Annotated in this window: 50 protein-coding genes and 1 riboswitch (2 of these 51 cut by a window edge); of the genes, 19 read left to right on the forward strand and 31 right to left on the reverse strand. The window is 38.4% G+C overall.

The window, feature by feature from the left end:
• Window positions 1-710 carry the end of a lysine--tRNA ligase gene (gene lysS / locus GN157_RS01485; RefSeq protein ID WP_157481359.1) on the forward strand. The gene continues 985 nt to the left of window position 1, outside the view, so only the last 710 of its 1,695 coding nucleotides appear in the window; the start codon falls outside the window, past its left edge; the stop codon is at window positions 708-710.
• A gap of 54 nt (window positions 711-764) precedes the next feature.
• Here the strand turns inward: lysS and GN157_RS01490 are convergent, their stop codons facing one another.
• From GN157_RS01490 to GN157_RS01505, 4 genes are all read right to left on the reverse strand, one after another.
• Window positions 765-1,718: a transporter family protein gene (locus GN157_RS01490; protein ID WP_157481360.1), complete on the reverse strand. Its 954-nt coding sequence runs from the start codon at window positions 1,716-1,718 to the stop codon at window positions 765-767.
• Window positions 1,719-1,723: 5 nt separating this feature from the next.
• Complete coding sequence (locus GN157_RS01495; RefSeq protein ID WP_157481361.1) at window positions 1,724-2,767, reverse strand: cytochrome-c peroxidase; 1,044 nt, start codon at window positions 2,765-2,767, stop codon at window positions 1,724-1,726.
• A 48-nt stretch (window positions 2,768-2,815) separates the two neighbouring features.
• Entirely contained in the window at window positions 2,816-3,643 is an 828-nt protein-coding gene (locus GN157_RS01500; protein ID WP_157481362.1) for an MbnP family protein, read from the reverse strand.
• Window positions 3,644-3,788: 145 nt separating this feature from the next.
• Window positions 3,789-4,160 carry a hypothetical protein gene (locus GN157_RS01505; RefSeq protein ID WP_317163494.1) on the reverse strand — a complete coding sequence of 124 codons (372 nt, stop codon included), beginning with the start codon at window positions 4,158-4,160 and terminating at the stop codon, window positions 3,789-3,791.
• A 108-nt stretch (window positions 4,161-4,268) separates the two neighbouring features.
• Between GN157_RS01505 and GN157_RS01510 the strand changes: the two genes are divergently transcribed.
• Both GN157_RS01510 and GN157_RS01515 read left to right on the forward strand, forming a co-directional pair.
• On the forward strand, window positions 4,269-4,709 hold the full coding sequence (locus GN157_RS01510; RefSeq protein WP_157481363.1) for a hypothetical protein: 441 nt from the start codon (window positions 4,269-4,271) through the stop codon (window positions 4,707-4,709).
• Between the two features lie 83 nt (window positions 4,710-4,792).
• Entirely contained in the window at window positions 4,793-5,152 is a 360-nt protein-coding gene (locus GN157_RS01515; RefSeq protein WP_157481364.1) for a hypothetical protein, read from the forward strand.
• A 52-nt stretch (window positions 5,153-5,204) separates the two neighbouring features.
• On the opposite strand, the gene hemL is transcribed toward GN157_RS01515, so the two are convergent.
• From hemL to GN157_RS01530, 3 genes are read right to left on the reverse strand one after another with little or no spacing between them, the layout of a single operon-like run.
• The gene (gene hemL, locus GN157_RS01520; protein WP_157481365.1) at window positions 5,205-6,491 is read right to left on the reverse strand and encodes a glutamate-1-semialdehyde 2,1-aminomutase; all 1,287 of its coding nucleotides are present in this window, start codon (window positions 6,489-6,491) and stop codon (window positions 5,205-5,207) included.
• Window positions 6,492-6,493: 2 nt separating this feature from the next.
• Complete coding sequence (locus GN157_RS01525; protein WP_157481366.1) at window positions 6,494-7,393, reverse strand: glucosaminidase domain-containing protein; 900 nt, start codon at window positions 7,391-7,393, stop codon at window positions 6,494-6,496.
• Between the two features lie 5 nt (window positions 7,394-7,398).
• The gene (locus GN157_RS01530; RefSeq protein ID WP_157481367.1) at window positions 7,399-8,286 is read right to left on the reverse strand and encodes a 1-aminocyclopropane-1-carboxylate deaminase/D-cysteine desulfhydrase; all 888 of its coding nucleotides are present in this window, start codon (window positions 8,284-8,286) and stop codon (window positions 7,399-7,401) included.
• A 123-nt stretch (window positions 8,287-8,409) separates the two neighbouring features.
• On the opposite strand from GN157_RS01530, the gene GN157_RS01535 reads away from it, so the two are divergent.
• Complete coding sequence (locus tag GN157_RS01535; protein WP_197429377.1) at window positions 8,410-10,785, forward strand: GAF domain-containing protein; 2,376 nt, start codon at window positions 8,410-8,412, stop codon at window positions 10,783-10,785.
• 7 nt (window positions 10,786-10,792) lie between these two features.
• Here the strand turns inward: GN157_RS01535 and GN157_RS01540 are convergent, their stop codons facing one another.
• Window positions 10,793-11,977 carry a Pycsar system effector family protein gene (locus GN157_RS01540; RefSeq protein WP_157481368.1) on the reverse strand — a complete coding sequence of 395 codons (1,185 nt, stop codon included), beginning with the start codon at window positions 11,975-11,977 and terminating at the stop codon, window positions 10,793-10,795.
• 26 nt (window positions 11,978-12,003) lie between these two features.
• Between GN157_RS01540 and GN157_RS01545 the strand changes: the two genes are divergently transcribed.
• Window positions 12,004-15,732, forward strand: a complete 3,729-nt coding sequence (locus GN157_RS01545) for a metallophosphoesterase (protein WP_157481369.1) — start codon at window positions 12,004-12,006, stop codon at window positions 15,730-15,732.
• Here GN157_RS01545 and GN157_RS01550 read toward each other — a convergent pair.
• Window positions 15,718-16,581 carry a hypothetical protein gene (locus GN157_RS01550; protein ID WP_157481370.1) on the reverse strand — a complete coding sequence of 288 codons (864 nt, stop codon included), beginning with the start codon at window positions 16,579-16,581 and terminating at the stop codon, window positions 15,718-15,720. The genes GN157_RS01545 and GN157_RS01550 overlap by 15 nt on opposite strands.
• A gap of 361 nt (window positions 16,582-16,942) precedes the next feature.
• Here GN157_RS01550 and GN157_RS01555 point away from each other — a divergent pair, with 361 nt between their 5' ends.
• The 4 genes from GN157_RS01555 to GN157_RS01570 all read left to right on the forward strand — a co-directional run bounded on the left by GN157_RS01555 (window position 16,943) and on the right by GN157_RS01570 (window position 18,213).
• Window positions 16,943-17,203, forward strand: a complete 261-nt coding sequence (locus GN157_RS01555; protein ID WP_157481371.1) for a hypothetical protein — start codon at window positions 16,943-16,945, stop codon at window positions 17,201-17,203.
• 152 nt (window positions 17,204-17,355) lie between these two features.
• Window positions 17,356-17,619, forward strand: a complete 264-nt coding sequence (locus GN157_RS01560) for a hypothetical protein (protein ID WP_157481372.1) — start codon at window positions 17,356-17,358, stop codon at window positions 17,617-17,619.
• Window positions 17,620-17,698: 79 nt separating this feature from the next.
• Window positions 17,699-17,965 carry a SemiSWEET family sugar transporter gene (locus GN157_RS01565; RefSeq protein WP_157481373.1) on the forward strand — a complete coding sequence of 89 codons (267 nt, stop codon included), beginning with the start codon at window positions 17,699-17,701 and terminating at the stop codon, window positions 17,963-17,965.
• A 77-nt stretch (window positions 17,966-18,042) separates the two neighbouring features.
• Window positions 18,043-18,213 (forward strand): hypothetical protein, encoded by a 171-nt coding sequence (locus GN157_RS01570; protein WP_157481374.1) that lies wholly within the window; start codon window positions 18,043-18,045, stop codon window positions 18,211-18,213.
• Between the two features lie 10 nt (window positions 18,214-18,223).
• Here the strand turns inward: GN157_RS01570 and GN157_RS01575 are convergent, their stop codons facing one another.
• Window positions 18,224-18,934, reverse strand: a complete 711-nt coding sequence (locus tag GN157_RS01575; protein ID WP_157481375.1) for an SRPBCC family protein — start codon at window positions 18,932-18,934, stop codon at window positions 18,224-18,226.
• Between the two features lie 265 nt (window positions 18,935-19,199).
• Between GN157_RS01575 and GN157_RS01580 the strand changes: the two genes are divergently transcribed.
• Genes GN157_RS01580 through bglX form a run of 3 tightly spaced genes read left to right on the forward strand, consistent with a single transcriptional unit; the run spans window position 19,200 to window position 23,951 of the window.
• Window positions 19,200-20,300, forward strand: coding sequence for an SGNH/GDSL hydrolase family protein (locus GN157_RS01580; protein WP_157481376.1), 1,101 nt, complete (start codon window positions 19,200-19,202; stop codon window positions 20,298-20,300).
• Complete coding sequence (locus GN157_RS01585) at window positions 20,293-21,675, forward strand: sialate O-acetylesterase (RefSeq protein ID WP_157481377.1); 1,383 nt, start codon at window positions 20,293-20,295, stop codon at window positions 21,673-21,675. Before GN157_RS01580 ends, GN157_RS01585 begins: the two co-directional genes overlap by 8 nt.
• Before the next feature lie 2 nt (window positions 21,676-21,677).
• Window positions 21,678-23,951, forward strand: a complete 2,274-nt coding sequence (gene bglX / locus GN157_RS01590) for a beta-glucosidase BglX (RefSeq protein WP_157481378.1) — start codon at window positions 21,678-21,680, stop codon at window positions 23,949-23,951.
• 49 nt (window positions 23,952-24,000) lie between these two features.
• Here the strand turns inward: bglX and tenA are convergent, their stop codons facing one another.
• The 17 genes from tenA to GN157_RS01675 all read right to left on the reverse strand — a co-directional run bounded on the left by tenA (window position 24,001) and on the right by GN157_RS01675 (window position 41,335).
• On the reverse strand, window positions 24,001-24,654 hold the full coding sequence (gene tenA / locus GN157_RS01595; protein WP_157481379.1) for a thiaminase II: 654 nt from the start codon (window positions 24,652-24,654) through the stop codon (window positions 24,001-24,003).
• Window positions 24,641-25,477, reverse strand: coding sequence for a bifunctional hydroxymethylpyrimidine kinase/phosphomethylpyrimidine kinase (gene thiD, locus GN157_RS01600; protein WP_157481380.1), 837 nt, complete (start codon window positions 25,475-25,477; stop codon window positions 24,641-24,643). Before thiD ends, tenA begins: the two co-directional genes overlap by 14 nt.
• Window positions 25,474-26,106 (reverse strand): thiamine phosphate synthase, encoded by a 633-nt coding sequence (gene thiE, locus GN157_RS01605; protein WP_157481381.1) that lies wholly within the window; start codon window positions 26,104-26,106, stop codon window positions 25,474-25,476. Before thiE ends, thiD begins: the two co-directional genes overlap by 4 nt.
• Window positions 26,099-26,902, reverse strand: a complete 804-nt coding sequence (thiM, locus tag GN157_RS01610; protein ID WP_157481382.1) for a hydroxyethylthiazole kinase — start codon at window positions 26,900-26,902, stop codon at window positions 26,099-26,101. The genes thiE and thiM overlap by 8 nt, the downstream gene beginning before the upstream one ends.
• A 67-nt stretch (window positions 26,903-26,969) precedes the next feature.
• A riboswitch (TPP riboswitch) is annotated at window positions 26,970-27,062 on the reverse strand.
• Between the two features lie 95 nt (window positions 27,063-27,157).
• Window positions 27,158-27,958: a TIGR00266 family protein gene (locus tag GN157_RS01615; protein ID WP_157481383.1), complete on the reverse strand. Its 801-nt coding sequence runs from the start codon at window positions 27,956-27,958 to the stop codon at window positions 27,158-27,160.
• A gap of 60 nt (window positions 27,959-28,018) precedes the next feature.
• The gene (locus GN157_RS01620; RefSeq protein ID WP_157481384.1) at window positions 28,019-28,819 is read right to left on the reverse strand and encodes an HNH endonuclease; all 801 of its coding nucleotides are present in this window, start codon (window positions 28,817-28,819) and stop codon (window positions 28,019-28,021) included.
• 204 nt (window positions 28,820-29,023) lie between these two features.
• Entirely contained in the window at window positions 29,024-29,491 is a 468-nt protein-coding gene (locus tag GN157_RS01625) for a hypothetical protein (RefSeq protein WP_157481385.1), read from the reverse strand.
• Between the two features lie 92 nt (window positions 29,492-29,583).
• The gene (locus tag GN157_RS01630; protein WP_157481386.1) at window positions 29,584-29,961 is read right to left on the reverse strand and encodes a YchJ family protein; all 378 of its coding nucleotides are present in this window, start codon (window positions 29,959-29,961) and stop codon (window positions 29,584-29,586) included.
• Between the two features lie 72 nt (window positions 29,962-30,033).
• Window positions 30,034-30,831: a hypothetical protein gene (locus tag GN157_RS01635; RefSeq protein ID WP_157481387.1), complete on the reverse strand. Its 798-nt coding sequence runs from the start codon at window positions 30,829-30,831 to the stop codon at window positions 30,034-30,036.
• Between the two features lie 56 nt (window positions 30,832-30,887).
• A complete protein-coding gene (locus GN157_RS01640) occupies window positions 30,888-32,213 on the reverse strand; it encodes a glycoside hydrolase 5 family protein (protein ID WP_157481388.1) in 1,326 nt (441 codons plus the stop codon).
• A gap of 8 nt (window positions 32,214-32,221) precedes the next feature.
• On the reverse strand, window positions 32,222-33,244 hold the full coding sequence (locus GN157_RS01645) for a UDP-glucose--hexose-1-phosphate uridylyltransferase (protein ID WP_157481389.1): 1,023 nt from the start codon (window positions 33,242-33,244) through the stop codon (window positions 32,222-32,224).
• Complete coding sequence (gene galK / locus GN157_RS01650; RefSeq protein WP_157481390.1) at window positions 33,237-34,400, reverse strand: galactokinase; 1,164 nt, start codon at window positions 34,398-34,400, stop codon at window positions 33,237-33,239. Before galK ends, GN157_RS01645 begins: the two co-directional genes overlap by 8 nt.
• Before the next feature lie 9 nt (window positions 34,401-34,409).
• Window positions 34,410-35,648, reverse strand: coding sequence for a glycoside hydrolase family 26 protein (locus GN157_RS01655; RefSeq protein ID WP_157481391.1), 1,239 nt, complete (start codon window positions 35,646-35,648; stop codon window positions 34,410-34,412).
• A gap of 139 nt (window positions 35,649-35,787) precedes the next feature.
• Entirely contained in the window at window positions 35,788-36,960 is a 1,173-nt protein-coding gene (locus GN157_RS01660; RefSeq protein WP_157481392.1) for an AGE family epimerase/isomerase, read from the reverse strand.
• Window positions 36,960-38,156: a glycoside hydrolase family 130 protein gene (locus GN157_RS01665; RefSeq protein ID WP_317163495.1), complete on the reverse strand. Its 1,197-nt coding sequence runs from the start codon at window positions 38,154-38,156 to the stop codon at window positions 36,960-36,962. Before GN157_RS01665 ends, GN157_RS01660 begins: the two co-directional genes overlap by 1 nt.
• Window positions 38,157-38,196: 40 nt before the next feature.
• Entirely contained in the window at window positions 38,197-40,050 is a 1,854-nt protein-coding gene (locus GN157_RS01670; protein WP_231749025.1) for a sodium:solute symporter family protein, read from the reverse strand.
• 103 nt (window positions 40,051-40,153) lie between these two features.
• Window positions 40,154-41,335, reverse strand: coding sequence for a glycoside hydrolase family 26 protein (locus GN157_RS01675; RefSeq protein ID WP_157481394.1), 1,182 nt, complete (start codon window positions 41,333-41,335; stop codon window positions 40,154-40,156).
• 190 nt (window positions 41,336-41,525) lie between these two features.
• Here GN157_RS01675 and GN157_RS01680 point away from each other — a divergent pair, with 190 nt between their 5' ends.
• The 7 genes from GN157_RS01680 (at window position 41,526) to GN157_RS01710 (ending at window position 51,562) form a co-directional block, all read left to right on the forward strand.
• Window positions 41,526-42,401 carry an AraC family transcriptional regulator gene (locus tag GN157_RS01680; protein WP_157481395.1) on the forward strand — a complete coding sequence of 292 codons (876 nt, stop codon included), beginning with the start codon at window positions 41,526-41,528 and terminating at the stop codon, window positions 42,399-42,401.
• Window positions 42,402-42,688: 287 nt separating this feature from the next.
• On the forward strand, window positions 42,689-45,883 hold the full coding sequence (locus GN157_RS01685) for a SusC/RagA family TonB-linked outer membrane protein (protein ID WP_157481396.1): 3,195 nt from the start codon (window positions 42,689-42,691) through the stop codon (window positions 45,881-45,883).
• An 11-nt stretch (window positions 45,884-45,894) separates the two neighbouring features.
• Complete coding sequence (locus GN157_RS01690; protein ID WP_231749027.1) at window positions 45,895-47,496, forward strand: RagB/SusD family nutrient uptake outer membrane protein; 1,602 nt, start codon at window positions 45,895-45,897, stop codon at window positions 47,494-47,496.
• Between the two features lie 18 nt (window positions 47,497-47,514).
• Window positions 47,515-48,531: an IPT/TIG domain-containing protein gene (locus GN157_RS01695; protein WP_157481398.1), complete on the forward strand. Its 1,017-nt coding sequence runs from the start codon at window positions 47,515-47,517 to the stop codon at window positions 48,529-48,531.
• A 243-nt stretch (window positions 48,532-48,774) separates the two neighbouring features.
• Window positions 48,775-50,013: a glycoside hydrolase family 27 protein gene (locus GN157_RS01700; protein ID WP_157481399.1), complete on the forward strand. Its 1,239-nt coding sequence runs from the start codon at window positions 48,775-48,777 to the stop codon at window positions 50,011-50,013.
• Between the two features lie 3 nt (window positions 50,014-50,016).
• A complete protein-coding gene (locus GN157_RS01705) occupies window positions 50,017-50,973 on the forward strand; it encodes a glycoside hydrolase family 5 protein (RefSeq protein ID WP_157481400.1) in 957 nt (318 codons plus the stop codon).
• A 118-nt stretch (window positions 50,974-51,091) separates the two neighbouring features.
• Window positions 51,092-51,562, forward strand: a complete 471-nt coding sequence (locus GN157_RS01710; RefSeq protein ID WP_157481401.1) for a hypothetical protein — start codon at window positions 51,092-51,094, stop codon at window positions 51,560-51,562.
• 52 nt (window positions 51,563-51,614) lie between these two features.
• On the opposite strand, the gene GN157_RS01715 is transcribed toward GN157_RS01710, so the two are convergent.
• The 4 genes from GN157_RS01715 to GN157_RS01730 form a co-directional block, all read right to left on the reverse strand.
• Window positions 51,615-53,180 (reverse strand): GmrSD restriction endonuclease domain-containing protein, encoded by a 1,566-nt coding sequence (locus tag GN157_RS01715; protein ID WP_157481402.1) that lies wholly within the window; start codon window positions 53,178-53,180, stop codon window positions 51,615-51,617.
• A gap of 141 nt (window positions 53,181-53,321) precedes the next feature.
• On the reverse strand, window positions 53,322-53,489 hold the full coding sequence (locus GN157_RS01720; RefSeq protein WP_157481403.1) for a hypothetical protein: 168 nt from the start codon (window positions 53,487-53,489) through the stop codon (window positions 53,322-53,324).
• Between the two features lie 100 nt (window positions 53,490-53,589).
• Window positions 53,590-54,528 (reverse strand): PorP/SprF family type IX secretion system membrane protein, encoded by a 939-nt coding sequence (locus GN157_RS01725; RefSeq protein ID WP_157481404.1) that lies wholly within the window; start codon window positions 54,526-54,528, stop codon window positions 53,590-53,592.
• Between the two features lie 74 nt (window positions 54,529-54,602).
• Window positions 54,603-57,671 carry part of the coding region annotated (locus GN157_RS01730) for a T9SS type B sorting domain-containing protein (RefSeq protein ID WP_157481405.1) on the reverse strand (this coding region is incomplete at its 5' end). 3,200 nt of the annotated region lie beyond the right edge of the window, so 3,069 of the 6,269 annotated nt are shown.

The following is a 57,671-nucleotide window of genomic DNA, read 5'->3' on the forward strand; positions in this document are numbered from 1 at the left end:
AGTTTACCGGATTTGATATTACCGGAAAAACTGAAGCCGAAATATTTGAGGCTGCAAAAGGCATGGGTATCGATGTAAACGAAACCATGGGTAAAGGAAAACTTATTGATGAGATTTTTGGAGAGAAATGTGAAGGCAACTTTATTCAGCCAACATTCATTACCGATTACCCTAAAGAAATGAGTCCGCTTTGTAAAGAGCACCGTGACAACCCTGAACTAACCGAGCGTTTTGAGCTTATGGTTTGTGGTAAGGAAATCGCCAATGCTTATTCAGAACTTAACGACCCTATTGACCAGAGAGAGCGTTTTGAAGCGCAGCTTAAGCTTGCCGAAAGAGGTGACGATGAAGCAGGTCAGTTTATTGACTTTGATTTCCTTAGAGCTTTAGAGTACGGTATGCCTCCTACATCAGGTTTAGGTATTGGTATGGACAGATTAATTATGTTCTTAACCAACAACCAGTCTATACAGGAAGTATTGTTCTTCCCTCAAATGAGACCCGAGAAAAAAGGACCTGAACTAACCGAAGACGAAAAGCTGATTACCGAAATACTTAAAGCCAACAATTCTATTGAACTGGGAGCTTTAAAAACCGAAGCCGGACTAAGCGGTAAAAAATGGGATGCTGCCATGAAAGGTTTATCTAAACACGGACTTGTAAAAGTTGTTGTTGAAGGTGATGTAAAAACTGTAGAGTTTAAAGCATAATACACCTATTATATATATGTATAAAAAAAAGGAACCTTAATAGGTTCCTTTTTTTTATAAGCTATAATTAAGATTTATTGCCAACCTGTAATTTGCCTCAACCTTACCTCCTGTAAGGTTTTGATTCACTGGGACCATAGCATTAACTCCTAAAGAAAACTTACCCATACCGGCCTCTACCCCTGCCTTAGCAAAAAAGATATCACCTTTAGTATCGGGAACATCTTCGCCATACTGCCTGTTTGTAGCATACACTTCACCAGCCACACCTACCTGAGGTACCGTTATCATTTTCTGCCCTTTTATCATATAAAACAGGGTTCCGCCATAATTAAACTGGTTACCAAACTGATAGTTTTGATTGTTTTCGGTTTTAAAAGTATAATTAAGCATGGTATTAAAACCATAATTCCCTTTTTTGAGAATGTATTCGGCAGCTAACATATAATCCCAGCTACCTGTACCTAACTGGAAACTAGGGTTTACACTCCCGTTATTACTTCCGTTATATTCTCCGGTTGGAGCTTTCACTCCTACACCTGCCTGAAGCGTGTGTTTATAGGTTACCGTATCTGTTTTGGTTTGATATACCGTATACATACCCAGCACAGTAATATCACCTAAACCATCAATAGTTTGTTTTCCTGTTGATGGCGCACGGTTATTAAAATGGTAAGGCACCAATGCCGTTACCTGAAAATTTCTAAACACCGGAATCCTCGCCCATGCCTGTATGGTATTAAAATTCTCATCTATCCACGGTGAGTTATTAAATATACCCTCACGGCTTGAGTAGCTTTGATACATATAACGCAAACCGACAAAGTTTTGATCGAGCATAGAACTAAACCCCATACTCCCGCCACTGGCAGAACAGCCACAGGCATCACAAAAATCTTCAAACTCATAGGCATACTGCCTAAAGTTTGGATAAAGCGTATCTCTTACTGTCCCTGCATAAAAACACTGAGCAACCAAAAGCAATACACCTATTATATATTTTTTCATTTTAATTAAGTTTGATAGTAAAACAGAGGATTATTGATATACTCCTCATCAGTTAGTGTTTTCAAGAAAGCAATAAGAGCATCTTTCTCTTCCTGTGTAAGCGGGATACCCAAAACATCTTCATGTCTTAGCTCATCATCCAGCGTTTCAGAATCAGTAACTCCGTTTGCGTAAAAGTTAAGCACCGACTGTAGCGAACCAAAGCGCCCATCGTGCATATAAGGAGCAGTAAGCTCCACATTACGCAGGCTGGGAACTTTAAACTTATACCTGTCGGATACAAAACCGGTTACTATTTCCCTACCCAAATCATTAAGATTAGGATTAGGCGGAAGTCCGTTATTCCTGAAAGCACTATCGGTAAACAAATCGGTTTTATGGCATACGGCACATTTTTGCTGAAACAGTGCCATACCCTGCTCTTCCACGCTGGTAAAGTCACCTCCCGGTTCGTTGCGCACATGCTTATCATATCGCGAATTAGCCGAAACCATCATAGCCATGAACTGCCCAAGTGCCTTTAATATATTACCCGACGAAACCTGTTTATCTTCAAAAGCAAGTCCGAAGAGTTTTACATATTCGGCATCCTGCATAAGCTTTTCAGCTATACCCTGCAGGGTCTCACCCATTTCCTTCGGATTATGAATAGGCACTATAGAAAGCATCTCGATACTGTTTGAAGCTCCGTCATAAAAATATTCACTTTGGAAAGCCATATTTTGAACCGCCGGAGCATTACGCGTCCCTACCTGATCGTATATCCCATGACTGAAATCGTGTCCATGATGCGTAAAAGCATATCCCTGCTCATGGCAAAAAGAGCATGAAATAGTATTATCGGCAGATAATCGTCCGTCATAAAAAAGTTTCCTCCCAAGTTCAAAGCCTTTTTCTGTAGGCATGTTATAGGATACATCCTGTGCTAAGGGTGGAAAATTTGACGGAACCTGAAAATCTAACGGTTTATCAACTTCGGTATACTCCTCTTCTTTAGAACACGACACGAAAAAACACCCCATTAAAAAGGTTAGAATAATTGTTCTCATATTAAAAAAGTTAGCCTTGCCACACCCAATGCAGCAAGGCATTAACAATTAGTCTTCGTGGCTTGAGTTACCTCCGTTATGAACGTGATCTACAACAAACATATCCAGCGTGTTTTCAGCAATAGTTATAAGATTTTCACCTCCCATAATAGCCGTAGCTGTTTGTGCCTCATTGATATTATCTGCCAGTTTTATTTTATTTACCCCGTCAAGAATCACATTAGCATCGGTCTTAAGGTGTATGTTAGGCATTTCACCTTCTCTAACTCTTGCAGTAGTAGGTAGTGATAAGGTAACTTCCCTGTAATTATCGGTAGCTGTGTTACTCCCCTGATGCACCTGGAAAGCTTTTTCACCATCAACCTCAGGTGAAGTATAAGTCCCTTCAAAGTTTATGAAACGGTACCCTGTAGACCATGTCCATGTTAAGTTATATTCTGTAGCTAAATCCCAAAAACTCTGCTGAGCCGTTTCTCCCTGCAGGTAACGTTGCTCATCTACACCAATACCAAACTTAAGCTGAGCATAATCTCCGGCTGGTACATTTTCTAAATGAGCGGTTAATAAATCACCTTCGGCACTAATAATAAAATAGCTTTCTTCTTTTGGGTAAGTATATTCGGCACCGTCTGCCTTAATAAGCACTATGTTACTTATTATATAGTTAAGCCTGTTAATTGTTAAACTCTCTCCGTTAGAGTTTGTATAGGTATTCCCTAATATAAGAGCATCACCATTTACTCCGTTATCAAAATATAATTCTACATCACCCATGGCATCTTCTGCAACCGGAGAAGAATCGTCATCACTACTACATGATACAAAAAGGAAAGTAAGTGCCAATATGGCTATGGTGTTTTTTAACTGAAATTTCATTTTAATTTATTTGTTACGTTTATATATGTTTCCCGGTCACGCATAAAAGTATACGCAAACCAATTGTACTACTACAGTTATAATATAACCGCAAAGCACCTTAAGCACACACAAAACATATTGTGTTGCCTGATTACATAGTTATTTAACCAATAAATGTGGGTGGATGAAATACAGCTCCCGTATTATTATGAGAATACAGATTTGTATAAGGAATTGTAACTTTCTCTATAGGCTGAAGCACTACAGCATTGAAAGTAAAATCAAATGAATCCTGAAAAAATAACACTTCAGTTTCCTGATGTGAAGTTTTTTTGTTTGATACCGGCTTTTCGCCTTCGGCAGCTTTGGCAAGCTCCTTCATTAAGTGGCATTTACCGTTACAGTGAAGTTCGGGCTTTGCTTTGTTTTCACAAAGCTCATTAGCAATATAATCATAGTTAAAAATATATTCAAAAACCGGCATAAGCGGCTTAAAGAATATTACCATAGAACATATGATTACTAATTTTTTCACGACACAAAAGTACTGCCAACAGGCTTATTGAAAAAATTTTTACGTAACATTTTAAACTTTTTCTTTTTACAAATGTCTTAACAGTATGTAACTTAAAAAAATAAGATTATGAAAACATGGATTTTAGCAGCAGTATTATGTGTTAGCACAAGTGTATTTGCACAACCGGGAAGAGGTGAACATCATGAAAAGAGAGAAAAACTAACTGTAGAACAACGCACCGAACTTCAGGTTAAAAAGATGACTCTTGAATTAGACCTTACTGATAAGCAAAAAGCTGACATACAAAAACTGGTTTTAGACCGAAATAAAAAAGCAGAAACTGAAATGGCTAAACATAAAGCCGACAGAGAAGCAGGTAAAGCGCCAACTAAAGATGAAAGGTTTGCTATGCAAAGCAAAAAACTGGACGAACAGATTGCCATAAAAGCCGAAATGAAAAAGGTATTAAATGACGAACAGTTTGAAAAATGGCAAAAAATGCACGAAAAAAGAAAGGATAATTTTAAACACTATCGCAAAAACCTGAAAAAAGAAAAGAGAAGATAATTTTTTTTCTGTTAAAGTTTTGAGTTGTTTTATAAATTAATTAGATTTGGCGTACATAACACTAAACAAAAACCAGTTTAATCATGAAAAAAATAATTGCTTTATTCGTTGTAATGCTGGCTTTTGGTCTTAACGCCAATGCCCAGAAAAAAGCTCCGTCTAACCAGGTAGTTGCAGCTCAAAACCAAGAGAGTTACAAAGTATCTGCAGAGAAAGATTTAAAAGCTCTTAAAGAAGTTGTTGAACTACAGGAAGGTCAGGAAAAAGCCTTTAGAAACCTTTTTAAGCACAAACATGAGATTTTATCAATAAAAGACCTAAGCCAGGAACGTAAAGATGTACTAGCTCAATCTGTTGAGTCTAAAATCTCTTCTACGCTAACGCCAGAGCAAAACAAAAAACTTGCTGCTGCACCGGGCTTACTTAAAGTTTTAAGTCATTAATAGTATATAAAATACTAAAATAAAAAAGCTCCCTTTTCAGGGAGCTTTCTTTTTATAACTCTTTTGCTACTTTTTCAATAGCGTTGATTGTAAAATCAAGATCGTCATACGTAAGAGCATCGGTAATAAACCAAGTTTCATAGGCCGATGGCGCTATATACACCCCTTCCTTAAGCAAGCCATGGAAAAACTTCTTAAACGTTTCATTATCACCGTTTGCAGCGGTTTTAAAATCAGTTACCGGATTAGCATCAAAGTGAACCGAAATCATAGAACCTCTCCTGTTTATAGTATAAGTTAAATTAGCCGTTGTAAGTTTTTCACGAATACCTTTTTCAAGGTAAGCAGTTTTCTCTTCAAGCCTGCTGAATATTGCCTCATCACTATTTAAAGCCTTAAGCATTTCAAGTCCGGCAGCCATAGCCAACGGATTACCCGAAAGTGTACCCGCCTGATATACCGGTCCAACCGGAGCAAGGTAATTCATTATTTCATTTCTTCCCGCAAAAGCACCTACCGGAAGTCCGCCACCTATAACCTTACCAAAAGTTACAATATCAGCCCTAACTCCAAATAGTTGCTGAGCACCACCTTTAGCAAGACGGAAACCGGTCATAACCTCATCAAAAATTAAAAGAGCACCGTTAGCATCACATACCTCTCTTAACGCCTGCAGGAAACCTTCTGCCGGAGGTATACACCCCATATTACCCGCTACAGGCTCTATGATAATAGCTGCAATCTCATCTTTATTAGCTTCAAACAAATCTTTTACATTTTGTAAATCATTGTATGTAGCAAGCAAAGTATCTTTTGCTGTTCCCTGAGTTACACCCGGGCTGTTTGGCGAACCAAAAGTTACTGCACCACTACCCGCCTGTATTAAAAACGAGTCGGAATGCCCGTGGTAACATCCTGCAAATTTTATAATCTTTTCACGTTTTGTATACCCCCTAGCAAGCCTTACAGCACTCATACATGCCTCAGTACCCGAGTTTACAAAACGAATCTTATCAATATTAGGAACCATACTCACTGCCAGTTCGGCAATTTCGGTTTCCAAAGCTGTAGGAGTACCAAACGAGGTTCCTTTTTTAGCCCTTTCTATAACTGCATTTACTACAGGCTCATAAGCATGACCTAAAATCATAGGTCCCCATGAGTTAATATAATCTACTAATCGGTTACCATCTTCATCATACAGGTAAGCCCCTTTTGCCTCTTTTACAAAAATTGGGGTCCCCCCTACCGATTTAAATGCACGTACCGGAGAGTTTACACCTCCCGGAATCACTTTTTCAGCCTCAGCAAAAAGCTGGCTGCTTCTTTGATATAACATGTTTATTTAACTTTTAAAATCTGTCCTATAGAAATTGCATTGCTTGATAAGTCATTCAATTTCTTAAGCTCGTCTACTGTCAGGTTATGTTTTTTTGAAATGGAATACAAAGTATCTCCCTGCATTACCTTATATGTTTTTGAAGAACGTGAAGGTGACGATGTTTGAGCCACTGCCTCTTCCCTGTTCTTTTCAATTTCTTTCTCAACTTCCCTACGATGCTTGCCTTTTTTACCCAGCACCTCCGCATCAAAAGCATCAAGGTTATAGCGTTCAATAAGGTCAATCAGTTTATTAGGATATTTAGGATCTGTAGCATAACCGGCTTTTTTAAGTCCGTGTGCCCATCCTTTATAATCATCAGGATCTAACTCGAAAAGCGAAGCATAACGCTTTCTGGTAGTAAGGAATAATGAGTGATCTTCATACGAGCCCGCAGGGTCATCATATTTCCTGAAACATTCACCTTTTGCATCATCATCATGATATACTTTATCTCCGTCCCAATCGGTATGACATTTTATACCAAAATGGTTATTTGCAGTAACACAAAGTGTACCCCTACCAGCACCAGACTCCAATATACCCTGAGCCAGCGTAATACTTGCCGGTATACCGTGACGCCTCATATTATCTTCTGCTGTTCCCTTAAATGTATTAATGTAGTTACTAACCACATCAGCATACACTACTGTTTTTGAGCTTGACTCAAGTGTTTCGGTTTTAGATGAATTTGAAGCCGTAGCCTTACGCGAATCAGTAGTACTTATTTTAGACCTTGATTTTTTGTCTTTTTTCCTGTGCTTTACAGTTCCGTCTTTAGTGGTTTGAATGCGCGACTTGTGTGAGCCGCAACTGGCCACTAAACCAAGTAAAAATAAAACTAAAATTTTCTTCATCATTTGCATCAGGTTTTAATTGTAAGCAATCCTTTTTTATGTAATTGTTTATTCATTCCGTCTATACCCTGCAGCCCTCCGGTATGTATAACCAGTATACGGGAACCTTCCGGGAAATATCCGTTTTCAATCATATCTATAACGCCAAAAACCGTTTTCCCCGTATACACAGGGTCTAAAGGTATGTTTGTTTTAGCATAAAAATCATTAATAAAAGCTATAAGGCTTTCATCGGTTTTGGCATAACCGCCAAAATGATAATCTGTTATCAGTTGCCAGTTATCCTTTATGGCAAATTTAGCAATATCGGCAGATAAATCTGCTTTTAAAGCCGAAAACCCAAGCACTTTTTGATGGTCTTCGGCACTATTTGCAATACCCGATATTGTCCCCCCCGTACCTACAGCACAGGCTATGTAATCAAACTCGGTATCATCGGGTGTCAGTATCTCTTCGCATCCTTTTACAGCAAAGCTGTTTGTCCCACCTTCGGGCACTAAATAAAAATCACCAAACTTCTGTCTTAGAGTCTCAATAAACTCATCTTCAGTTTTTTGTCTGTAAGCCTCACGCGTTACAAACTCAAATTCCATTCCGCAATCTCTTGCAAAACTCAGCGTAGGGTTATCATTAACCTTCTCAGCAAGCTCTTCCCCTCTTATTACACCCATTGTTTTAAGTCCGTACTCTTTCCCTGCCGCTGCTGTAGCCGCAATATGATTAGAGTAAGCTCCGCCAAAGGTAAGCAGCATAGTTTTACCCTGCCTTTTGGCTTCCTGTACATTGTACTTAAGCTTTCTGAATTTATTACCGGATATATAGGGGTGAAGGAGGTCTTCCCGTTTTATGGCGAGATGTATATTCTTTGGAAATCGAATTTGTACCGTTTGGTTCATAAAACAAAAAAGACACCACAAAATAAGCACAAAATATCTAAAAAACATCATGAAATGTGTTAAACATAGTCTTTTCTAAACTGTATCTTAAAATTTTGTAACTTTGATGTACTTTTTACACACATGAAAATGGACTGCTCAAAAGAAATATGTACCCCTTTAATTGCGCGGATATCCTTTCATAAAGTACTGGAAAAACTCGAAGAAATAGCCGAATCGGACGTTGATTACAGATCAGACTACGCTAAAGCCTTACTTAGACACACAGAGCCTTTCCCGGAACTTCGCGAGGGTATTACCGACCTTGCGCTTCTTGAAAAGCACAAGCTACTTATAAAAAACCTGCTGGCCGACCTTTTCCCAACAGCCCTTACTCATAATGAGATAAAAGCGGCTGCAATACCTTTTTTCAACATCACCTTTAATCATACCGAACGTTTTAATAAAATACTTGAAAATGCCGGTGAAGATTTTGACATTGAAATAAGAAACTTTGACGACCATCAGTTTTATGTTTTTTGCTGTTGTTTAATCTTAAACATGTATTATGGTTATGATTTTGACTTCAGCAGACCTTTGTTCTATGATATACCCAATGCCGAGGGTATAATGAAACATTACCGCATTTTGTACAATGCGGATTTCCTTGAAATTATCCCTACAGACAAAGCCATAAAAATAACACAGGAAGATGTAGATATCCTTATAGATAATTTTGACAATCTGGAGTTATGGAAAGAGAAATTCCCACAAAACAGCTGGGTCTCTAAAGGGTTTGGTATAATATCATTATTTGACGCTACTGTTGAGAGCGCCATATCAAACCTTAAATCAAACTTATTATTGCCTCATGAGTTTAAGGAAGTAATTAAGGATGATATTGAAAGTATTTTTAAGTCGATATACAAAATTCCCGACCTGAAAATTGGTTTTACCGAAGTAAACGAAAATGACCAGGTTTTCACTATGGCTTCCTTTAAGGACATTACCAGTCACATTCTTAAAGATTGTGAGGAAATGAACTGTAATAAACTGTTTTGTGATTCTACCCTAAAAAGTATGATGGGAGAAAAACAACAGCTTATCATATCAGACGTGGAAGTTTATAAGGCTAACAACCCTGACGACACCCGTTTTGCCGACAGGTTACTGGAACAGAATATAAAAAGCTGTATACTGGCTCCTATCATTAAAAATGATAAGATGCTGGGCTTTATTGAGCTGGTTTCCTCTACTCCTAAAGAGCTCAACAGTATCAATGCCATTAAGCTTGATTACATCCTTCCGTTCCTTACCGATACGCTTGAAAGATATTACTCTGAGCTTCAAAACGAAATTGATGCTATTATCCAAAATGAATACACCGCTATACATAACAGTGTATACTGGAAATTTAGAGAAGAAGCACTGGCACACATTAAAGCAGGCAACAGTCCTGACTTAGCCTATAAAGAAATTATCTTTAAAGAGGTATATCCGCTTTACGGACAAATTGATATTAAAGGTTCATCTACAGCACGTAACGAATCGACCGAGAAGGACCTTATCCGTCAGATAGAAAAACTGATAGTACTGTTCCACTTCATTAATGAGATCGAAAAGCTTCCGCTTATCGAGCAACATACTTATGAACTGGAAAAAATACAGGAAGATCTTAAACACGAGCTTAAAGCCGATACCGAAGCGGTAGTACAGGGATATATAATTAATGAAATCCATGTACTGCTTAAACATTTTGACACCACTAACGCCAAGATACACGAAAGAATTTCGGAATATTTTGAAAGCCTTGACGGTAAGGTAAAAATGGTTTATGAAAACCGCAAGGACTTTGACGATGCTCTTTCTGTAATCAATAAGAAAATGGCCGAGGTGCTGGACAAAAAACAAGCCGAAGCACAATCGTTCTTCCCACATTACTATGAACGTTTCAAAACCGACGGTGTAGAACATAACCTGTACATAGGCGCGTCTATAGCTCCTAAGTTATCTTATAATCCGTTATACCTAAACAACCTTAGGTTATGGCAGTTACAGGCCATGTGCGAAATGGAGAACGAATATTACAAACTTCGTCCTACCCTGCCATATGACCTTGATGTTACTTCACTGATACTGGTTTTCAGCACCCCAATATCAATACGTTTCAGGATGGATGAAAAACGTTTTGACGTAGACGGCACTTATAATGCCCGCTATGAGGTAGTTAAAAAACGTATTGACAAGTCGTACATTAAAGGCACTCAGGAAAGGATTACACAACAGGGTAAAATCACTATAGTGTACTCCCAAAAACAGGAAGAAGCCGAGTACAGAAGGTACATTAAATACCTGCAGCATAAAAATATGCTGGGCAAGACCATTGAAAATTTTGAGGTAGAAGACCTACAGGGTGTTACCGGACTAAGAGCCTTAAGAGTAGAGATTATCTATGATGAGACTGATGCATCGGGCACATACAGCTACCAGGACCTTTTAAAAGAAATGACTACGAAATAATTTTACGCTACATCATTTTAAACGCATATATAAATAACCCTACCGACACTATTATCCCAATCATGAAAATAGTATAGGTCATTCTTAAAAGCTTGTACTTTCTGTGGAGTACTTTCCCCAGGAAGTACAGGTCTTTAATCATAGAGTTATACAGGTAATCCCTGTCTTTCATTAACTCATTTACTGCCCACTCATACTCATTAAGAGGCATTTTATAAAAGTTACCAAAAAACAACAGGTTTACTTTTTTATCTTCTATATCCTTACGGGTAAAAGTACCACTGGTCACCTTTGGTCTTGTAGACAATATAGCAAACACGATAGAAACCACTGCAAACAGCATCATTACCAATGTAGGAATAATAAGGTGAGCATTACTTGGACTATCAAGTTTAGGAATTAAGGTAGACAGCGAAATCGATATGATAATAGCATTAACCGAAAGCAGGATATTCGCCTTGCTATCGGCAATATCACTTAACCTTGTATGATTATTAAGCGTCACCCTAAACATAGTATCAATACCACGCTCAGGCCTGTCCATTTTTTCGAGCTTCTTCTGGTTTATTTTTTCTTTAGCACTCTTTTTATTGCCTTTTTCCAGCTTATTGATTACGTTTTGCAATTCTGTAATATTAGCTTCTTTTAACGGCTGAAGTTCCCTTTGGGCATATGCCGTAAAAAAGCGGTGTTTATTTAACAGTACTCCCCTGTTTATTGTAGCCCATTCTAAATCAGAAAAACTTTTATTGTGAGTTAACTTCCATTCGGCCCTAAGCAGTTCCGAAAGGCTACAGTAATCCTTATAGGCAAAATGCGAACAGTCGGCATCCTTAATTATTTTCTCTAAATGGGTTTGAGGTTCTACCCCAAGTTTAGTCACCTTAATAAGCGACTGTATTTTAGCTATTTTAGACTCATCATAGCCATTCTCCTTTAAAAAAGCTTCGGCTATTTTAGCACTCTCTTCCTCATGATCCAGGTCGCTCACAATGTAGCCTGTATCATGAAGCCATGCTGCCAGCAAAAGCATTTCTTCCTCTTCTCCTGTTACATTTTCATTACCGGCAATAACTTCTGCATTGTTTACTACACGTAAAGTATGGATGAAATTATGGTAAATATAATCGGGAGATAGTTTATCTTTGAATAAGTTAAAAACGTAGCTTTCGGCTTTTTGGACAACATTCATAAGTATGCAATTAACACTACCAAATTATGAAATTCTTTTTGGTTAACATTATAAGGTGCAAAAATATTAAACTCCTGTTACCTGTTTTTATTGTGTTCACCCTTTTTTCATGCGCTTCCTATGAGGCTAAATACGGGAAAGAAGCTTTTAAATTCCCTATAAAGGATACACTTAACTATAAAATATCTCACCGCTTTGTACTTATAGGCGATGCGGGTTATGCTGCACGCCCTAACTCACAACAAATACTGGCTTATGCCAAAGAAAAACTACAGGAAACAGGCGAGAACACTTCCCTGTTTTATCTTGGCGATAATATTTATCCGCATGGTATGCCTGCAAAAGGCGAAAAAGGAAGAGAAGCTGCCGAAGAAAGCCTTACCTTTCAGCTAAAACTATCTGAATCTTTTAAAGGAACAACTCATTTTATACCGGGTAATCACGATTGGTACAGCGGATTAAAAGGCCTTGAAGAACAGGAAGATTTTGTAAAAGACTATCTTGACCAGAAAAAAGCTTACCTGCCGGGTAACGGATGCGGAATAGATGACCTTAAAATAAACGACAGCCTTACCGTTATAGCCATAGACAGCGAATGGTTTATTGAAGACTGGGACCACTACCCTACCATTAATGACGATTGCGATATTAAAACCCGCGACGCCATGCTAAATGAACTGGAAAGCCTGTTAAACAAAAACCAGAATAAAACCGTTATACTTGCCATTCACCACCCGCTAATGAGTAATGGTTCGCACGGTGGATATTTCTCATTACGAAAACAACTTTTCCCGCTGGAAAGCAACATTCCGTTACCTGTACTGGGTTCTGTTCTAAACTTCATCAGAAAAACATCGGGGGTTAGTCCGCAGGACCTACAGGGAAGACAGTATAATGCACTTACTAAAAGAATAAAAACCCTTGTTCAGGGTAAGGACAATGTAATAGTGGTTTCGGGCCACGACCACAACCTACAATACATCTATAAAGACAATATTAACCAGATTATAAGCGGCGCAGGATCTAAAGCTGAAGCGGCTACAACTGTAAACCCTCAGGATTTTTCTTATGGAGGCTCCGGTTATGCAGTATTAGACGTGTATGACACTTACACCTCTAAAATAACTTACTATGCCGTTAAAGAGGGTGTAGAGAATAAAGTATTTGAAAAATACATTACACGACCAAAACCAAAGAAATATGTAGCCGAAAAATTTGACTCTAATTTCCCTTCTAAAGTAAAAGCATCGGTATATACTCCTGAGATGACCCAAAAAAGCGGATTTTATAAATTCCTTTTCGGCAATTACTATCGTAAATACTTTAGTATGCCTATTGAGGCAAACACGGTTAATCTGGATACGCTACACGGCGGACTTACACCTGTTAGGGAAGGTGGCGGACACCAGTCGCTTTCGGTAAGACTACAGGACCCCCAAGGCAGGGAGTATGTTATGAGGGGACTAAAGAAAAGCGCCGATCGTTTTTTACAAACTGTTGCCTTTAAAACCAAGTATATAGGCAACGATTTTAACAATACTCTTACTGAGGCTTTCCTTATGGATTTTTACACCTCCTCTCACCCATATACTCCGTTTATTATAGGAGATATGCAGGAGGCATTGGGTATTTACCATACAAACCCTGAGTTATTTTACATACCTAAACAGGCTGCCTTACAGGAATACAATGCTGATTACGGTAACGCCCTTTACATGGTGGAAGAACGACCAATGGGCGAGTTTAAAAACCTAAAAAGCTTTGGCAGTCCTGATGACATTGAAAGTACCGATGATGTATTGGAACATATAAGAAAGAGCCCAAAATACACTATAGATGAAAAAGCGTTTATCCGTGTAAGGCTATTTGATATGCTTGTTGGCGATTGGGACAGGCATACTGACCAATGGCGCTGGTCGCGTTTTAACAGGAATGACAGTGTAATTTACAGGCCTATACCCCGTGACCGTGATCAGGCATTTCCTAATTATGGCGGCACACTATTACCTCTTATCATGAGCGTACCCGCGCTTCGCTATATGCAGGATTACAAAGACCACATCAGAAGTGTAAAATGGCTTGCTTTTGAGCCTTACCCAATGGATATGGCGCTTATAAGAAATGCCAGCGAACAGGAATGGCTGGAAGAAGCCCGCTACCTTAAAGCAAACCTTACAGATGAGGTAATCGATGAAGCCTTTAGCAAACTTCCGCCCGAAGTACAGGATGAAACCATCGAGGAAATTAAATCTAACCTAAAGAAAAGACGGGAAGATGTAGAAAAATATGCACTGGAATACCGTGCTGTTTTGCTGAGAACCGTACTTATTACAGGTACCGATAAAGACGAACACTTTGTAATTACCCGACTTCCGGAAGGGCAAACAAGGGTACAGATTTACAGCATTAAAAAACACCACGAAGAACTTATTAGCGACAACACATACAATCGTAAACAAACCAAAGAACTTTGGATATACGGTCTTGATGACGATGATGTTTTTGAGGTAAAAGGCAAACCCGAGCAACCTATACTTGTTCGTTTACTTGGCGGTCAAAACAACGACAAATACATTGTAGAAAACGGTAAAAAGGTTAAGATATACGACTTTAAAAGCAAGAAAAACACTTATGAAGTAGACGGTAAAACCAAGTTGTTATTAACCGATGATTATGAAACCAATACATACAACTTTAAAAAACCGGCCTTTAACGCCTATACTGGTTTACCAACTGTAGGTTACAACCCTGATGACGGATTTAAATTAGGGCTTATAGCCAATTACACTGTAAACAGTTTTAACCGCAGGCCTTTTTCGCGTAAGCATACCGTTAAAGCCAACCTGTACTTTGCTACAGGCGGTTTTGAGCTCGATTATACCGGTCAGTTTATGAATATCGCCAGTAAGTGGAATTTTGGGTTTAATGCCCACTTTACAAGCCCTACTTATAGTATTAATTTCTTTGGTTACGGAAATCAAACTATTAACGACGACGACAAATTGGGTATGAACTACAATAGGGTAAAACTACAAACCTTTAGCGTAGCTCCTGCCCTTTTTAAAGAAACTCCAAACGGCAGTTACTTTGAAGTACACACCATGTTCAGGACTATTGAGGTGGAAGAAAGCAACAACCGCTTTGTTAGTTGGCCCGGTGTAATACCTGATTATTTACAGGAACACAGGCAATATGCCACTATAAACGGTAAGTACAAATTTGAAAATTATGACATAAAATCACTCCCTGCTATGGGAATGTTATTCTCTATATCGGGTGGATGGACCATGAGTTTAGATCAGGCCGAAAGGAATTTCCCGCATGTACAAAGTGTTCTTGGCTTTACCCACAGAATTACCCGTGATGAGAACTTAGTATTTGCCACTACTTTTAAAGGGCATGTACTGTTTAATAATAATTTTGAATTTTATCAGGCGGCTACTCTTGGTGGCGATAGTGACTTACGCGGTTACAGAAATCAACGTTTTACAGGTAAGGAGTCTTACTTACAGAGCACTGATTTAAGACTTACCCTTGGAAATTTCAGGAGTAGTATTATACCTTTCAAATATGGAATATTTGGCGGATATGACTATGGACGTGTATGGATAGAGAACGATAGTTCAAGAAAATGGCACCAGTCTGCCGGTGGCGGTTTATGGATAAACGGCGTAGATGCCCTTACAGCAAAAGCATTTTATTTCCACGGGTCAGATGGTGGCAGGGTAGCCTTCGGGTTATTATTCGGATTTTAATAACCTTTCCAGACCTACCTCATATAAGTAACCTCCTGCCTTGCTGTCTTTTTCATCAACAATATAAAGGGTATACTTATCCTTAAAACAAATACCTTCCTTTTGGGACATATGTCCCAAAGGGTATTGTGTCATGTTTTCCTGTTTAAAATTATCATTCTCAAAATCGGTAATCAGCCATACTTTGTCAGACGACAAAAGCGCTACGGTTTTTCCGTCAGGACTAATATCTGCAGATGTAATAGCACATTTGCTGTATACTTTACAGCTGTTTAGCTCAGCAATACGTTGCGCAGCATGCTCTCCCTCTTTATTAGGTACTTTGTACACATAAAAAGTTCCGTCAAATTTTGCACTTCGGTTTTTGGTAAATAAGTAGAAATTTCCGTTAAGCTCAAAAAAGGCTTCCACATCAAAAAGCATTTTAGACCGCTTTGGAGGAAATTCGTTTTGCTCAGGGTAATAAAACGAAACCTTGTAAGATGATTTTGCTTCTTTCTTTTCCAGTTCTTCTTTATCTACCCTATAGATAGCAAGGTCTTTCCTGTCGTTATCATTATTACCGAAATCACCTATATAGATGTTTCCTTCCTTATCAGAAGTTAAATCTTCCCAGTCCTTGTTTTTGGCATTGGTGATTTTTAGTTTCTTTTCGGTTTTCCCATTCTCATCTATACTGTAAAGACTGTTTTTGTTTCCGCTATCTTCAAGCACCCATAGTTTTCCGGTTTCGTGTATATACTCAATACCCGAAGCTTCTTTAAGTTCAAGCTTACCCTTTTCCTGCAGGACATCATTACAATTACAGGAAAGTAAAAACAGGGACAGGAGGTAAAACACGATTTTCATAAACTGTATACTTTATTAATACAGTAAAGTTATAAATAAAAAACCATCGGCTAAAAAGCCGATGGCACAACTACTAAAAAAATCAATGTGTCCTATGATTAAATCAAATTGGAAAAAAATAATTCTGCGTAACTAACCTGTCACAAACATACACTTGTAATTTATACAGACCGAGTATTCCACAAAAAAAACGTTAAAAGGTAATTTTTTTGGGATAAAATGTTACAAAAACACACAACCTGTTAATGATGAGTTAATTACAAAAATATTACCATTTAACCCGTAAAGCTTTTGGTAACTTTATAGTAGCAATCATAGTAAGATTGTACTAAAAATTAATAACCATTAAAATTTGAAAGTTATGGCAACTGATGATAAAAAAAGGGCAAACAAACCCAACAATGCACTAAACAATCCGGATGAACAGTTAATCCCTACAAACGATCCGGCAATTATAAATCCGGTAGAACTGGCTACTTTCCCAAAACAGAAAAAAACTGAGAATCCTGACTTGGAAGAGGAAAGAGAAAACCATATGACTAACAGAAAACAGTCGGCTGTAAGGAGCGGGCGTAACATTACAAATACCAATGATAACCCTGAAAGAGACAGTTATATGTAGAAAAAAGCCCTTATCGGGCTTTTTTAACACTTTACTATTAAAATATTATTACTTTTTATAATAATTATATTACATATATACATTCTTAATATTGAAAAGTTGCTAAATCGTTAATTTTTTATTATATTTAACTAATTAAATTTTAAGCGATTATGGCAAATGAATTTTTCGGGCGTCAGGATCCAGGCAATCAGGGCGCACCAAATGAAGGCGTAAACATGTATGGTAAAATGTGGGGTTATGAATATTTACCATACGAAGACCCGGCAAAAGTAAATCCACAGGAACTTTCGACCTTCCCTAAACAGGTAAGGAAAGACATTGCTCATCACCATCCACATCATCATCATTATTGCGATCAGAGTAAACACATTACACGAACTGATAACCATCCAGATAAAGACGGTTATATGTAAAGGTAACAAAACTCATTAACCATGTAAAAAGGCTGTTTAAACAGCCTTTATTTTTGCCCATAACCTAACATCCTGAAAAATGAACTATACTCAAATACTCGGACTCATTGCTGCTATATTGACTACCGGCGCCAATATACCCCAAGCGATTAAGGTTATAAAAACAAAATCTACAAAAAGTCTTTCGGCAGCTACTTATGCCCTGCTCTTTGCCGGAATGATATCGTGGGTTATCTATGGCATATTACGAAAAGACATCCCCATTATACTGGCCAATGCTGTTGCCGGTAGCCTGTGCGGAATAATACTGTTTATGAAACTGTTTGTAAAAAGTAAGTCAGGTTAAGTATGTATTAATATTCAAAACCAACATAACTCATTAAAAATAAATTCATTACCTTATGCTTCCAAAAAAATATCACCATGAACCAACCAGACAAAAACCACAACAGCTACCCACAGGAAGAAGGTATTTCAAATCCGGGCAAAGAACAGATTCATACCGGTAACGAATCAAGACACAGGAGAATAAAAGAAAAATTCAGTCCGGGTCTACAACACGAGTATAACCCCGAAGATTTTTGCACTGACTAATCTAAATAGCTTAAGAATAAATCCTTGACTGCTTCTTTTTAGTTTTCTTTATCCTGCCGGTTTCCATATAGCTTTTAAAGGCAGCTATATCATCACGTATAGTTTTCTCAAAAGCAGGCGTAAGTAATTTTGCTATTTCCTGCCCCATGGCACCAAACGGAGCATGATAGGAAAAGGTAATATGTATAAGCGTCCCTAATTCTCCGGCATCTTTAAACTGTACTTTCCCGGCATTCCTAATTTCGGCTCCCGGTAATGACTGCCAACCTATAAAACGGTTAGTTTCCTCACCTACAATCTCTGCCTGCCACTGTACAGTACCCAGCCCGCCAGGCAGTACAGCAACCCATTGAGATATTGTATTACTTATTGTTTCCACACTTTTAAGGTGCTCCATAAAAAGGGGTAAATTGTTTAGGTTTCGCCAAAAATTAAATACCTCATCAATAGGTTTATCTATCACCATTCGGGTATGAATATTTACGTTTGAATTATGCCTGTAATTTTTATCCAACAATCGATGTCCTAATTCACTTGCCGGACAAAAACCACTAATCCCCCTAAACAGCATAAAGGCTGCTGCTCCATATTCGGCCACTCCCCTTTTGTGTCTTAGCGAATCATACAAAAGATAACTACCTCCCAATACTGATACCAACTGTTCCATAACACTAATGTTCTTTTTAACAGCAGGCAGGTTTATTTCATTTAGCTTTTTCATAGGTATATTGTTTACCTTAAAAATACTAAAGCGCAAAACAAACTCTTATCACTTTAACACAACCTTAGTAGCACCAAAAAGCAACTACAAGCCAAGTAATTACCTCATTGTTAATTATTAACACTTTTTAAGAGGTGTTTTTTACACAGTTCATAAATATCCCTAATAAAATATGCTACATGTTTAAATTTTATAACGAATTGATATTATAATACATGAGCAAATGGTCATTTTTACCTACATTTACTTTCTTATAAAAATTACCATGCAAATACTACAAAAAACACTTTGTTTACTATTGGTTTCTGCATTAGCATTATCTGCAGGAAAACCTACTTTAAAATCCAACTTATACATTACACAGGGACGTACTGATAAAACCGAGGACAACAGAATAATACTGGCAGGACCGGGATCATCTGTTACCTTCAGTTACAAAGGCTCTCAATGCACCATTAACGCACAGTCGCTTAACAACTACAACCAGTATGATTATATTGCTATTGAAGTTGACGGTAAATACATAGGAAAAGAAAAAGTAAACATCAAACCCGGTAATGTTTCTATAAACATACCAAGTGGTGAAAACGACATCCATAAGGTAACGGTTTACAAAGCTACCGAAGCCGGAAACGGAAGTATTATCTTCTCTGGTGCCGAAGGAAATATTGTAAAAACCAAAAAAGAAAAAGGGAAAAAGAAAATTGAATTTATAGGTGACTCCATTACCTGTGGTATGGGTAACGAAACCGAAGAGATTCCGTGTGGTACAGGCGAATGGTTTGACCAGCACAATGCTTATTTTGCATATGGTCCTGTTACTTCAAGAGCGCTTAATGCCAATTTCGTTTTAAGTTCGGTTTCAGGCATCGGTATTTACCGTAACTGGAATGACGAACATGAAAAGGAAAAAATAATGCCCGATGTTTACGAGAACATCTACCTTAACAATTCAGACAAAACAGTTCCTTATAAATTTGGGTTCAACCCCGATATTACCTGTATTGCTTTAGGTACAAACGATTTCTCTGAAGGAGACGGCAAAAAGGAAAGGCTTCTGTTTAATACCGATAAGTATGTGGAAAGCTATGTAAACTTTATTAAAACCGTTTACAACCACTCCCCTAACACACAAATTGTATTATTAACCAGCCCAATGGTTAAAGGAGAAAAAGCTAAAATATTTGCTAATTGTCTTAAACGTGTACAGGCAGCTTATAAAGACGACAAAAAACACAAACCGGTTCAGGTTTTTGAATTTAGCGATATCACTCCTCACGGTTGTGGCTACCACCCTGATGTAAAAGATCATCAGGAAATGGCAAATGAGTTAGCTCCATTCTTAAAATCACTTTTAAATGAATAAAATCAGCTTTTACTTATCGCTTTTCATTCTGTTAATTACAGGAGCAGCAAAAGCAAACGTATTACTGCCTTCCTTTTTTTCAGACAACATGGTACTGCAACGCAACAGCGAAGTTACCATTTGGGGATGGGCAAGCCCTTTTGAAGATGTTACCCTTACCGTAGGATGGTCTAAAGAGGAAATTAAAATCAAGCCCGATAATCAGGCACACTGGGAAGTAAAACTTAAAACTCCTGAAGCAGGCGGACCTTACACTCTGCATTTTAAAGGATACAACGAACTTACCATTAAAAACATAATGATTGGTGAGGTATGGTTCTGTTCGGGACAATCGAACATGGAATGGTCAGCCTCAATAGGAATAGACAATGCCGAGGCTGAAATTGCAAAAGCCAATTACCCTAACATACGTTTCTTTACAGCTCCAAAGGTAGCAGGTACTTCTCCTCAAATGAACATTGTGGGTAACTGGCAGGAATGTACTCCGGAAACCATGAAATACTTTAGTGCTGTAGCTTACTTTTTTGGTGAGCGCTTACAAAAGGATTTAAAAGATGTTCCGATAGGACTCATTAACTCCAGCTGGGGTGGTACTCCGGCTGAGATATGGATGCCTGAAGATTATATTGCCAAAGATGCTGTAATTGCAGAAGCTGCTGCAAAAATTACTCCGGTTGCCTGGGGTCCTACAGAACCAGGTCGTACCTACAACACCATGATAAATCCGTTTGTTGGCTTTAAACTGGCAGGTGCCATATGGTATCAGGGAGAAAGCAATGTAGGTAGTACTGTGTACGATAAAACACTGGCAGGACTTATCAAATCATGGCGTGAGGCTTGGGGAGACGATTTCCCTTTCTACTTTATACAAATAGCCCCGTTTAACTATGAGAACGATACTTACGGCGGTGTAATAATACGCAACTCACAACGCAAAGTACTTAACGAAGTTCCTAAAACCGGAATGGTGGTTGTAGGCGATGTTAGCCCTACCGACGATATACATCCGCGTGATAAGAGAACCGTAGGCGAAAGATTGGGTAACCTTGTATTAAAATCACAATACGGTATTGATACAGGAGTAGTTTACGGTCCGCTTTATAAAGACATCACTATTAATAAAAACAAAGTAACCATACGTTTTGATTATGCCGATGGACTGCATTTTTCTTCAAAGAAATCAGAACTGTTTGAGGTAGCCGGAAAAGACGGCACGTTTTACCCTGCAACCGCAACCATAAAAGGCAATACTGTAGTGGTTTCATCCAAAAAGGTAAAAGAACCTGTTACTGTACGTTATGCTTGGCACAACACAGCTAAGCCCGATTTATTTAACGGTGCAGGATTACCGGCATCATCTTTTTTAAGTGAATAATTATGAAACGAACCTTATTGATGCTTGCCGTGCTTACTGTTTGCACCGCTAATGCTCAAAAAAAGAAATCAATGGATAAAAAACAGGATATAGAACAAAGAATTGACGAACTGTTGACCAAAATGACCCTTGAGGAAAAAGTAGGCCAAATGAATCAGTATAACGGTTTTTGGGATGTAACAGGCCCATCGCCAAAAGAAGGCAACGCTGCCACAAAATATGAACACCTGCGTAAAGGATGGGTAGGTTCTATGCTTACCGTTCGTGGTGTGAAGGAAGTGCGTGCCGTACAAAAAATCGCTGTTGAAGAAACCCGCCTGGGAATTCCGCTTATTATAGGTTTTGATGTAATACACGGTTATAAAACATTAAGTCCTATACCACTTGCCGAAGCTGCGAGTTGGGATATGGATGCCATAAAGAATTCGGCTAAAACTGCCGCATCAGAAGCTGCTGCTTCGGGTATTAACTGGACCTTTGGCCCTAATGTAGATATTTCACGTGATGCCCGCTGGGGTCGTGTTATGGAAGGTGCCGGAGAAGATCCATTCCTTGGAAGTCAGATTGCAATAGCCCGAGTAAAAGGATTTCAGGGAGACGATCTTTCCAACCCGCTTACCATTGCAGCCTGTGCCAAGCACTTTGCTGCTTATGGTTTTGCCGAAGCCGGTAGAGATTACAATACGGTAGATATTGGTAATGCCACATTATACAATACAGTACTTCCTCCGTTCAAAGCGGCTAACGATGCAGGTGTGCGTACTTATATGAACTCATTCAATATTCTTAACGGAGTACCTGCAACAGGAAACAGCTTTTTGCAAAGGGATATCCTGAAAGGAAAATGGGGTTTTGACGGTTTTGTTATTACCGACTGGGCTTCTATAAGGGAAATGATTGCCCACGGATTTGCTCAGGATGGCGCCGAAGCCAGTGAAAAAGCCGTTAAGGCAGGTGCCGATATGGATATGGAATCTCACCTTTATGTTTACGAACTTGTTAAACTAGTTGAAGAAGGCAAAGTGGACGAAGCCCTGATTGATGATGCAGTAAGACGTATTTTAAGGGTGAAATTTGAACTTGGTCTTTTTGATGATCCATACCGTTACTGCGATGAAAAGCGCGAAAAAGAAACCATATACAGCAAAGCAAACCATGAAGCCGTACTGGATATGGCTAAAAAGTCGATTGTACTTTTAAAGAACGAAGGCAACCTGCTTCCGCTTAAAAAGAAAGGTCAGAAAATTGCACTTATCGGTTCGCTTGCCAATGATAAAACGAGTCCGCTTGGAAGCTGGAGAATTGCTTCCGATGATAACACGGCTGTATCAGTACTGGAAGGTATGCAACAGTACAAAGGCAACACATTAGTGTATGAAAAAGGCGCCGACCTGACTATTGGAAAAACCACTTTCCTTGACGAACTGGTTTTCAACACTACCGACAGAAGCGGATTTGAAGCAGCTAAAAAAGCAGCTAAAGAAGCCGATGTTGTGGTTATGGTTCTTGGGGAGCATGGTTTCCAAAGTGGTGAGGGTCGTAGCCGTACAAGCCTTGACCTACCTGGATTACAACAGGAGTTACTGGAGGAAATCTATAAAGCAAACCCAAACATAGTACTAGTACTTAACAATGGTCGTCCATTAGCTTTACCTTGGGCAGCCGAAAACATCCCAACCATAGTTGAAGCATGGCATTTAGGTACCGAAACCGGTAATGCTGTAGCACAGGTACTGTATGGTGATTATAACCCTAGCGGTAAATTACCTATGAGTTTCCCACGCAATGTAGGGCAGGTACCTATTTATTATAACCAACATAGTACAGGAAGACCAACCAACAGTGACAATAATGTTTTCTGGTCTCATTACACTGATGTAGAAAAAACTCCATTATTTGCATTTGGCCATGGGTTAAGCTATACAACATTTAAATATGGAGCTATTAAGCTTGCTAAAAAAAGTTATACTAAAGGAGAGCCTATAAAAGTATCTGTTGAAATTACCAATACAGGAGATTACGACGGTAAAGAAGTGGTTCAGTTATACATAAGGGATATAGCTGCAAGCCTTTCAAGACCTGTAAAAGAACTTAAAGGATTTGAATTGGTTCCACTTAAAAAAGGTGAAACCAAAACAGTTACCTTTACCCTTACCGATAAAGAGCTTGGTTTCTTTAATAACGAAGGCGAATATCTGGTAGAGCCGGGAACATTTAAAGTATTTGTAGGCACCAGTTCTGCTGACAATCAGGAAACTGAGTTTGAACTGAAATAAAATTCATTTTCAATAATAAAAAAGCGCGGTAACTACCGCGCTTTTTTATTTACTTCTTCCACTTTTCTAATTGATAAGCACTATCCCAAAACAGGTATTCCAAACGGCTGGCATCTACAAATGCCGCAGTCATTTGCTTTCTTTGAGTTTCAGTACAGCTATCGGCTGCTTCATCACAAAGTGTAATAGCTTTTTCTACCAACTGACCGAACTCCTCTCCTCCGTAAGTATTTATCCAGTCGGCATAAGGGTTATTCTCTTTCGTTTGTATTTCCAGTATATAATCCCCTACCTTTTTATAAATCCAAAAACAAGGTAATACCGCAGCCATACCTACCTCAACCTGTTGCATGTATACCGTACTTTGCATATAATGTACATAGTGATGGCAGGTAGGCGACATGGGCACCCTCTCCCCTACATTAAACTGTTTGAAGTAAGAATCGTGTAAAGCCCTTTCGACCACTATCGCACCTTCAGAAAAACGTATAAAATCCAGCATGGTATCCACACTTTGGGCTTTAGCACCAATCACTGCCAGTGTTCGTGCAAAATATTCCAGATAGTGAGCATCCTGCTGCATATAGTATTTAAACTTTTCTAAGTCCAGTGTTCCGTTTGCCAATTCGGTTATAAAAGGCATCTGGATAATATCGTTATAAATAGGCAGTATTTCCTGCCATGCTTTTTCACTCCATTTCATTTTTTATCATGGTTTGTGGGTTATAAAAATGATTTAAAGGTCCGTTAGCGTTACCTATAAGCACATCCCTGCCGTGGTATATGGCACCGTTAATGTATTCCTGAGCCAGGGCAACCGCTTTTTGCAACTTCTCTCCCCTTGCCAGATAAGACGCAATAGCAGACGACAGTGTACAACCTGAACCATGTACATTATTGGTATCTACCTTATCTGAAACATAGGTATTCACTATCCCATTCCTATCCATAAGGATTGAGGTAAGTTGTTCCGTTTGCAGGTGTCCGCCTTTCATTAAAAGAGCCTTACAGCCTGTAGTGCTTATTACCTGTCCTGCCTGCTGCATTTGTGCTACGGTTTCAATAGGCATATTAGCCAATAAGGAAGCCTCATCCATATTTGGGGTAATTAGTGTAACCAACGGAAAAAGCTGTGAAACGATTACCGCTATAGTAGCATCTTCAATGAGCTTATCACCACTGGTAGCTACCATAACCGGATCGAACACTACCGGAATATCAGGGTACTTTTTAAGTGTGGCTGCAATTACCTCAACAAGCTGTGAGGTATGTACCATTCCTATTTTTATGGCATCGGGGCGTATGTCTTCCATAACGGCATCCAACTGCTGTTCTACAAATTGTGCAGGAACATTATGTATATCCCTTACCCCGGTAGTATTTTGTGCAACCAATGCGGTAATAACCGACATGCCATAACAGCCCAATGCCGAAAATGTTTTCAAATCGGCCTGAATACCTGCTCCACCACTGGGATCTGTACCTGCTATAGTTAATACTGTTGGGTATGTATATTTCTTTTTCATGCTGTTTCTATTAAGTTTCGTAATGTCTGAGCAGCCATAGCAGGATTGCTTGCTGCACATATTGCCGACACCACCGCAAGGCAATCGGCTCCTGCCTGCATTACCTCTTGAACATTTGTTTCATTAATCCCTCCTATTGCTACAAGTGGTTTATTTGTAATGCTTTTTATTTTGGCAATTCCCTCCAGCCCCCATTCGGTAACCGTATCGGTTTTGGTTGGGGTACTAAATACCGGACTTACACCAAGATAATCGGCAAATTCGATTTCGGCACCTGTTAGCTGTTCCAAATACTCTACCGAATAACCCGTCATATTACAATCAGGCCATTTCTTTTTAATTTCAGACGGAGGTACATCCGAATTCCCTACATGAACCCCATAAGCATTACAGTTTACTGCTACCAAAGGATTATCGTTTATAATAAGCGGTACGTGATACCTGTCCAGCATTTCCTTTAGTTTTAAACTGTTTTCCAAAAAATCAGGATAGCTTTTATTTTTCTCCCTTATCTGTACCAAATCGACTCCGCCTTTCACCGCCTGTTCGGCAACCCAAAGCATATCCCTGCCACAGCAGGCCTCTTCGCTTATTACCAGATATAGCTTATATGGAAACGGCTTAGTCATTCTCAATGGTGACTTTTAGATAAGTGTTGAACTCATCTTCGGTAATGTTATACAACTTATCCAACAGATGCATTTGCAAACTACCCGGTCCTTCAGCCTTTTGTACAGCAATCTCTCCTGCAATACCCAGTAATGCCATAGCTGCCGCTGTAGCCTCAGTAGCATTATCAGGTTCACTAGCCACAAAAGCACCAATAAGAGCCGTGGCAATACAGCCAAGACCTGTTACTTTTGTCATCATTACATCTCCGTTATCGATAAGTATTTTTTGATTTGCAGAAACAATCACATCGGTAGCACCCGATATACAAACTACCGCTCCGGTATTTTCATTAAACCATTTGGCAGAAGCTACTGCCTCTACAGACTGATGTGTACTGTCTACCCCTTTTGTTTGTCCTCCGGCATTAGCCAGTGCCATAATCTCTGAAGCATTCCCACGAATTACTGTCGGTTTATACTTCAGTAGTTGTGCCACTGTAGTATTACGAAGATTACTTGCTCCCGCCCCTACAGGATCCAACACCCAGGGCTTACCCAATTGTTGGGCTTTTGCGGCTGCCTTATACATGCTTTCAATCCAGTATTCATCAAGCGTACCTATATTTATAACCGTGGCTCCGCAAATGCTCACCATCTCTTCAATCTCAGCATGGGCATGTGCCATAATAGGCGATGCTCCTGCTGCCAGTAGCGCATTTGCCGTATTGTTCATTACCACATAATTGGTAATATTATGTACCAAAGGGGAATTTTGCCTTAGTTGTAAAACAGATTTCCAAAGAGACTCTCTCATATTTAATTTTTTATGGTGCGTAAATATGGCTTAAGAGTTTCCCGAAAAGAAATCAGGATATAGAAGTGTATACAGATACGCTTTTCCCTACGCCGGTATAAACCGAATCAGGTTCAAAGGGACTCTCTCAATTCTTTACAGAATACCCCTAAAGCCAGCATCAAAGATACATATAGTTATGGTGTGAATAAAGCACTCACTGTTAAAATAAAAAAAGGGCTTAAAAAGCCCTTTTGTATATTATGATAATTATTATTAAAATCTGTTATCTCCGTCAAGCAGATTACCCAATCCGCCCAATATGCTTCCTTCACCTCTTTGCTGACCTCCGCCCTGTGGGGCCGATGCGTAAATTCTGCCAGCAAGCCTACTAAACGGTAACGACTGTATATATACCACACCCGGACCACGAAGTGTTGCATAAAACAATCCTTCTCCTCCAAAAATGCTGTTTTTAATACCGCCTACAAATTCAATGTCATAATGCACATCTTTAGTAAAGCCTACAATACAACCTGTATCTACCTTTAGTACTTCGCCAGCCTGTAGTTCTTTACGAGCCAGTGTACCCCCGGCGTGTACAAATGCCATACCGTCGCCTTCCAGCTTCTGCATAATGAAACCTTCACCTCCAAACAGACCTCTGCCCAGTTTTCGGGAGAACTCAATTCCTACAGAAACGCCTTTTGCAGCACAAAGAAAAGCATCCTTTTGGCAGATAAAGCGTCCACCGTATTTGTTTAGGTCAATAGGTACAATTTTACCCGGATAAGGAGAAGCAAAACTTACTTTTCGTTTGCCGTGGTATTGGTTTAAAAACACTGTCATGAACAGGCTTTCCCCTGTAAGCAACCTTTTACCTGCCGAGAACAGTTTCCCCATAACACCTTGTGTTTGGTTAGAACCGTCGCCAAAAATGGTATCCATATGTATACCGGTGTCCATCATCATAAAGCTTCCTGCCTCAGCCACTACAGCTTCCTGCGGATCTAACTCTATTTCTACATATTGCATTTCTTCACCATATATATGGTAGTCAATTTCGTGTGATGTCATTTTAAATTTATACTATTTGATTGATTATTATTAGATGTAAAAACATATATTTTGTTACATTTAATTCAAACTTAAATCTATACTATATAAATTACCATTCATTACAAATTTAATTTCATTTTTAGTCTTGATTTGTATTTCTACGTCTCCAAAATCAAATTCTTTATGATGATTAGGACACAGTAATAATATATTGTCAGGAGATTCCGGTCCTTTCTGTCTCTTTGGAATTATATGTGCTGCCTCTATATATTTAGTACCATCTTTTTTACGAATATATGTTTTACATATTTGGCATTCAGAGTTTCTTATAAACTTAATTAAAGCAATAATCTTATTATCTCTTTTATATACTTTATTATTAATAAAAACTGTTTCCGGCTCTTTAATATCTATTCCTTTAAGCTCTTCAACTATTTCCTGTTTCGTTCTTGTTTTGTTTAGGTAAGACAATATCTCATTCTGTTCTCTATCATCTTCTCCAGCATTAACCATATCTTGATTAACTATTAGTTCTTCGTACCTCTTTATAACCTTTCTCAAGGCTATTTTTGGGTCATTCTTAGTTGCACTATAATCTATATGTAAAACAAAAGCCTTTAATGCAACTTTTAACTGCTCTACACCAAAATCTTTATATATACCATATAAAAAAGTATTAAAATCTGATATTTTTAAAGTTCTAGTAAATTTTTCGCCTGCCATAATTTTAAAAAAAACGGACACCACAATTTTAGCAGAGCCTAATTTCATTCCAACTTCCTGATTGAGTTTATCTTCTCCTTCTTTTTTTGAAAATTGACCTTCAAAAGTATTTTTTAAAATTTCATAAATCTTAATCTGTTTTTCTGTAATTGTCATAATAGGTAAGGTTTAATTTTAACAAATATACAAAAGCTTTTAAAGCAGAGTAAAAGAAAAGGGGGCTTTCGCCCCCAATAACTAGTAACTATACACTTAAACACAATTTATGAAAACAATTTTGCTACCTGGACATACATCCAGTCGTAATTCCGTTCACGCCCCAGGCTTACCCAGCCTTCTTCTTCCCATAATTCCCACCATTTATTCTGCACTACCTCTCATGACATAGTAGTTAAAACATTTACTGAAATAATCGTGAACTTTATTTAATACACGTAGCACGCTGTCTTTAACTTTGACATGCGCCGTGATTTTAGTAACTTTTTTTGAAGTATCCCATGTGAGTGCAATAGGATAGGATATGGCAAACGTAGTAAGGTTTTTATTCCCTGTTGGTTTGGCTTTGCCATAAAACTCCTCTAATGACAACTGGGTGCATTGTCCCCATAGTCCGTCTATTGGTCCTGGGTCAAGTCCTTGCTCTTTTGCATACAATTGTATAGCACCTACCAGTTTTCTTTCGTCTTTCCAACTTTTAGGAAGATCTTTAAGCTTATCCAGCGCGGCATAGGTTTTTTTACCTGCAATGCCATCAATAGCTCCTGGATTAAGCTTTTTAAAAGTAAGGTAACGCTGTACAATCCTGATTATTTCGGGTGTGGACTCCATAATCTGTGGGATTTATATCTTAAAGTTAGGTTTTTTGTTTTTAAAAACCCTATTTAATTGATAAACAGCATAAAAAAGCGATAAAAAGCAAATTAATACTCCCCATCTACATAAAACCAGCTATCTCCCTGTTTTATAAAATTTGATTTTTCGTAGTGTATTTGCCCTTCAAGATTATTATCAATATAATACGCTTTGAACTCCACAGTAGTTTCGGTAGCTTTTAATAATTCAAGCTTTATCCACTGGTTGCTTCTGGACCATTCCAGCATAGCCGATTTGCTATGATGCCTTCTTTCTTTTGGCGCAGTGGTTATCCATAAATAGTCGGCATTTTGCACCACATACGCCGAATAACGGGAACGCATAAGCGCTTCGGCTGTCGGCGCTTTTTCGATACCAATAATATAAGGCTGACAGCAGTTAACAAATAACTTACCCGAACCACAATAACAATTTACTGAAGACATATTTTCCTATTTTGTACAAAAATAAAAAAAGGGCCGAAGCCCTTTTTATTTATTTTACTTTCAATTTCAATATTACCTATTGCTTATTGTATTGGTTAAACTTTGCTTAGTGTTTGTTTTTATTTCCACACTCATACCTTCCTGACTTATATTTAAAGTCATAGCAAGATCATTAGACAAGGAAAGAGGATATTTACTCGCAATATCATAAACCATTTTCCCTGTTCCGCCACCTTTTCCGTTAAAACCACCTTCGGCCAAATCAGCTCCAAGAGAAATATCATGTGTAACATCAAAATAAGCCTTACCTGCTTCAATCTTTACAAGCTTATAGGTTCCCTTATCCAACATATCAATCGCCCCTCCTCCAAAAGGCACAGAAGTAGGAATCTCTGCAACAAATGACTCCCCTACTTTTAATGTTTTTTCAGGAAAAGATATGTTTTTCATCATTTTTGTTATCAGGTCAAAAACTTGACCTTTCATATCTTCAGTCATATCCTCTGATTCAACAGATGTAAATACAGGAACAAGCTCACCCTCTTTAACAGTACCAGCTAATTTCATAGTGATTTCATTACTACTGGAATCCATTCCTTCCATATCCACACTTACACTTACTTCTGACTGCATCGTTAACGGAATACTACCTGCTTTAACCCCATCGGTTAAAATCAGATTATTAAAACTCATTTTCATTATCATGTTAGCACCTTCACCTCCATATGACATTTCCATTTTAGTGTCGTTACCAACTACCTGAGTATACTTTTTATTAGGCATATACTGTAAATCAAGTGTTACAGAATCCTGTGCTTTCATGGCTCCTGCCATAAGGAAAGCGGCAATAAATAATGTTGCTTTTTTCATGGTGTGTTTTAAGTTAAAGCTGCAAATATACATTAAAAAGGGCCTGAGCCCTTTTGTTATTTCTGTACTGCTTTATTGTACTCTTTTATAATGTTAAGTGTAGTAGTATCTGTCGCAAAAACCGAATTAAGCCCCTGTGGTTCCTGCGGAGGATCGGTAGTAAAATCATCTCCTTTATTCCACTTACCGTTTTCAGGATTGTTTTTACCTATACCGCCAAAACCCCAAAAGTTAAGTCCGGCAAAAGCTTCCTTATCTGTAACGCTTTGTTCTAATCTATCGAAAACCGACTTATAAAAAGTGTCCCTGTTTGCTACAGATGCCTTTTTATCAAGACTCTCCCCTTCACGCGGAAGTCCAAACTCCTCAAGCACTACAGGCTTGTTCAGCTTTTGCGCCACAGCGATATGGTCGTTAATATACTGTTGGGCATTAGTAATGGCAACAGGCAGGGTTTCTTCGGCATTTTCATACTTAAACCATCCCCAGTTTTTAGGCCATATATGCATTGTAAGATAATCTATTTTAGGATTGTTGTGCGTACGTTCATAAATAGCAATATCATCTGCCGAACCAGCCTTACCCTCAGACCCTGTACATATTAAATGATAAGGATCCAGTTCATCTATAAGGTTCACCACATCGTTAAGCCACAGGGTAAATTTCTCCTCATTATCTGCAGTGAACACCCTAGGCTCGTTTGCTACCTGCCACGCCATAATAGTATTGTCTTGGGTATACTTCTTATCGTTATAAGCGTTAGATCTTCCCAATATGAATTTTATATGGTTTTTAAAGGCTTCCATACAAGGCTCACAGCTATGAAATTGCTTGGTATACTCCATAAATTCAGGCCATGTGTGAGGCGGAACATTAGGATTAGGAAACTCCCCCTTACCGTTCCATTCAAGATACTGCGCCATACCACCGCTCCATTCCCAATTATTGGTAAGGTATAATACGGCATGCATATCGCGTTTTGCCATTTCGTTAAGTAAGTAATCCAGTCCGTCTAACAAGTTATTATCATATTGACCCTGTTCCGGCTGCAGTGCCGGGTTAACCGTAAAATCCTGAGTACCGGCTTCTGCCCCAACCAAAATACGAAGGTTATCTATACCGTACTCCTTCATCATATCCAGCTCTTTTGCCAGTCGTTCCCTGTCTCCGCCTTCTTTAGCAGCAATCAGCGTTCCGTACCAGTAATTGGTTCCTATATAACGATAAGGCTTTTCACCTTTGTACAGTTCAGTCCCTTTAACAGTTATTCTTTCGGGTGTAACAATCTCGGTTGTAGTGGCTGTGTCTTCGTTTTTTTCCTTTTTGTCTCCGCAGGAAAACAATAAAGGCAACGTAAGCAAGCCTGCCAGTAACTTATTCATATTATGGTTTAGTTTAGGTTTTTAAGTATTTGTGCTGCCGATTCGGGCGTTATGTCCCTTTGTGGCGTAGCCAGCATTTCATATCCCACCATGAATTTTTTTACCGTAGCCGAACGTAACAATGGCGGATAGAAAGCCATATGCCAATGCCATTCGTTATGTTCTTTACCATCGGTAGGTGCCTGATGTATACCCGCCGAATAAGGGAATGAAACATCAAATACCTTATCATATATCATGGTTAGCCTTTTATAGGTTTCGGCTAAAGCTGTTTTCTCATCATTGGTCATATCGGTAATTCTTGCCATGGCACGCTTAGGGATAATCATAGCCTCATAAGGCCATGTTGCCCAAAAGGGTACTACAGCAACAAAATGGTTGTTTTCAAAAATTACACGTTCGTCTTTTTGAAGTTCCTTTTGCAAATAGTCTGACAGTAATGTACTCCCGTGCTTTTCAAAATATTCCTGCTGCGAATGCTGTTTTTTTGAAGGCTCAACCGGAAGTTTTTGCGAAGCCCATATCTGTCCGTGCGGATGCGGGTTACTACAGCCCATTATCTCGCCTTTATTCTCAAATATCTGTACGTAATTAATTTCGGGGTCACTACCCAATGTTTGGTATTCCTCAATCCATAAATCGACTACTTTCCTTATGTCTTCCACCTTCATTTGCGGAACCGTCAGGCTATGATCGGGCGAAAAGCATATTACCCTGCAAATCCCTTTTTCTGATTCTGCTTTAAAAATATCGTCTTCAACAACATCAAAATCAGGTGAATGTTTTAATAGGGCAGAAAAATCGTTGGTAAAAACATATACGTCCTTATAATCAGGGTTTTGTTCTCCTCCCAAACGGGAATTACCCGGGCATAAATAACAACCGGGATCGTACTGAGGTCTTACCTCTGCCGAATGTTTCTCTACCTGCCCCTGCCACGGGCGTTTGCTCCTGTGTGGAGAAACCAGTACCCATTCTCCGGTTAAGGCATTATATCTTCTGTGTGGGTATTCGTTTAAATTCTTATCCATTTTTTATTACAGTAGCGCCATCCCCTATACTTACAGGATATACTTTCAGTTCTTTATTATATTGTTTATGATAACTTTCTCCTACCTGTTGGATTACCTCATCAACAGCATCTGTTTTTATAAGGTTAATGGTACAGCCACCAAAACCGCCTCCCATTAATCGTCCACCTAAAACATTAGGATTATCGCTTACTGCCGAAACCAGAAAATCTAATTCTTTACAGCTTACTTCATACAGGCCTCTTAATCCTGCGTGGGTTTCAAACATTTTTTGTCCAACAGCTTTAAGGTTCCCTGCTTCAAGAAAAGCAGCTACCTGCTGTACACGCTGGTTTTCTTCTACCACATAACGACAACGGTTATATACAACCGTATCATTTGGGTATACATACTTATCAAGCATTTCGAGAGATACATCACGAAGGCTGTCTACCAACGGTACATATTTTTTTACCATAGCCACACCTTCCTCACATTGTTTTCTTCTCACATTATATTCTGAAGATGCCAGGGAGTGCTTAACATCACTATCAAACAGCAAAAGACTTGCTCCTTCAAGTTTTAAGGGCTTGTATTCGTGTTCCAGCGAGCGACAGTCCAGTTTTATTAATGCATCTTTCTTACCGAATACACTGGCAAACTGATCCATTATACCACACTGTACTCCTGCAAAATTATGCTCGGCCTTTTGGGCTATTTGTGCCAAAGTGCTTTTATCCAAACCTGCATTAGTATAGGCATTTAAAGTTACCGCAACTGCACACTCTAAAGCTGCCGAAGATGATACCCCAGCCCCAATAGGAATATTGCCTGTAAAAACGGCATCAAACCCCTTAACCTGCAAACCTTTTTTAATAAAACCGTCTACTACACCTAAAATGTAATTAGCCCAGGTTTTATGGTCTGTTTTGGCTAGGTTTTCAATTGTTATCGAAAAATCCTGTTTCATGTCCAGGCTTTTCAGGTTAATGGTACTGTCCTCCCTTGGGGTAAGTACAAAGTACATTCTTTTATCTATAGAGGCAGGCATAACAAAACCGTCATTATAGTCGGTATGTTCACCCAAGAGGTTAATTCTGCCCGGAGCAAAAGAAACGATACTTGTTTCTTTAATAAACTGTTCTAACGATGCCGGAAGCATCTTTGTCTCTGTCATATCCATTTATTACTGTGGTAAAGTATACATATCAGGAATATCGTTTTGTAATACGCTTCCTGCTTTGTTGGCAAAAGTTACAAAATCCTGAGTATCTGTTTGTCCCGCCGGCGGAACATAATACCCATCTTGTGAATTTGCCCAAAACATTACAAACGCCAATTCCACATCATTGCTAGTCATTGCGCTGTAAATATAATCAGAAAAGAAATGGTCAATAGGACTATTTGAAGAATTTATTTGAAATCCGGTTTCTGTCATTGCTGCGATTTTAACCTTTTCTTTCGCCAAATCAGAAATCATTTTAAGTTTAGCATTTGCTGTTACTGCTCCTGCTGTGCCCTGATTGTTAAAATCACCATAGTTATCCATACCCAGTATATCCACATAGGCATCGCCCGGGTAACGGTTTAAATACTGACTCTCTGTTGTGTAGGAATTATCGGGAGAGTAGGCATAAATCACATTATGCACCTGTTTTGTATCTCTTAAATATTCTACCGTAAACTGCCATACCTGCTGGTATTGTGCCGGAGTACAGTAAGCACTCCCCCACCAAAACCAGTTTCCGTCAAACTCATGGAATGGCCTGAAAATTACAGGTATAAGTTTATCATTATTATCCTTTAGGTTAGAAAGTACACTGGCAACCTTATCCAGTTTAGCCTTGTAATAGTCGTGATTTAAACCTCCCGGAAGTAAACTGGGGAAAGCATTGTACTTTTGATAGTCGGTCATATCACTGGTATAAAAGCTCTCACCTTCAAAAGGTTCCCTTAAATGCCAACTGAAAATATTTACCATTCCCTTACTGTAAGCCTCCTTAACATCATCTGTAATCAGGATTTCCTGCTGATAGAACCAGTTATCAGGCTGTTCATTATTCTGATCATCAGTAATAAACATAAAATCAGACCCCAGCAAAGCCGGATCATTGCCTGTTGCCTTTTTCATGTCTGAATCTCCCGCATCATTATTATAAAAACCATTAAAAGCATCCTGCTGCCCTACTAAAAACTGTGTTTTTGAAAGGTGAAATAAATTGTAAAATAAAGCTACGGTTTCATCGGTAGCATTAGCATCCACCATATAACTGCGCACATTAGCTACGGTAAGTTCATCAACGGTTTCAACGGGCTCATCAATTGTTCCTTCTGTAGTTTTATTGTCACCGTCTGACGAACAGCTTATAAAAGTAATACATGTAAGAAACAATGCCGCAAGTGCTGAATTGTAATTCGATTTCATAGTAGTTTCGTTTAGGAACAAGTGGTTTTTCAGGGCAGAAAAACCACTTATTTTATAATGTGTTAGGTTTTTGAAAATTAAGATTTCAAACGTTTTCGAACTACTTGTTTTTTGTCAAAAAGACGTACTATTCCTTCAATTAAGGCAGTCTTTTAATAAGTTCAATACATGCCCTTGAGTTATGGTACGGGCATTTCCAAAAACCGGCCTTATCTTTTTCTATAAGCGAATAATCTTTATTCACGCCCCAAACCCATTCTCCGTTGGTTTTATCCAGTATATACTGCTGAACGAACTCCCAGTTCTTTTGGGTAAGGTCAAGGTATTTTTTATCGCCTGTTAGCTGCCATGCATTTACCAGTCCAATCCATAATTCTGACTGTGGCCACCAGTGTTTTTCCTCAATCATATGGTTGTTGTGCATTTCCAGCTCATACCACAAACCACCGTCAGTATCCAATCCTTCAAGAGCACCTTCGGTAAGTACCATAGCGTGTTTTTTATAGATAGCTGTAAGGCTTTCATCTTCTATAGCTTCAGCACACCATTGCAGCAACCAGGCTGCCTCAATATCATGTCCGTAAGAAACAACATCTTGCTTCTCTACCCATTCTTCATTAAAAAATAATCGGAGGTGTTTAGTATCGGTATTGATAAAATACTTATCTATGGTTTCGAGAAGATTTGCAGTTACCTGTTTCAGTTTTTCATCCTTCCATACCCTGTACAGGTTAGCATAAGCCTCTACAATATGCAGGTGTGTGTTCATGGTTTTCTTCTCATTGGCATCCTTATCACTAAGGCGCAAATCATCTATTGGCTGCCAATCCCTTGTAAAGGCTTCAAAGTAGCCTTTATGTAACGAATCAAAGCTGCATTCTTCTATTTTTTCATACAATGCTATTGCCATTTTAAGCGCCTCTTCATTTCCGGAAGCAGCATAAAATTCAGATAAGCCGTATATGGTAAATGCCAATGCATAAATTTGGTTTTTGGTATCGTTTGGAGTTCCATCATAATTCAGGCTCCAAAAAATCCCTCCATACTCCCTATCATAAAAATAACGGGTAATATAATCAAAAGCCCTTTCGGCCATTTGCAGGTGTTCCTTATTTTGAGTGATGGGATAAGAAGCAGAAAATGCCCATAAAATACGGGCATTTAGTACTGAACCTTTCGGGTCATTATATTGTTTAGTCTCTGTATAGTCAATGGTTCCAATAAAGCCTCCGTTCTTTTCGTCTATTGCATTGTTAACCCAATAGTCTAAAATTGAGCGTAGCTCATTGTGCATTTGTGACTTTAATTCCATTACAAAAACTTTTTGTTGTTTTCTACCTGAGTAATAATTGTATTTACCGATCCTGCTGATGTAAAGGTATCTTCCGGTGTGTTCATTACATAATCCACCAGCTTATCTACTGTAGAAACCGCCACGTGCATACGTGTATCTGAAGATGCATAGTATATATATACCGTACCGTCTTCATCTGCAGCCCAACCGTTAGAGAATAACACATTAGAAACATCCCCAACTCGCTCTTCTCCTTCAGGCCCCATAAAATGACCTGCCGGCATATGTGTTACTTTAGAGATATCGTTAAGATCGGTCATGAACATATATAGTGTATAGCGCAGTCCGGCAGCAGTGTTACGAACACCGTGTGCTAAATGCAGCCAGCCTTTCTCTGTTTTTATAGGTGCAGGTCCAAGTCCGTTTTTAAGCTCATATATTGTATGGTATACTTTACCACAAATGATTTTCTCATCCTGAACAACCGGATTTGTCATATCGTCAACAAAGCCAAGACCTATTCCGCCTCCGCTACCTACATCAATGAAACCGTCCTGAGGACGGGTGTATAATGCATACTTACCGTTTACAAACTCAGGGTGAAGCACCACATTACGCTGCTGCCCTGTATTTGACACTAAATCAGGTAATCTTTCCCAGTTTACCAAATCTTTAGTCCTTACAATACCCGCATTAGCAACTGCTGCACTGGTATCACCTTTTGGAGCATTAGGATCTTTTCTTTCCGTACAGAAAATACCGTAAATCCACCCGTCTTCGTGCTCAATAAGCCTCATGTCATACACATTGGTATCCGGCTCATCAAGCTGAGGAATTACACATGGTTTTTCCCAAAACTTAAAGTTATCTACACCATTAGGACTTTCGGCAATCGCAAAAAACGATTTCCTGTCTACTCCTTCTGTACGTACAGCCAAAATATACTTACCGTTCCATTTCATGGCTCCGGCATTAAAAGCTGCATTCATACCGATGCGCTCCATGCCAAACGGATTAGTTGCCGCATTAAGGTCATACCTCCATTCTACAGGAGTATGGGCTGCCGTAACTACAGGGTTTTTATATCTTGTATAAATACCATTAGTATCATCTACCGGGGTATTTTTTCTTTCAATCAATTCCTGATGTTTTTTAACCAGGGATTCATAGTTAGGTATTCTTACCTGGTTATTTGTAATCATCTCGCTAGCCATATAATAATCTATATTAAATTCAAGTTTTTGTTTTTTATTTTTAGAAGTCGGTAAGCCTGTTCCACCAGGTACGTTTCATTATCAGTACTATTACCATCATTAGTACCAGCACTATGGCAAATCCTGTCCATTTTGAAAGAATAAAATACATAGGGAGTAATGTTAACAGTATCTGTCCGGTAATACCCATGGCTACATTTGCCATGTTGATACCAAAGTTTTTATTTTCTACAATAGTTGGATCCTGAGCCTGAGCCGCCTCTTTAATTGGCTTCCAAAAGCCCCATGGCCTTACCGTTTTGTAGAAGTCTATAAGTGTTTCCTGATTTGTAGGAGGCGCAGCATAAGAACCTGCCACACAAGCCACAAACTGAATAATGATAAACACCGGGAAGTAATACAGCATACGGGTACCGTCAAAATAATCGGTCACACCGCTTACTGATAATGCCGGAGGGATGGCGCTGGCAATAATACCCGCAAGCATACCCCAAAAGAATCCGTTTGCATTAAAGCGCCACCAGTACCATTTAAGCACATTGGCACATACAAACCCACCATAAAGTCCGGCAGTAATAATATTAAAGATCATGTTTACATCTTTAATCAAAAGCCCTAGTCCAACACCCAGTATAACCATCACTGTACCCGACAGGTAACTCATAGTGATGATTTTTTTCCTGTCGGCATCAGGTTTTATAAATTTCAGGTAAATATCGTTTACTAAGTATGCCTGTCCCGCATTAAGCGTCCCCGAGAAGTTACTCATAAATGCTCCAAGGAAACCTGCCAGTACAAGCCCTACCAAGCCTACAGGAAGATACTTGTTAATTACAGCCGGCATTATACTTTCAAAGTTAATTCCGTCGGCAGTTTGCCCAAGGGTTAAATCTTTAAAGTAAAGTATACCCAGTATACAAAGTCCCATTGTCATAAAGTAACGGATAGGAAGCAGGATAATGGAAATGAACCCACTCATCTTACTGGCTTCTTCCGGAGACTTGGTACTTAATATCTTCTGGCAGTCGTAGTTTGGCGCAGGCCCGGCTAAGCTTTTAAGCACTCCCGAGAAGAACATCATCCCTACAATAGCCGAGAATAGTTTGTATCCGTCTTTTTCCAGTTTTACCTGTGCATCGGCAAGAATGTTTTGCCATTCAAGACCCAATTCCCAGCCAAACATAGGGCTATCCCACCCTACAGGCATCATATCTTTAATTGCTATTCCTGAATCAGCCAGATGCATCATAGCGATACTACCCACAAACAGTGAACATACAATCATAATCATGTACTTTATAAAATCGGCCAAAACGATACCATGCATCCCTCCTACAATACTGTAGAATGTAGCCACAAGACATATACTTACACCATAAAATTTAGCTGTAAGATCTTTTGCTTCATAAAGTGCTGTTTCGTATGCCGGAGTTCCAACCTGGAAAGCATCCACATGCTGATCCAGGAACGGGAATACCTCTTTTACACTTTCATAAGGAATAAATATCTCCAGAAACTCACCCACACCCACAAAGGCATAAGCCATATAGCCCACACATAGCATAAGCGCAAAAACAACTACCACAGCATGGCTTTGTTTTACCCCCTTATCACTAAGCCCAAAACGGGTACCCAGCCATTCGGCTCCGGTAGTAGCGTTACTTCTCCTTAACCACTTACTAAGGAATACCATAAGGAACACCTGATTGAAAACAGGCCACATCCATGGTATCCAAACACTTTTAAAACCATATAAAAAGGCCATACTCACTAAAAGCATAGTACCACTAATATCAAACATATCACTGGCATCACTTAGCCCAAGCATGTACCAAGGGAGCTTTTTACCTCCCATAAGGTAACTGTCTTTACTTCTCTTTGCACGGTTTTTCATGACAATACCTATAACGATCATCATTAAAAAATACAGTGCAATTATTGTTAAGTCTATCGCTGTTAATCTCATATCTAGAAATAGCTGCTATTACAGCTTTAGCTTATTGGTATAAATTCTCTTTAGTCACTTCTTTTTGGAACAGCACGCTATCCTGATTGTAGTATTCTACAAAATCGGCTTTGTATGCATGTCCGCTATATGGTGCATAGTAATGCATTCTTGGTGGATCCATATACTCGTTCCAACCGTGGTTTCTCCATAACAGCACATATGATATTTTATAATCACCTATTGCATTGGTTAAGATTTCTGTCCACCATTTTTCATAAGGTATAGCCTCATAACCTGTCTCGGCAAGAGCAGTAAGTTTACCGTGTTCATCGGCTGCCTCCTGCATTACACCAATTAAACTGTGTACGTTATCTGTATACTCTTTAAGCTTTTCGCCTTCACCCATTTGGTAAGCATCAAAACTCATCATATCCACATACTCATCACCAGGGTAGTACTCTAAAAAGTCGGCTTTTGCTTTCACATTAGCGTCCGACGTATTGTATACATATATAAGATTATGCACTCCTTTTTGCTCAAAATAATCTACCGTAAATTTCCACAATTCCTTAAACTGCTCAGGACTAGTAGTATTTTTACACCACCAAAACCAATCGCCTGTAAACTCATGGTATGGCCTGTATAAAATTGGCACTAAATTACCGTCACTACCTTTTAGAGAAAGGAAAAATGTTGCCGCATTATCCATCCAACCTTTGTAAACCTCATGTTTAGATCCGCCGGGAAGTACCGATGCTACCGTACCTTCAGGATTATCCCACGCATCTCCATCACTTAACGGGTTGTTTACATGCCAGCTTACGGTATTAACACCACCCCTGTCGTACACCTCCTTTATAAACTGCCTCATTTTATCAAAAGGCACTCCGTCAAGGTTTTTATCGGCATTGTTTTCTATCCTTCCTATATCCCATCCGTATACGGCAGGATAATCTCCGGTAACATCTTTCACATCGCTTCTACCCTCTTCATATTTCCACTCTACACCATAAGCAAGGTCGTCCTGATGACCGAACATATATCCCTTCTCCCTAAGTTTGAAAAGGTTTTTATACAAAGCAACCGTTTGTGCTGTAGCATTTTTATCTGCTAATACACCAACAGCCATTTCTTTTTCTTCCTGACTAGCCGTTACTTCTTCCTTATTGCCTGATTTCCCGCAGGAAACTACAGCTAAAGCCAGTAACAGTATTGATATCTTATTTTTCATTTAAATTTGTAGTTGGTTTAAAGAGAATGCTTTAAACTTGATAAATTCTTAATTTATTGACCTTAATATTTAACAAAGCACAATTTTAAACGTACTTTTTTGATAATGTCAAAGATAATTTTAGTCTTAAATTTAAGTTAATATTATTTTATCAATATTATATCATATAATTGCAAATAAAAACATACAAATGAACACTCAAAAATTTCACAGAGAAATTCCGCCACTATCAAAAGGTGATAGTTTCCTGGTTTTTGACAGGATTAAAGATAGTTTTGACTTCCCTATACATTATCATCCGGAGTATGAAATTAACTTTATACTTAATGGCAAAGGTGTAAAAAGAATTGTGGGAGATCATATAGAGGAAATAGATGATGTAGAACTCGTACTGGTTGGTCCAAACCTGCATCACGGATGGGAAATGAATACCTGCAAGAACAAAAAAGTACACGAAATAACCATACAGTTTCACAACGACCTGTTTAGCGATTCGTTATTATCACGACGTATAATGATGCCTATTAAGGATATGTTTAACCGATCTAACCACGGTATACTGTTCTCTAAAAAAACAGGCGAAGAACTGGCTAACAGACTTATAAGTATTTCTAAACTTGACGGAATGGATTATTTTCTGGAAATTATTTCCATACTCCACGACATGGCCAATTCCAGAAACCAGCGACTGCTCTCTACTTTTACCGTAGATCACGATACTTTTGAAGATGACGATAAAATGAAACTGGTATACGAGCACATACAAAAAAACTTCTCTAACAAGATTACCTTAGACGAAGTGTCTGATATTACGAGTATGAGTCCTGTATCGTTTAACCGTTTTATAAAAAAGCGAACCGGAAAAACATTTGTTAACTACCTTAATGATATAAGAGTAGGTTATGCTGCAAGATGGCTTATAGAGAAAGATTTGAGTATTTCTGAAATTGCATTTAAGTCGGGTTTTAACAATATTGCCAACTTTAACCGCATATTTAAAAGCATAAAGAACACAACTCCAAGCCAGTACAGGGATGAATTTTATGGCATGAAACGCTTTTTATAAACTAAAGCTGACTAAAAAATACACCTCAAAACCCTCGCTTTACGATATTTTAACCACTGACAGTCAATACATTAATTATCCTTATAAAAGTAAGTATATTTTTATGATATATTATTTACGCAAACGTTAGAGAAAATATTATCATTAAATGATAAAATAATATTAACAAACGCTTAACATCTCCCATAAATTTGTTTTTATCAATAAATGAACTCTAAAATTACCGAAAGCAAAATTAAAGTGTTTATTTATTTAGAAATTAGTAACTAACCTAACACAAATTAATTATGGGGATTACATTACTTTATTTTACTAATTGGCTTAAACGAGGCAATACATTGCTGTACTTGCTTTTATTTTGCTCTTTTAGTGCGTTGCAGGCGCAAACCACTGTTACCGGTACCGTGACAGATAACACTGGCTTTGGTATACCGGGAGCCAATGTTAGCGTTAAAGGCAGTAATACAGCCATCGCTACTGATATTGATGGAAATTATGCCATCGAAGCGCCTGAAAATGCTGTTCTAGTATATACCTTTATAGGATATCAAACTCAGGAAATAGCAGTAAAAGGACGTATCGTACTTAACGTTACCCTTGAAGAAAACTCACAACTTCTTGACGATGTAGTCATAATTGGTTATGGCGCTCAAAAGAAAGATGATGTAAACAGTGCGGTATCCAGTATTCGTACAAAAGACATCGAAAACCTAAAACAAACTACTGTAGACCAAATGATTCAGGGTAAAGCAGCGGGTGTTTCGGTAACAAACAACAGCGGACAGCCGGGTAGTGCTGTTTCAATCAGGGTTCGTGGTACAACATCGATTTCAGGTACTAACGAGCCTTTATACATTATAGACGGTGTGCCAATTTCCGGTGACGGTACTAACATTTCTACCAGCGGAAGACCAATATCAGGTAGTGATTTCTCATCAAACGGAGGCGCAGGTAACAACGCTGTGAGTCCGCTTTCTATGATTAACCCTAACGACATCCTTTCTATAGACATCCTTAAAGATGCATCTGCTACAGCTATCTATGGTTCGAGAGGAGCTAACGGTGTTATCATTATTACTACAAAATCAGGTAGAAAAGGTGAAGGTAAAATCTCCTACGAAGGTTACACTTCTATCCAGAATATTTACAAAAAACTAGACGTACTTGACCTACAGGGCTATGCCAGACAGCAAAAAGCATTATGGCTGGCTTACGGTTTTAACGAATCTGACTTTCGTCCTGAATTTCAGCATCCTGAACTTTTAGGTTCTGGTACAAACTGGCAGGATGAGATATACCAAACAGCCTATTCACACAGTCATCAGCTTTCATTCTCGGGAGCTAAAGATGCTACCAGATACTATATATCAGGTGGTTTCCTTGATCAGGAAGGTGTGCTTTTAGGATCAGGATACAAAAGATACACCATGCGTATTAATCTTGACTCACAGGTTAAAAGCTGGTTAAAAGTAGGTGTAAATGCAAATACAGGTATTACTAACGAAAAGCTTACAATTAACCAAAGTTATGGTGGTATAATAAGTAATACGTTACTACAAGCGCCAGATATACCGGTTAGAAACCCTGACGGAAGCTTTGCCGGACCTACAAGTAATGAACTGAACTCCACTTACTTTAACCCGGTTGCTGAGGCTCTTATTAAAGAAAACAAACTGGTTCGAAAAAATTTCCTTGGAAATGTTTTTGCTGAAGCCGATATTATTGACGGACTGAAATATAGAATTGAACTTGGTGCTAATACCGAATTCTCTGAAAACACCGATTTCACTCCTTCTTACAGTTGGGGTGTACAAACTAACCCAAGTGCCGACTTAATGGAGAGAAGACAAAACTGGTACTCTACAAACATTAAAAACCTTCTTACTTACACCAAAAGCTTAGGCAAACACAACTTCACGTTACTTGCCGGACAGGAAGCTAATGACAGCCATTGGGAAGGTATTGTGGCAACAGCTACAGGTTTTCAAACTAACAACGTTTACGGTTTAAATCTTAGCGACCCTGCACAAAGTAAAGTAACGAGTTACAAAGGCAGCCAGGCCTTATACTCTTTTTTCGGTCGTTTAATTTATGACTTTAACGACCGTTACGGACTTTCAGCTTCATGGAGAGCAGACCGCTCCTCTAAATTTGACCCAACTACAGATAATCAATGGGGATACTTCCCTGCAGTTGCTGTTTCATGGAAGCTTTCTAATGAGTCATTCATGGAGAGTACACGTGAATATATAGACAACATTAAGTTTAGGGTAGGCTATGGAGAAACTGGGAATCAGCAAATACCTAACAATAGGTATACAGCTTACCTTGGGCAACAAAACTCAGGCATTGGCCCAGGCTTCCTGCCTTCTAACTTTCCTTTCCCTGGTTTAAGATGGGAATCAATGCGTCAAACAAACTTTGGTCTTGACTTTACACTACTTGATGGCAGACTATCGGCAAACCTGGATTACTACGTTAAAAAATCTGACGGATTCCTTTTCCAAACGCCTTGGCCTTACTATTTAACTGGTGGAGGTGCTCAGTATGGAGGGGTTGACTCGCCATATTCTAACCTTGGTGAAATGCAAAACAAAGGTTATGATATAACCTTAAACTATAGTACAAAAGGTGCAGGTGACTTTTCATGGAACTCTACTCTTGTATTCTCACACTATAAAAACGAACTAACACGCCTATCTAATGGTTTATCACTTACTCAGGAAGTAAACACTAACGGTTACCAGCCTGTTGTTGTAACAAATACTGAGGTAGGGTCTCCTATTGGTATGTTTTATGGATATGAGGTAGTAGGACTGTTCCAAACTATGGATCAGCTTAACAATGCTCCTATACAGTTTGAACAGCCTGTTGGAGAAGGCGTTGGTCAAACATGGCTGGGTGACGTTCAGTACAAAGACGTAAACGGTGATGGTGTGATTGATCCTAAAGATAAAACTTTTATAGGTAATCCTCATCCGGATTTCACTTTTGGTTTTACCAACAATTTTAAATACAAAAACTTCGATCTTTCTGTTTTTGTACAGGGCTCTTATGGAAATGACGTAATGAATCTTACTTACAGGAACGGAACACAAAACGGCCAACTATATCAAAATGCACTTACTGATGCTGCAAACTTCTGGACTCCTGAGAATACAGACACTAATATTCCAAGAGTAGTTTCGGGTAATGCTAATACTAACGTACAAATATCAAGCCGTTATGTTGAAGACGGGTCTTATGCCAGAATTCAGAACCTCACTTTAGGATACTCACTTCCTCAGGATGTAATTTCTAAATTAAAAATGTCAAGAGTACGTATTTACGGCTCTGTTCAAAACCTTCACACTTTTACCAAGTATAAAGGGTATGATCCTGAAATTGGCTCATTCAACCAAAATCAGCTACTTACAGGTATTGACAACGGACGATACCCATCACCAAGAACTTTTTCTGTAGGAGTTAATGTAGAATTTTAAAAAAAATGAAAATGAAAAGATTTTTAAATTTATACAAAATATGTAGTTTGGCATTTGTGCTTACAATGCTTACCTCTTGTTCAGAAGAGTTCACAAACCGCCCTCCGGAAGACTCTATCGCGCTTGACGATTACTACAGCACTAACGAACAGGTAGAATCGGCTACAAACGGTATGTATGCCAGAACCTGGTTCCAGTTTAATAATAAGTTTTTCTTTGCTGTTGCCGAAGTAGGTTCAGGAAACATGTACACAGGATCGAGCGATGTTAATGCCATGAGGACTTTTTCTCTAAATGGCAGTGACCCCGAACTTGTTAACGGATGGAGCTCTCTATGGGCAAATATTGCACAGGCAAACCTTATTATTAATTTCTTACCAGAACGTGTTGGTTCTGCTGTAAGTCAGGAAGTGCTTCAAAATACCATTGGAGAAGCATACTTTATGAGAGCTACTGCTTATTTTTATCTTGTTAGGCTATGGGGAGATGTACCAATTATTGAAAATAATGGTGACTTTGCAGACAATCCTGTTATAAATAAAAACAGAATTGAAGATGTTTATACATTAATAGAGATGGATTATCAGGCTGCTATTGAAAACCTATACGACAAAACAAGATCTTCAAACTATACTGCTAATGCCCGTGTATCTAAAGGTTCTGCTAAAGCTATGCTTGCTAAGGTGTACCTGTATCAACAAAGGTACAGCGATGCAAAACAAATGGCAGAAGAAGTAATAAACAGTGGTGAGTTTAAACTATTGGGCGGAGAATCGCTACCTGATAAAAGTTTTGCCGACCTGTTTACTTATCCTAATAACAATAACGAAGAATCTATTTTTGCCATCCAGTGGGTAACCGATGGTAATTATGGTTCTGCCAACAACTGCAACACTCAGTTTGGAATTAGTACTGCTGCATTAACAACTTCAAACGCTTCTTATGGTGGTGTATTTGCTCCGTCTCAAGACGCTATGTACAACATATATACAGAACCTGGTGATTTAAGAAGAAAAGAAACTATTATGTTTCCTGGTGCAGAGTACCCTAATATGACTGTTCGTATTAACAGTGGTACTGAAATACAAGCAGGCTTCGTTGTCCCTGAAGCCGAGCAAATTGGCGGACAGGGAGCTGGTGCGGCTATTAAAAAATACTGTATAGGTATTGCTAACGGCGATGTAACAGGTCCTGTTGATTTATGGAACATGATGGAAAATAACACCTACATTATGAGATATGCCGACTTATTACTTATACATGCTGAAGCTATTCTTGGCGGAGGAGGAAGCACTTCAGATGCTGCTGCATTAAGCTCATACAATGCTGTAAGAAACAGAGCGGGTTTACCTAGTGTTACCTCATTTACTTTTGACGAACTTTTCCTTGAAAGAAGACGTGAACTTTGTTTTGAAGGTGATTTTTGGTTTGACCTTGGAAGAATTCCAAGAGCCCAGGCTATTGCTATGATTACTGCACAAAACAGAGGTAATAAAGACCTTGAAGAACATTTTACTCCGGATGAATCTGATTTCTACCTGGATTACCCTGATAACGATGTGGCTAAAAACCCTTTATTGTTAGAAGATCCGGTACCATATTCATTTGACTAATATTAAAAAAACAGAGTTATGAAGAACTTTAGATTAAAACATATATTGGGCTTACTTTCTGTATTCGCAATATTACTTGTAGTCTCATGTAGTGATGACGATAGTACAAAACCCGGAAAACCAAGCATTGAAAGCGTTAGCTATGCAGAGAATGACTCACTTGTTGAGTATGGTTATGCTAACAATATGTATATTATTCGCGGTAGTGGGTTTACAGGTACACAAAAAATTTACTTTAATGAAGTAGATACTTATTTCAGTTCGACACTTGTTACCGATGAAGTTATTTTTATAACAATTAATGAAGATACTCCTTATGAAAATGCTTCAAACGAACTTAAGGTAGTTACCCCGCGTGGCACTGCAGTATATCCTTTTATAGTTGCACCACCTGCCCCAACTGTAAAAAGTTTCCAGCCTATAAACGCTGCCGAAGGAGAAGAGATTACTATTTATGGTAAATACTTCCTTAATCCTGTAGTTACTGTTGGTGGTGTTGAAGCAGAAATCGTTTCAAGCAGCATTAACAAAATTGTTGCTATTGTACCTGCCGACTCTAACGGAAAATATGTACAGGTTGAGACCATTTCGGGCTCTTCTGAATGGGATACTGCTATTGGCACTGCTATTTATGATGATGCTTTTTATGCTCCTTGGGACATACAGGGAGATAGCCATGAGTACATCACTAATGAGGCTGACGCCTATCAGGGAACAACTTTTTTCACAAAAGAAATCGCCGGATGGGATAACATACAGGGTAACTGGAACTGGGATGATCAAATTTCTCAGTATACAGGTATTCATTTTGCAGTACGTTCTGACGAGGCTGGTAAACTAGTCCTTATTTTTAATGGTAATAACTGGGGAGATGCAAATTATTCATTTGAAACTACCGAAGAATGGATTGATGTCCGTTTCACTTGGGAAGATCTTGGCGGAATGCCTGAAGCGCTGCAAAACATTTCATTCCAGGAATTTACCGGAGAAACCCACAATTACTATTTTGACAACTTTGGTTATACCGTAGACTAATAAACTCATACATTGCAATTTTGTTTTTTGTGAAACATTCCCTGATTATAAATCAGGGAATGTTTTAATCATTTATAGCCAGCAATAAAACCATACAGTACAGGTTATATAGTCTCCCCTTTTTCTAAAGGAATATTAAATAATATTGGTCTCAAATGTGGCAAACCACAACAAATAACAAATGCGTAAGCAAAATAAACCGCATAATTAATATATAGTACAACCTCGCATAAAACTTTAAGAATGAAAAAAATTATTTACAGCATTTTAAGTTTGGCACTAAGTGCAACGGCTTTTGCTCAGGGAAATGTTTACAAACAGGAACCTACAAAATTTGAGGGACTTGCCATGACTCCGCCAATGGGATGGAACTCATGGAACACCTTTGCTACCAATATTGATGAAGATCTTGTAAAGCAAACTGCCGATATTATGGTTTCATCGGGCATGAGAGATGCCGGATATACCTACATAGTGCTTGACGATGGCTGGATGACACGCGAAAGAGATGAAAACGGAAACTTAGTGCCCGATCCAAAAAAATTTCCAAGCGGAATGAAAGCCCTGATAGATTATGTTCATTCTAAAGGTTTAAAATTCGGGCTTTACAACTGTGCAGGCACTAAAACATGTGCAGGCTACCCGGGTACCAGAGGTTACGAATATCAGGATGCACGTTTCTATGCTTCATTAGGCATTGATTTCTTAAAATACGACTGGTGTAATACAGAAGGTATTAACGCTACAGAAGCATATACTACAATGAGCAATGCTCTTAAAACTGCCGGCAGACCAATTCTTTTCAGCCTTTGCGAATGGGGTGACAATCAACCTTGGGAATGGGGTGAACCACTGGGTAACATGTGGAGAATATCGGGTGACATTTATCCTTGTTTTGACTGCGAATTCAAACACCCTGAAAACTGGTCTTCATGGGGCTTTATGAAAATTGTTGACATGAGAAAAGGTATCAGAAAATATTCGGGACCAGACCATTGGAATGATTTTGACATGATGGAAGTAGGTAACGAAATGAACGATACCGAAGATAAATCGCATTTCAGTATTTGGTGTATGGTAGCTTCTCCGCTTATTGCAGGTAACGACTTTAGGAGTATGAGCAAAGAAACACTGGAGATACTTACCAATAAAGATATGATTGCCATTAATCAGGACAAACTGGGAATACAGGGTTTTAGATATAATAACGATAACGGACTTGAAACATGGGTTAAACCTCTTGAAAATGGTGATTGGGCTGTTGCTTTCCTTAACAGAAGCGAAGACGACAAGAGTATTAACTTTAACTGGAAAGAACACACCATTAAAGACGATATCTTTAATTTAGAAACATCTTTTGATTCTGCCACCTACGATATTTATGACGTTTGGAATCATAAAAAAGCTGGTAACACTAAAAAAGCCTTTAAAGGTAAAGTTGCTCCGCATGACATTGTAGTACTTAGGCTTTCTAAAAAATAAAAAATGACAAACAGAATAAAACATATCGCTTTTTTACTACTGTTTGGCTTTACAGCTTTTGCACAGGTTTCAAAGCATGGGCAGTTAAGTGTAAAAGGCACTAAACTTACAGATGAAAAAGGCAAACATGTAATACTGAGAGGTGTTAGTTTTGGCTGGCATAGCTTTTGGCCCCGTTTTTACAATCAGGAGACTGTAAAATGGCTTAAAGATGACTGGAAGGTAAATGTAGTGCGTGCTGCTATGGGTATTGAAGTTGGTAACGATACTTATATACAAAACCCACAGTTTGCTACCGAGAAAATAATGGCTGTTGTTGAAGGTGCTATTGCAAACGATATTTATGTAATAATAGACTGGCATAGCCACAACATTAATCTTGAAGAAGCTAAGCTGTTTTTTGAACAGGTTTCTAAAAAATACGGCAACTACCCTAACGTAATTTATGAGGTATTTAATGAGCCTGACGATGAAAGCTGGGCTGACGTTAAATCTTATAGCGAACAGATTATAAAGGTTATCAGGAAAAATGATCCTGATAATATTATACTGGTAGGTTGCCCCCACTGGGATCAGGACATTAACCTCCCGGCTACCGATCCTATTAAAGGGTTTGACAACCTTATGTATACCGTTCACTTTTATGCTGCTACACATAAACAGGAATTAAGAGATCGTACTGACAAGGCAATAGAATCGGGGTTACCGGTATTTATATCTGAAAGCGCAGGTATGGAAGCCAGCGGTGACGGACCTATTAACTATGATGAATGGCAACAATGGATTGACTGGATGGAAGAACGCGGGTTAAGCTGGATAACATGGTCTATATCTGACAAGGATGAAACCTGCAGTATGTTACAAAAATCAGCATCTTCTACCGGCGAATGGAAAGAAAAAGACCTTAAAGAAAGTGGTATTAAAACCCGTAATTATTTAAGATCACTAAACAAACAATAAGTTAAGTTGAGTTAGTTTTGTAATTTGAGAGAGCCTCACGATAAGTGGGGCTTTTTTATGAAATACAAAAATAACACACTGATTATTTTTAATTATATTCGCTGAAAAATAAACATTTATGAAAAATTTAATTTACTTATGCCTTGCTTTCTGTATGGCTACAACTGTTGGATTTGCACAAAAGTTAACTGATAAAGATTTACAAGGTTCATGGAACTTAGTAGGTTTAGATGTTCTAAGCAGCCAGGGAATTTATTTTGACCTTGCTAACGATGATGTAAAATTCTCTGAAGAAGTTGAGGCACAGGCTCCGCCGGAAGCTATTGCTCAGGCTAAAGAGAGTATGGCACCTACAATCGCTGCACTAAAACAGATGAAAATGATTGTAAACGGAAACGAAATAAAACAAACCATGCCCGGTGATGAAGAAAAAGGTGTGTATAGTATAGTTAACGAAGATGACGCTCAAAAGCTTAAAATAATTTTTGCTGACGGTACAGGCGACACTGCAAACCTTTATATGAAAGACAAAAAGCTTTATATAGACCTTGGTGAAGACGGCATATTTATATACAGCAAAGAACAATAATTACTTTGTAAGAAAAACAAAAAGAGCTGCCATAAGGCAGCTCTTTTTGTTTTTAATTTTTAATGGACTGATTACAATAAGGGTGTGTTAACTGACAATTACTTGAATCTCCCATTCCTCCTTCGCTTTTCCTTTGTATATGATCATAAGATATTGATTTTTCAGGATCCAAATACCCCTTACATATAGGACACTTCATTGCAGACTTCAAAGCCGTATAAATAAACGATTTACTTTTAGTTTCATCATTAAAAGCAGTATTTGAGCCTCCGACTTCTCCTAAAACTATTTTCCCTTCAAGTTTAGTCATTTTCACAATATCTGCATCAGTAATTAATTCATTCTTATTAATTTTATTCACTAATTCATTTAGTAATTCACTAAAAATCATATTTCTCTTATGACTCAAATGCTTCTGTAATATAGTAGCTATTAAATCCTTAGACCCAATCAATATTTCTTCTAATTTCTCCCTAGCATGTGTAAATTTTACGAAAAAGGTGGAATCATTGTTAATTAATTTCTTAGATAATAATTCTGTAACCCCCATAAACATGGCTCTGGAATGCCTTCCACTTGGTCCATAAAAATAAACCGCTGGGTGTAAACCTAAACTTCCCGAATCGTTGCCAGAAATTCTTTTCGCTAATTTTAAGGATTTCCTTAACACACCTACTGTAGCTTCTCCATCATAATCGTCCTCATAATCATCAACTTTATTAGGTCGACCCAGTTGGTCTTTGTTACATATAACCATAAAATCAATCAATATATCAAGCGCAGTCCTAACTCCTTTAGATCCCCCCAATGGTAAATCCAATGTTTTAATTGGTCTTTTTATTTCTGGTTCAAATAAAGTCTTATGAAAATCTTTAGCCATATTTTCTAAACTTTCCGATTTTTCTATAGAAAAATAGGACCAATATTTATGCCCTGTCCCGGCTCTAATAATTGCCCTGGCAGATATTGGTATCGGTTTTTTTCGATTTTTCAAAAGTAATTCTTCGATACTATCTAAAGGGGTGCCTTGAGTATTAATCTTAAAGAAAGATTGCTCTGCTTTGTCGGCATCTCCCTTTACCCATTGCACTTGTAAACCCCTTGATATCATCTTACTGATTTTCCTTCTCTCTTCAGCAGGTATATCTGTTTTGTCGTTCTTTAATTCTAATTGTTTATAACTACCTATCGAGTTATTAACCAATCTTCTAGTTTTTTCTGCTATCCTCTTTTGTTCAGGTGAAATATCCCTACCAAAATACTCATAAGATAAGGCTCCGTCTCCATAGTCATCTTCTACCCAAGCCCTGAGTGCACTAAGTCGGTGACCTCCATCAATTACAAAAAGATAAGTTGGAGATTTCCATAAAATCACAGATGGAACTAAATCTCCATTAACAAAGCTTTCGAGTAAAGAAAGGACTTGTTCAGGTCTCCAATGATTTGTTTCTCTTTGAAAATCGGGTTTTCTTAAATTAGGTCCTACTAAAGCTCCTTTCGTAAAATCTCTTAAAGATATCGTACTAAAACTTTCAAAAGTTTCTTGTTCTTCTACATTGACCCCAAAATCTTCTCTTTTAATTAATGCATCTAAGTTTACTAGGTTAGATTTTGCCATATAATAATTTTTAAAACCCAATAATAACAAAAGACATCAACTATTAAAATACAGGAAAATACTGAATATAACAACCGAAAACACGTAAACAAAAAGAGCTGCCATAAGGCAGCTCTTTTTGTTTTTTAAGCAGTTTTTTCCTTAACAAAGGTAACAAGCCCCTACAAAAAGCAGGATTACAGAAATAAACAGGTTACAAACACCTATACTCCTAAAGCGTATATTGTTTCTGTCTATCCCCGCCAGGATTAGCTTCCCCGATGCTAATAAAAAGAAGGCTCCAAACGAATAACATAAAACCTGATACATAATCATAGATTTTTAAGTGAAACATTAGGCTTTCTTTTCTTTTTCTCTTAGCGCATTTTTAGTTATTCCCCCAAAACATAACAATTAACAGATGCAGTGTTTAATGCCATGTACAAGGACAGTTACTGATGCCCTGGAATATATCCAGACCTACAGTTATCATATGTGTACCACTGTTATAAGCAAGAAGCTCATTTGTGGTTAACTGATATGAGTAGGCAAAATAGAAATTTGAAACGTTAATTCCAACCATTGGACCAATATTTATTGGATTTCCTAACTGATCGTTAAGAAAACGGTAGCTACCGCCTATCCAATAGTAGTCATCGCCATCCATATAACGAAATTTAAGGTTAATATCTGTAGTAGATCTTCCGTCACTTTCAAAATACTGAACGAATGAAGATGGTTCTACTTCCCAATTACCACTTCCTTTAAACGTATAACCTGTATAAAACTGATAGTTTCTAAGCCTGTTTGGTTCCTGTATTGCAAAAATATCAAGATCCTTATTCAATATATTAGCACCGGTAGCACTAATGTAAAACTCCCCTATTCTATATAATAATGCAACATCAAAGTTGTGATTCACAACATAACGGTTATTGTTTATAGAGGGATCGGGGGTTGTGATATTTTCGATATCTACCTTAAACTGGTTAAGGTTATATGAAATACCAAACGATAGAAACTGATCTGTATACTTATCTAATATAATATGGTGTGCAAAAGATACTTTACCGCCATACTGCCTGGTATTACCATTACGGTCATTATATAAAAACATACCAATACCGGTATTATCGGCTATCCTTAAATCTGCTGCGAGCGACTGCATATCCGGGGCATCTTTAATCCCTACCCATTGTGTAAGTCCGTTAAGCCTTACTTTCACATGGTCACCAATACCTGCATAAGCAGGAGATATAATATAAGGGTTATCTGCCAGATACTGTGTATGTGTTGGTATAGTTAACTCCTGAGCACGCATTACAAATGCTGTAAGTAGTAAAGTTATTAGGAGAAAAGTTTTTTTCATTGTGTGTGTATTTTGGCCTTGTTATTTAATTCAAGCCACAGCTGCAAAAGCAGCCATGGCTATTTATGAATTTATTATCTGAAAATAGTAAAGTGTCCGACAAACTCCCTGTCATCCTCAGGATTATTTAGTTTTACAATATACCAATAATCTCCAGTAGGTAACTCCTGTCCGTTATATCTACCATCCCACTCCTGTCCTTGTCTAAGTGTAGCCAGTTTACGACCATACCTGTCAAATACAAAGAACTCAAGGTTAGGATAATTTTCTGCATGACCAGGTGCCCATGTATCATTAATACCATCGTCATTTGGTGACATAACATCAGGAAGAAGAATATCTACAAATTCATAGTATAATGATTTCTCGGCTACACAGCCTCTGTTATCGGTTACAGTTACCACATAGGTTCCTGTTGAGTAAATCTCAAACACGTTATCTGTTCCCATATCTTCACCGTTTAAAGTGTAAGTATAACCTCCTGAACCACCTGTTGTTGTTGCTGTAATCTCATTAATATCAGATTCTGCAAGTATCATTATCAGTGCAGTAGTATTAGTTACTGTTACAGGTTCAGTACTGTCAATACATCCTGAATCATGAAGCACATCTACCACATAAGTACCATCTACAAGGTTTGTGAACGTATTACTTGTTTGAGGAGCACCTCCGTTTAGTGAGTAAGTTACAGCACCCTGTACTCCTGTCTCAACGTTTACTGTAAGTACATTTTCATCACAGTTGTAAACAAGTTCCGGTTGTGCATTAATCATTATTGGTGCATCAATCCATACATCTATAGAGGCTACACATCCGTTAGCATCCTTAACATAAATGGTATAGGTTTGCCCACCATCAAGATCTGTATACATATCCTTACCTACTTCAAATGGTTCGTCCATATCCATACTTGTTGAGTATGGTGCAGTACCACCTGTTATATCAATAAGAATTGCTGCATTATCATCGTTCTCACAAATTTCCGGATACACTTCAACTTCTGTAAGTATTATTTCCGAAGGCTCATTTACAGTAGCCGTATACTCTTTATAACATCCTGTTTCATCCTGTACTCTCACTGTGTATTGACCTGCTGCAACGTTAAACACGTTATTTTCGGTCATATCAAAGTCTGGAGCAATACCATAAGTAAGTGTTCCTATTCCTCCTGAACCGTTTACTGTAATAGTACCGTTATCTTCACCGTTACAAAGCGCATCTACAACTGTTAATACTCCAAGAATTGGTTTTTCATGTCTAACCATTACGTTTCTTGTAGTAACACATCCGTTAGCGTGCATTACATATACTACATAGTTTCCGTCAGGAAGGTCTGTAAATACATTTGATGACTGATAATTCACTCCGTCAAGAGAGTACATAACATCATCAACAATTACAGGGTTAATGTTAGTAACCGTAAGCATACTTAACGATACGTTGTTTGTACAAATTGGAGTTACCTCAACTACCGGATTAAGTACAACACCGTGCTCTATATTAAATACTATAGGTACAATTTGACATCCTGCCGCATCCTGAACAAACAGTACATGCTGACCGCCGTTAAGGTTTGTATAAGTAAACTGATCCTGGATAAAGGTTACACCATCTAAGCTTGTTGAGTATGGCGCAGTACCACCAGATACTGTTACCGTTATACTACCGTCGTTAGCGTTATAACAAGTCTCTCCGGTCCAATCGGCAGATGCTATAATCTGAGTTTCAGACTGAGTTATAACAACATTGTTTATTATCTGGACACAACCTAGCTCATCTCTTACCCTTATGGTATATGTACCTGCAATTAGTGAAGAGAAGGTGTTGTTTGTTGAATAAGTATATATAGGAGAGATAGCATATTCTAACTGACCTGTACCTCCTGTAGCTGTAACTACAATTTCACCAGTATCGTCTCCGTAACAAATTACATTTTGAGTAACTGTTGCCGTAGCATTTACCGGCTGATGGTCTTCTACATCAAAGTCGACCGTTTGGATACATCCGTTTATGTGTTGTACATAAGCCGTATGTGTACCTGCCACAATATCTATAAATGTATTTGAAGCCTGGTAGTTAATTCCATCTACAGAGTACTGAACATCCCCTAAGTATTGTGCATCAATATTAATTGTTACTACATTACCCGGCATGTTATTCATACAGTTTGCCACAACATCAACATTTGGCTGAGTGTTAATACCCTGCTGAATTACAAAATCAATAGGAGTTATTGTACAACCACTGTCATCTGTTACATAAATAGTATAAGCACCTGCTGCAAGATTTGTATAAGTAAACTGATCCTGAACAAACGTTACACCATCTAAGCTTGTTGAATATGGAGCAGTACCTCCTGTTACAGAAATTGTAACCGAACCGTTTGCATCTCCAATACAAGTTTCATCTACAGCTACATAAGTTGCTGCAAGAGCTTCTGCCGGCGTAGTTATTGTTAAAGTTGCTGTTTCAACCTCACAACCTATACCATCGGTCACTCTTACTGTGTAAGTACCTGCTGCAAGATTAGTGAATACATTTGATGAACCGTAAACAAAGTCTGGAGAGATTGCATACTGTAGCGTACCTGTACCACCTGAAGCAGTTACCATAACCTCACCTGTCTCTTCACCAAAACATAATACATTATTAACTACCGTAGCCATATCAATTGTAATAGGCTGTAGCGTATTAATTGTGAATGTTGTTGTTTCTATACATCCGTTAGCATGCTGCACATAAGCTGTGTAGTTACCCGGTGCTAAGTTGTTGAACACGTTTGACGCCTGATAAGTAGTACCATCTACCGAGTACGTTAAATCGGCTGGATCAAGTGTTTGTGATGAAGCTACACTGATTGTAACTTCATTACCCGGTACGTTATTCGTACAGTTGTCTACAACACTTGCACTCGGAGTCATATCGGCTCCCGGCTCAACATCAAAGGTTAACGGAACAGCAATACTACATCCGTTAGCATCGGTAACATAGATAGTGTGTGTACCTGCTGCAAGACCTGTGTAAGTAAACACATCCTGAACAAAATCAGCAGGGTTATTTGAATCAAGGCTTGTAGAGTATGGTGCTGTACCTCCTGTTACAGAGATAGTAACTGTACCATCCTGAGCATTGAAACATATTTC

Origin of the sequence: Flavobacterium rakeshii (assembly GCF_009741375.1) — a bacterium.
In the GTDB taxonomy this organism is placed as follows: Bacteria; Bacteroidota; Bacteroidia; order Flavobacteriales; family Flavobacteriaceae; genus Flavobacterium; species Flavobacterium rakeshii.

Bases quoted from the DNA above. Each gene is read 5' to 3' on its own strand.
- GN157_RS01490 (WP_157481360.1), bottom strand. From the start codon at position 1,718: ATGAAAAAATATATAATAGGTGTATTGCTTTTGGTTGCTCAGTGTTTT.
- GN157_RS01660 (WP_157481392.1), bottom strand. From the start codon at position 36,960: ATGGAATTAAAGTCACAAATGCACAATGAGCTACGCTCAATTTTAGAC.
- GN157_RS01535 (WP_197429377.1), top strand. From the start codon at position 8,410: ATGAAAATGGACTGCTCAAAAGAAATATGTACCCCTTTAATTGCGCGG.
- GN157_RS01620 (WP_157481384.1), bottom strand. From the start codon at position 28,819: ATGACAATTACAGAAAAACAGATTAAGATTTATGAAATTTTAAAAAAT.
- hemL (WP_157481365.1), bottom strand. From the start codon at position 6,491: ATGTTATATCAAAGAAGCAGCCAGCTTTTTGCTGAGGCTGAAAAAGTG.
- GN157_RS01635 (WP_157481387.1), bottom strand. From the start codon at position 30,831: ATGAAAAAAGCAACATTATTTATTGCCGCTTTCCTTATGGCAGGAGCC.
- GN157_RS01655 (WP_157481391.1), bottom strand. From the start codon at position 35,648: ATGAAATCGAATTACAATTCAGCACTTGCGGCATTGTTTCTTACATGT.
- GN157_RS01575 (WP_157481375.1), bottom strand. From the start codon at position 18,934: ATGAAAAAGCTAAATGAAATAAACCTGCCTGCTGTTAAAAAGAACATT.
- GN157_RS01580 (WP_157481376.1), top strand. From the start codon at position 19,200: ATGCAAATACTACAAAAAACACTTTGTTTACTATTGGTTTCTGCATTA.
- GN157_RS01705 (WP_157481400.1), top strand. From the start codon at position 50,017: ATGACAAACAGAATAAAACATATCGCTTTTTTACTACTGTTTGGCTTT.
- GN157_RS01500 (WP_157481362.1), bottom strand. From the start codon at position 3,643: ATGAAATTTCAGTTAAAAAACACCATAGCCATATTGGCACTTACTTTC.
- thiD (WP_157481380.1), bottom strand. From the start codon at position 25,477: ATGAAAAAGAAATATACATACCCAACAGTATTAACTATAGCAGGTACA.
- GN157_RS01695 (WP_157481398.1), top strand. From the start codon at position 47,515: ATGAAGAACTTTAGATTAAAACATATATTGGGCTTACTTTCTGTATTC.
- GN157_RS01720 (WP_157481403.1), bottom strand. From the start codon at position 53,489: ATGTATCAGGTTTTATGTTATTCGTTTGGAGCCTTCTTTTTATTAGCA.
- GN157_RS01670 (WP_231749025.1), bottom strand. From the start codon at position 40,050: ATGAAAAACCGTGCAAAGAGAAGTAAAGACAGTTACCTTATGGGAGGT.
- GN157_RS01515 (WP_157481364.1), top strand. From the start codon at position 4,793: ATGAAAAAAATAATTGCTTTATTCGTTGTAATGCTGGCTTTTGGTCTT.
- GN157_RS01525 (WP_157481366.1), bottom strand. From the start codon at position 7,393: ATGATGAAGAAAATTTTAGTTTTATTTTTACTTGGTTTAGTGGCCAGT.
- GN157_RS01530 (WP_157481367.1), bottom strand. From the start codon at position 8,286: ATGAACCAAACGGTACAAATTCGATTTCCAAAGAATATACATCTCGCC.
- thiM (WP_157481382.1), bottom strand. From the start codon at position 26,902: ATGAGAGAGTCTCTTTGGAAATCTGTTTTACAACTAAGGCAAAATTCC.
- GN157_RS01565 (WP_157481373.1), top strand. From the start codon at position 17,699: ATGAACTATACTCAAATACTCGGACTCATTGCTGCTATATTGACTACC.
- GN157_RS01665 (WP_317163495.1), bottom strand. From the start codon at position 38,156: ATGGCTAGCGAGATGATTACAAATAACCAGGTAAGAATACCTAACTAT.
- GN157_RS01630 (WP_157481386.1), bottom strand. From the start codon at position 29,961: ATGTCTTCAGTAAATTGTTATTGTGGTTCGGGTAAGTTATTTGTTAAC.
- GN157_RS01685 (WP_157481396.1), top strand. From the start codon at position 42,689: ATGGGGATTACATTACTTTATTTTACTAATTGGCTTAAACGAGGCAAT.
- GN157_RS01550 (WP_157481370.1), bottom strand. From the start codon at position 16,581: ATGAAAATCGTGTTTTACCTCCTGTCCCTGTTTTTACTTTCCTGTAAT.
- GN157_RS01640 (WP_157481388.1), bottom strand. From the start codon at position 32,213: ATGAATAAGTTACTGGCAGGCTTGCTTACGTTGCCTTTATTGTTTTCC.
- GN157_RS01715 (WP_157481402.1), bottom strand. From the start codon at position 53,180: ATGGCAAAATCTAACCTAGTAAACTTAGATGCATTAATTAAAAGAGAA.
- GN157_RS01495 (WP_157481361.1), bottom strand. From the start codon at position 2,767: ATGAGAACAATTATTCTAACCTTTTTAATGGGGTGTTTTTTCGTGTCG.
- GN157_RS01645 (WP_157481389.1), bottom strand. From the start codon at position 33,244: ATGGATAAGAATTTAAACGAATACCCACACAGAAGATATAATGCCTTA.
- GN157_RS01625 (WP_157481385.1), bottom strand. From the start codon at position 29,491: ATGGAGTCCACACCCGAAATAATCAGGATTGTACAGCGTTACCTTACT.
- GN157_RS01680 (WP_157481395.1), top strand. From the start codon at position 41,526: ATGAACACTCAAAAATTTCACAGAGAAATTCCGCCACTATCAAAAGGT.
- GN157_RS01710 (WP_157481401.1), top strand. From the start codon at position 51,092: ATGAAAAATTTAATTTACTTATGCCTTGCTTTCTGTATGGCTACAACT.
- GN157_RS01555 (WP_157481371.1), top strand. From the start codon at position 16,943: ATGGCAACTGATGATAAAAAAAGGGCAAACAAACCCAACAATGCACTA.
- GN157_RS01585 (WP_157481377.1), top strand. From the start codon at position 20,293: ATGAATAAAATCAGCTTTTACTTATCGCTTTTCATTCTGTTAATTACA.
- GN157_RS01700 (WP_157481399.1), top strand. From the start codon at position 48,775: ATGAAAAAAATTATTTACAGCATTTTAAGTTTGGCACTAAGTGCAACG.
- GN157_RS01725 (WP_157481404.1), bottom strand. From the start codon at position 54,528: ATGAAAAAAACTTTTCTCCTAATAACTTTACTACTTACAGCATTTGTA.
- GN157_RS01615 (WP_157481383.1), bottom strand. From the start codon at position 27,958: ATGACATCACACGAAATTGACTACCATATATATGGTGAAGAAATGCAA.
- thiE (WP_157481381.1), bottom strand. From the start codon at position 26,106: ATGACTAAGCCGTTTCCATATAAGCTATATCTGGTAATAAGCGAAGAG.
- galK (WP_157481390.1), bottom strand. From the start codon at position 34,400: ATGACAGAGACAAAGATGCTTCCGGCATCGTTAGAACAGTTTATTAAA.
- bglX (WP_157481378.1), top strand. From the start codon at position 21,678: ATGAAACGAACCTTATTGATGCTTGCCGTGCTTACTGTTTGCACCGCT.
- GN157_RS01545 (WP_157481369.1), top strand. From the start codon at position 12,004: ATGAAATTCTTTTTGGTTAACATTATAAGGTGCAAAAATATTAAACTC.
- GN157_RS01540 (WP_157481368.1), bottom strand. From the start codon at position 11,977: ATGAATGTTGTCCAAAAAGCCGAAAGCTACGTTTTTAACTTATTCAAA.
- tenA (WP_157481379.1), bottom strand. From the start codon at position 24,654: ATGAAATGGAGTGAAAAAGCATGGCAGGAAATACTGCCTATTTATAAC.
- GN157_RS01570 (WP_157481374.1), top strand. From the start codon at position 18,043: ATGAACCAACCAGACAAAAACCACAACAGCTACCCACAGGAAGAAGGT.
- GN157_RS01675 (WP_157481394.1), bottom strand. From the start codon at position 41,335: ATGAAAAATAAGATATCAATACTGTTACTGGCTTTAGCTGTAGTTTCC.
- GN157_RS01510 (WP_157481363.1), top strand. From the start codon at position 4,269: ATGAAAACATGGATTTTAGCAGCAGTATTATGTGTTAGCACAAGTGTA.
- GN157_RS01690 (WP_231749027.1), top strand. From the start codon at position 45,895: ATGAAAAGATTTTTAAATTTATACAAAATATGTAGTTTGGCATTTGTG.
- GN157_RS01560 (WP_157481372.1), top strand. From the start codon at position 17,356: ATGGCAAATGAATTTTTCGGGCGTCAGGATCCAGGCAATCAGGGCGCA.